Origin of the sequence: Methylobacterium sp. BTF04 (assembly GCF_010692745.1) — a bacterium.
Classification (GTDB): domain Bacteria; phylum Pseudomonadota; class Alphaproteobacteria; order Rhizobiales; family Beijerinckiaceae; genus Methylobacterium.
In genome coordinates, this window is the sequence record NZ_JAAHTB010000013.1 from 1 (window position 1) to 55,871 (window position 55,871).

The 55,871-nt window shown below is 68.3% G+C and carries 56 protein-coding genes (1 of these 56 running past the window's edge); 31 read left to right on the plus strand and 25 right to left on the minus strand.

Annotation, left to right across the window (positions count from 1 at the left end):
• The 3 genes from G3T14_RS10160 to G3T14_RS10170 all read left to right on the plus strand — a co-directional run.
• A partial coding sequence (locus tag G3T14_RS10160) for a DNA translocase FtsK (protein ID WP_163642312.1) occupies window positions 1-185 on the plus strand: 185 nt, incomplete at its 5' end.
• 186 nt (window positions 186-371) lie between these two features.
• Entirely contained in the window at window positions 372-1,271 is a 900-nt protein-coding gene (locus tag G3T14_RS10165) for an outer-membrane lipoprotein carrier protein LolA (RefSeq protein ID WP_163642314.1), read from the plus strand.
• A gap of 194 nt (window positions 1,272-1,465) precedes the next feature.
• Window positions 1,466-2,410, plus strand: coding sequence for an AraC family transcriptional regulator (locus tag G3T14_RS10170; RefSeq protein WP_348645250.1), 945 nt, complete (start codon window positions 1,466-1,468; stop codon window positions 2,408-2,410).
• 670 nt (window positions 2,411-3,080) lie between these two features.
• Here G3T14_RS10170 and G3T14_RS10175 read toward each other — a convergent pair.
• Window positions 3,081-3,830 carry a lysophospholipid acyltransferase family protein gene (locus G3T14_RS10175; protein WP_163642317.1) on the minus strand — a complete coding sequence of 250 codons (750 nt, stop codon included), beginning with the start codon at window positions 3,828-3,830 and terminating at the stop codon, window positions 3,081-3,083.
• A 167-nt stretch (window positions 3,831-3,997) separates the two neighbouring features.
• Between G3T14_RS10175 and G3T14_RS10180 the strand changes: the two genes are divergently transcribed.
• The 3 genes from G3T14_RS10180 (at window position 3,998) to G3T14_RS10190 (ending at window position 6,831) form a co-directional block, all read left to right on the plus strand.
• Window positions 3,998-4,807, plus strand: a complete 810-nt coding sequence (locus G3T14_RS10180; protein ID WP_163642319.1) for an exodeoxyribonuclease III — start codon at window positions 3,998-4,000, stop codon at window positions 4,805-4,807.
• Between the two features lie 132 nt (window positions 4,808-4,939).
• Entirely contained in the window at window positions 4,940-6,187 is a 1,248-nt protein-coding gene (locus tag G3T14_RS10185) for a DUF3419 family protein (protein WP_163642321.1), read from the plus strand.
• Window positions 6,184-6,831, plus strand: a complete 648-nt coding sequence (locus G3T14_RS10190) for a class I SAM-dependent methyltransferase (RefSeq protein ID WP_246733179.1) — start codon at window positions 6,184-6,186, stop codon at window positions 6,829-6,831. Before G3T14_RS10185 ends, G3T14_RS10190 begins: the two co-directional genes overlap by 4 nt.
• 375 nt (window positions 6,832-7,206) lie before the next feature.
• Here G3T14_RS10190 and G3T14_RS10195 read toward each other — a convergent pair whose 3' ends face one another.
• The gene (locus G3T14_RS10195; RefSeq protein WP_163642322.1) at window positions 7,207-8,667 is read right to left on the minus strand and encodes an amino acid permease; all 1,461 of its coding nucleotides are present in this window, start codon (window positions 8,665-8,667) and stop codon (window positions 7,207-7,209) included.
• Between the two features lie 243 nt (window positions 8,668-8,910).
• On the opposite strand from G3T14_RS10195, the gene rpsO reads away from it, so the two are divergent.
• A complete protein-coding gene (rpsO, locus tag G3T14_RS10200) occupies window positions 8,911-9,180 on the plus strand; it encodes a 30S ribosomal protein S15 (RefSeq protein WP_163642324.1) in 270 nt (89 codons plus the stop codon).
• A 212-nt stretch (window positions 9,181-9,392) separates the two neighbouring features.
• Entirely contained in the window at window positions 9,393-11,564 is a 2,172-nt protein-coding gene (gene pnp / locus G3T14_RS10205) for a polyribonucleotide nucleotidyltransferase (protein WP_163642326.1), read from the plus strand.
• 87 nt (window positions 11,565-11,651) lie between these two features.
• On the opposite strand, the gene G3T14_RS10210 is transcribed toward pnp, so the two are convergent.
• Entirely contained in the window at window positions 11,652-12,089 is a 438-nt protein-coding gene (locus G3T14_RS10210; RefSeq protein WP_163642328.1) for a translation initiation factor 2, read from the minus strand.
• A gap of 213 nt (window positions 12,090-12,302) precedes the next feature.
• On the opposite strand from G3T14_RS10210, the gene G3T14_RS10215 reads away from it, so the two are divergent.
• Window positions 12,303-12,524, plus strand: a complete 222-nt coding sequence (locus tag G3T14_RS10215; RefSeq protein ID WP_163642330.1) for a DUF2892 domain-containing protein — start codon at window positions 12,303-12,305, stop codon at window positions 12,522-12,524.
• Between the two features lie 54 nt (window positions 12,525-12,578).
• Here G3T14_RS10215 and G3T14_RS10220 read toward each other — a convergent pair whose 3' ends face one another.
• Window positions 12,579-12,845, minus strand: coding sequence for a GlsB/YeaQ/YmgE family stress response membrane protein (locus G3T14_RS10220; protein WP_163642332.1), 267 nt, complete (start codon window positions 12,843-12,845; stop codon window positions 12,579-12,581).
• Window positions 12,846-13,093: 248 nt separating this feature from the next.
• Here G3T14_RS10220 and G3T14_RS10225 point away from each other — a divergent pair, with 248 nt between their 5' ends.
• The 3 genes from G3T14_RS10225 to G3T14_RS10235 all read left to right on the plus strand — a co-directional run bounded on the left by G3T14_RS10225 (window position 13,094) and on the right by G3T14_RS10235 (window position 16,922).
• On the plus strand, window positions 13,094-13,453 hold the full coding sequence (locus G3T14_RS10225; RefSeq protein WP_163642333.1) for a RidA family protein: 360 nt from the start codon (window positions 13,094-13,096) through the stop codon (window positions 13,451-13,453).
• 59 nt (window positions 13,454-13,512) lie between these two features.
• Window positions 13,513-14,598 (plus strand): polyamine ABC transporter substrate-binding protein, encoded by a 1,086-nt coding sequence (locus tag G3T14_RS10230; protein WP_163642520.1) that lies wholly within the window; start codon window positions 13,513-13,515, stop codon window positions 14,596-14,598.
• A 368-nt stretch (window positions 14,599-14,966) separates the two neighbouring features.
• Complete coding sequence (locus G3T14_RS10235; RefSeq protein WP_163642335.1) at window positions 14,967-16,922, plus strand: Hint domain-containing protein; 1,956 nt, start codon at window positions 14,967-14,969, stop codon at window positions 16,920-16,922.
• A gap of 128 nt (window positions 16,923-17,050) precedes the next feature.
• Here the strand turns inward: G3T14_RS10235 and G3T14_RS10240 are convergent, their stop codons facing one another.
• On the minus strand, window positions 17,051-17,452 hold the full coding sequence (locus tag G3T14_RS10240; protein ID WP_163642337.1) for a DUF3597 domain-containing protein: 402 nt from the start codon (window positions 17,450-17,452) through the stop codon (window positions 17,051-17,053).
• 314 nt (window positions 17,453-17,766) lie between these two features.
• Between G3T14_RS10240 and G3T14_RS10245 the strand changes: the two genes are divergently transcribed.
• The 5 genes from G3T14_RS10245 to G3T14_RS10265 all read left to right on the plus strand — a co-directional run bounded on the left by G3T14_RS10245 (window position 17,767) and on the right by G3T14_RS10265 (window position 21,212).
• Window positions 17,767-18,804, plus strand: coding sequence for an ABC transporter substrate-binding protein (locus G3T14_RS10245; RefSeq protein ID WP_163642339.1), 1,038 nt, complete (start codon window positions 17,767-17,769; stop codon window positions 18,802-18,804).
• An 82-nt stretch (window positions 18,805-18,886) separates the two neighbouring features.
• Entirely contained in the window at window positions 18,887-19,639 is a 753-nt protein-coding gene (locus G3T14_RS10250) for an ABC transporter permease (protein ID WP_163642341.1), read from the plus strand.
• Entirely contained in the window at window positions 19,639-20,397 is a 759-nt protein-coding gene (locus G3T14_RS10255; RefSeq protein ID WP_163642342.1) for an ABC transporter ATP-binding protein, read from the plus strand. The genes G3T14_RS10250 and G3T14_RS10255 overlap by 1 nt, the downstream gene beginning before the upstream one ends.
• Before the next feature lie 101 nt (window positions 20,398-20,498).
• Complete coding sequence (locus tag G3T14_RS10260; protein ID WP_163642344.1) at window positions 20,499-20,717, plus strand: DUF2842 domain-containing protein; 219 nt, start codon at window positions 20,499-20,501, stop codon at window positions 20,715-20,717.
• Window positions 20,718-20,807: 90 nt separating this feature from the next.
• Window positions 20,808-21,212, plus strand: a complete 405-nt coding sequence (locus G3T14_RS10265; protein ID WP_163642346.1) for a hypothetical protein — start codon at window positions 20,808-20,810, stop codon at window positions 21,210-21,212.
• A gap of 3 nt (window positions 21,213-21,215) precedes the next feature.
• Here G3T14_RS10265 and G3T14_RS10270 read toward each other — a convergent pair whose 3' ends face one another.
• Window positions 21,216-22,283, minus strand: coding sequence for a polysaccharide deacetylase family protein (locus tag G3T14_RS10270; protein WP_163642348.1), 1,068 nt, complete (start codon window positions 22,281-22,283; stop codon window positions 21,216-21,218).
• A gap of 186 nt (window positions 22,284-22,469) precedes the next feature.
• On the opposite strand from G3T14_RS10270, the gene G3T14_RS10275 reads away from it, so the two are divergent.
• Window positions 22,470-23,675: a GNAT family N-acetyltransferase gene (locus G3T14_RS10275; protein ID WP_348645251.1), complete on the plus strand. Its 1,206-nt coding sequence runs from the start codon at window positions 22,470-22,472 to the stop codon at window positions 23,673-23,675.
• 16 nt (window positions 23,676-23,691) lie between these two features.
• Here the strand turns inward: G3T14_RS10275 and G3T14_RS10280 are convergent, their stop codons facing one another.
• Window positions 23,692-25,941 carry an exopolysaccharide transport family protein gene (locus G3T14_RS10280; RefSeq protein ID WP_163642352.1) on the minus strand — a complete coding sequence of 750 codons (2,250 nt, stop codon included), beginning with the start codon at window positions 25,939-25,941 and terminating at the stop codon, window positions 23,692-23,694.
• Window positions 25,942-26,113: 172 nt separating this feature from the next.
• Between G3T14_RS10280 and G3T14_RS10285 the strand changes: the two genes are divergently transcribed.
• From G3T14_RS10285 to G3T14_RS10300, 4 genes are all read left to right on the plus strand, one after another.
• Window positions 26,114-26,701 (plus strand): polysaccharide biosynthesis/export family protein, encoded by a 588-nt coding sequence (locus G3T14_RS10285; protein ID WP_163642354.1) that lies wholly within the window; start codon window positions 26,114-26,116, stop codon window positions 26,699-26,701.
• A 206-nt stretch (window positions 26,702-26,907) separates the two neighbouring features.
• Entirely contained in the window at window positions 26,908-28,143 is a 1,236-nt protein-coding gene (locus tag G3T14_RS10290; protein ID WP_348645252.1) for a glycosyltransferase family 4 protein, read from the plus strand.
• 102 nt (window positions 28,144-28,245) lie between these two features.
• On the plus strand, window positions 28,246-29,769 hold the full coding sequence (locus G3T14_RS10295; protein ID WP_163642358.1) for an undecaprenyl-phosphate glucose phosphotransferase: 1,524 nt from the start codon (window positions 28,246-28,248) through the stop codon (window positions 29,767-29,769).
• A gap of 97 nt (window positions 29,770-29,866) precedes the next feature.
• A complete protein-coding gene (locus G3T14_RS10300; protein WP_163642521.1) occupies window positions 29,867-31,201 on the plus strand; it encodes a leucine-rich repeat-containing protein kinase family protein in 1,335 nt (444 codons plus the stop codon).
• Between the two features lie 147 nt (window positions 31,202-31,348).
• Here the strand turns inward: G3T14_RS10300 and G3T14_RS10305 are convergent, their stop codons facing one another.
• The 9 genes from G3T14_RS10305 to G3T14_RS10345 form a co-directional block, all read right to left on the minus strand.
• Window positions 31,349-31,744, minus strand: a complete 396-nt coding sequence (locus tag G3T14_RS10305; RefSeq protein ID WP_163642360.1) for an EF-hand domain-containing protein — start codon at window positions 31,742-31,744, stop codon at window positions 31,349-31,351.
• 354 nt (window positions 31,745-32,098) lie between these two features.
• On the minus strand, window positions 32,099-34,579 hold the full coding sequence (locus tag G3T14_RS10310; RefSeq protein ID WP_163642362.1) for a TonB-dependent receptor: 2,481 nt from the start codon (window positions 34,577-34,579) through the stop codon (window positions 32,099-32,101).
• Window positions 34,580-34,824: 245 nt separating this feature from the next.
• The gene (locus G3T14_RS10315) at window positions 34,825-35,445 is read right to left on the minus strand and encodes a hypothetical protein (protein ID WP_163642364.1); all 621 of its coding nucleotides are present in this window, start codon (window positions 35,443-35,445) and stop codon (window positions 34,825-34,827) included.
• The gene (locus G3T14_RS10320; RefSeq protein ID WP_163642366.1) at window positions 35,442-36,323 is read right to left on the minus strand and encodes an ABC transporter permease; all 882 of its coding nucleotides are present in this window, start codon (window positions 36,321-36,323) and stop codon (window positions 35,442-35,444) included. The genes G3T14_RS10315 and G3T14_RS10320 overlap by 4 nt, the downstream gene beginning before the upstream one ends.
• Window positions 36,320-37,063, minus strand: a complete 744-nt coding sequence (locus G3T14_RS10325; RefSeq protein WP_163642368.1) for an ABC transporter ATP-binding protein — start codon at window positions 37,061-37,063, stop codon at window positions 36,320-36,322. The genes G3T14_RS10320 and G3T14_RS10325 overlap by 4 nt, the downstream gene beginning before the upstream one ends.
• Window positions 37,060-37,302, minus strand: a complete 243-nt coding sequence (locus G3T14_RS10330; RefSeq protein WP_163642370.1) for a hypothetical protein — start codon at window positions 37,300-37,302, stop codon at window positions 37,060-37,062. Before G3T14_RS10330 ends, G3T14_RS10325 begins: the two co-directional genes overlap by 4 nt.
• A 10-nt stretch (window positions 37,303-37,312) precedes the next feature.
• Window positions 37,313-37,747 (minus strand): hypothetical protein, encoded by a 435-nt coding sequence (locus G3T14_RS10335; protein WP_163642371.1) that lies wholly within the window; start codon window positions 37,745-37,747, stop codon window positions 37,313-37,315.
• 133 nt (window positions 37,748-37,880) lie between these two features.
• Complete coding sequence (locus G3T14_RS10340) at window positions 37,881-38,882, minus strand: YVTN family beta-propeller repeat protein (RefSeq protein ID WP_163642373.1); 1,002 nt, start codon at window positions 38,880-38,882, stop codon at window positions 37,881-37,883.
• A gap of 158 nt (window positions 38,883-39,040) precedes the next feature.
• The gene (locus G3T14_RS10345) at window positions 39,041-40,282 is read right to left on the minus strand and encodes an ABC transporter substrate-binding protein (RefSeq protein ID WP_163642375.1); all 1,242 of its coding nucleotides are present in this window, start codon (window positions 40,280-40,282) and stop codon (window positions 39,041-39,043) included.
• 202 nt (window positions 40,283-40,484) lie between these two features.
• Here G3T14_RS10345 and G3T14_RS10350 point away from each other — a divergent pair, with 202 nt between their 5' ends.
• The 7 genes from G3T14_RS10350 (at window position 40,485) to G3T14_RS10380 (ending at window position 46,109) form a co-directional block, all read left to right on the plus strand.
• Window positions 40,485-41,012: a DUF3280 domain-containing protein gene (locus G3T14_RS10350; RefSeq protein ID WP_163642377.1), complete on the plus strand. Its 528-nt coding sequence runs from the start codon at window positions 40,485-40,487 to the stop codon at window positions 41,010-41,012.
• Window positions 41,013-41,119: 107 nt separating this feature from the next.
• Entirely contained in the window at window positions 41,120-41,842 is a 723-nt protein-coding gene (locus G3T14_RS10355) for a (5-formylfuran-3-yl)methyl phosphate synthase (protein ID WP_348645253.1), read from the plus strand.
• Window positions 41,839-42,435, plus strand: a complete 597-nt coding sequence (locus G3T14_RS10360) for a uridylate kinase (RefSeq protein WP_163642379.1) — start codon at window positions 41,839-41,841, stop codon at window positions 42,433-42,435. The genes G3T14_RS10355 and G3T14_RS10360 overlap by 4 nt, the downstream gene beginning before the upstream one ends.
• Window positions 42,432-43,973, plus strand: coding sequence for a DUF6513 domain-containing protein (locus tag G3T14_RS10365; protein ID WP_163642380.1), 1,542 nt, complete (start codon window positions 42,432-42,434; stop codon window positions 43,971-43,973). The genes G3T14_RS10360 and G3T14_RS10365 overlap by 4 nt, the downstream gene beginning before the upstream one ends.
• Before the next feature lie 4 nt (window positions 43,974-43,977).
• Window positions 43,978-44,574 (plus strand): DUF447 domain-containing protein, encoded by a 597-nt coding sequence (locus G3T14_RS10370; RefSeq protein ID WP_163642382.1) that lies wholly within the window; start codon window positions 43,978-43,980, stop codon window positions 44,572-44,574.
• 30 nt (window positions 44,575-44,604) lie between these two features.
• Window positions 44,605-45,138, plus strand: coding sequence for an SRPBCC family protein (locus G3T14_RS10375; RefSeq protein ID WP_163642384.1), 534 nt, complete (start codon window positions 44,605-44,607; stop codon window positions 45,136-45,138).
• Between the two features lie 71 nt (window positions 45,139-45,209).
• Window positions 45,210-46,109: a beta-propeller fold lactonase family protein gene (locus G3T14_RS10380; protein WP_163642525.1), complete on the plus strand. Its 900-nt coding sequence runs from the start codon at window positions 45,210-45,212 to the stop codon at window positions 46,107-46,109.
• 48 nt (window positions 46,110-46,157) lie between these two features.
• Here the strand turns inward: G3T14_RS10380 and G3T14_RS10385 are convergent, their stop codons facing one another.
• On the minus strand, window positions 46,158-46,358 hold the full coding sequence (locus G3T14_RS10385) for a hypothetical protein (RefSeq protein ID WP_163642386.1): 201 nt from the start codon (window positions 46,356-46,358) through the stop codon (window positions 46,158-46,160).
• A gap of 28 nt (window positions 46,359-46,386) precedes the next feature.
• A complete protein-coding gene (locus G3T14_RS10390) occupies window positions 46,387-47,436 on the minus strand; it encodes a hydantoinase/oxoprolinase family protein (RefSeq protein WP_163642388.1) in 1,050 nt (349 codons plus the stop codon).
• 32 nt (window positions 47,437-47,468) lie between these two features.
• Here G3T14_RS10390 and G3T14_RS10395 point away from each other — a divergent pair, with 32 nt between their 5' ends.
• Window positions 47,469-48,188: a HisA/HisF-related TIM barrel protein gene (locus G3T14_RS10395; protein ID WP_163642390.1), complete on the plus strand. Its 720-nt coding sequence runs from the start codon at window positions 47,469-47,471 to the stop codon at window positions 48,186-48,188.
• Window positions 48,189-48,381: 193 nt separating this feature from the next.
• Here G3T14_RS10395 and fae read toward each other — a convergent pair whose 3' ends face one another.
• The 7 genes from fae to G3T14_RS10430 form a co-directional block, all read right to left on the minus strand.
• Window positions 48,382-48,894, minus strand: coding sequence for a formaldehyde-activating enzyme (gene fae / locus G3T14_RS10400; RefSeq protein WP_163642392.1), 513 nt, complete (start codon window positions 48,892-48,894; stop codon window positions 48,382-48,384).
• A gap of 240 nt (window positions 48,895-49,134) precedes the next feature.
• Window positions 49,135-49,977, minus strand: a complete 843-nt coding sequence (locus G3T14_RS10405; protein ID WP_163642527.1) for a triphosphoribosyl-dephospho-CoA synthase — start codon at window positions 49,975-49,977, stop codon at window positions 49,135-49,137.
• 11 nt (window positions 49,978-49,988) lie between these two features.
• Entirely contained in the window at window positions 49,989-50,903 is a 915-nt protein-coding gene (locus tag G3T14_RS10410; RefSeq protein ID WP_163642394.1) for a RimK family alpha-L-glutamate ligase, read from the minus strand.
• Window positions 50,904-51,069: 166 nt separating this feature from the next.
• Window positions 51,070-52,056 (minus strand): methenyltetrahydromethanopterin cyclohydrolase, encoded by a 987-nt coding sequence (mch, locus tag G3T14_RS10415; protein WP_163642395.1) that lies wholly within the window; start codon window positions 52,054-52,056, stop codon window positions 51,070-51,072.
• On the minus strand, window positions 52,053-53,225 hold the full coding sequence (locus G3T14_RS10420) for an ATP-grasp domain-containing protein (protein ID WP_348645254.1): 1,173 nt from the start codon (window positions 53,223-53,225) through the stop codon (window positions 52,053-52,055). The genes mch and G3T14_RS10420 overlap by 4 nt, the downstream gene beginning before the upstream one ends.
• 61 nt (window positions 53,226-53,286) lie before the next feature.
• The gene (locus G3T14_RS10425; protein ID WP_163642399.1) at window positions 53,287-54,180 is read right to left on the minus strand and encodes an NAD(P)-dependent methylenetetrahydromethanopterin dehydrogenase; all 894 of its coding nucleotides are present in this window, start codon (window positions 54,178-54,180) and stop codon (window positions 53,287-53,289) included.
• Between the two features lie 110 nt (window positions 54,181-54,290).
• Window positions 54,291-55,274, minus strand: coding sequence for a beta-ribofuranosylaminobenzene 5'-phosphate synthase family protein (locus tag G3T14_RS10430; RefSeq protein ID WP_163642401.1), 984 nt, complete (start codon window positions 55,272-55,274; stop codon window positions 54,291-54,293).
• A gap of 362 nt (window positions 55,275-55,636) precedes the next feature.
• Between G3T14_RS10430 and G3T14_RS10435 the strand changes: the two genes are divergently transcribed.
• Window positions 55,637-55,871 carry the beginning of a formyltransferase gene (locus G3T14_RS10435; protein WP_163642403.1) on the plus strand. It continues 845 nt past the right edge of the window, so 235 of the gene's 1,080 nt are visible here — the first part of the coding sequence; its start codon is at window positions 55,637-55,639; its stop codon lies off the right edge, out of view.

Consider the following 55,871-nt stretch of genomic DNA (forward strand, 5'->3'; position numbering starts at 1 on the left):
GGGACAAGAAGGCGTCCACCAGCTACATCCAGCGCCGGCTCCAGATCGGCTACAACCGCGCCGCCTCGATCATGGAGCGGATGGAGATCGAGGGCATCGTCGGCTCGGCCAACCACGCGGGCAAGCGCGAGATCCTGATGGAGGGCGGCCACGTCGCCTCCGGCATGATGTACGACGACGATTGAGCGAGTCCGGTTTTTCGATCCGTCCCCCTCGACCTGAGGCGGGACGGATCGGACGACCGAGGTCCGCGACCGCAGAACGGGCGTCGCCGTCTCCTCCGCCTGCCCCACCCGTCGCATATTCGCCACAGCGTGGGATTCTAAGCGGGCGTCGTCCGTACCCGCCCGCCCTCAAGGAGACCGTCCACGATGCTCGGCCGCCGTCATCGCTTCGCCGCCGGTCCGCTGCTCGTGCTCGCGGCCGTCCTCGTCCAGCCGCAGCCGGCCGCGGCTCAGGTCTCCTCGTTCCTCGACGGCCTGTTCGGCCGCAAGGAGGAGCCCGCCCCGGCGCCCGAGCCCGCCCCTGTGGCCCCGCCGCCGGCCCCGGCTGCGCCGAAGAAGCCGGTGGCGCAGAGCCCGAAACCCGCCAAGGACGCCAAGGCCGGCGACAAGGTCGTGGCGCCGAAAGCCGCCGCGAAGGCGCCGGGGAGCGAGCCGGCGGCCAAGGTCGCGGCCGTGGGCTCTCCCGTGGCCGCCGCCGAGGCCGAGCCGTCCAGCGTGCTCGCGCAGGCCAATGCCTATTTCAACGGGATCACCACGCTCACCGGCGGCTTCATCCAGATCGGCGCCGACGGGCGCCGCATCGGCGGCAAGATCACTCTGGCCAAGCCCGGTCGCCTGCGCTTCGACTACGATGCCCCCTCCCCCCTCGAGGTGGTGGCCGACGGAACATCGGTGGCGGTGAAAGACCGCAAGCTCGGGACGCAGGACCTCTATTTCATCTCGCAGACACCCCTGAAATTCCTGCTGCGCGACAAGATCGACCTCGCCCGCGACCTGTCGGTGTTGGACGTCTCGAACGATCCGGGCGGGGTGCGGATTTCGCTCGAAGACCGCTCGACCTTGGGCGGCACCTCGAAGATCCAGCTGTTCTTCGACGCCGAGGTCAAGACCCTGAGCCAATGGCGGATCACCGATCCGCAGGGCTACCAGACGACGGTTCAGCTCTCGAACCTGCAGAAGGGCAAGGCCGTCGACGTCTCGGCGTTCTTCATCAATTACGGCCGGTCCGAGGACAAGGCGCTCGAGAAGCAGATCCGCGCGCAGTAGTCGGGCGAGGCGAAGGCGAGTTCGCCGGGAGGGTGGATAGTCTTCTCGGCACTCTTGGAGGAGGAGCCGCATCCAGATAGTGGATGGGATCCGTAAGCTCTTCAGTATTCGATGGGCTGGAAGGTCTGCGTGCCCCAGAGAGTTCGAGCATCTGGGCCTCTCCTGCCGCCTCGGATGACCATCGGTTCGCTTCAGTGATCCACACAGAGCTCCAGTCGACACAAGGCGTGGCCGACCGGCAGGCCTTCGATTATTGGCGCAGCACCGCCCTGGCCCGCGTCGATGCGAGCCTTCCCGATCCGACCCTCACCTTCCGGGCCGAGCGCTCCCTTTCCGTCACCCGGCACGCCACCGTGATCCACACCCGCAGCGATCCGGTGGGGATCGAGCGCCGGGCGCATCACATCCGGGGCGACGGCGTCGACGACGTATCCATCAGCCTGCTCATCGGCGGGCGCGGGTATCACGAGCAGGGCAGCCATGGGGCGCGGGTCGAAGCCGGGGACATCTCGTTCGGGGCACTGAACAGCCCCTTCGCCTCCGGGGCCAGCGAGCGCTACGAGGAGGTGCGGCTGTTCGTTCCGCGCGCCACCTTCCTGGCGCAGGTTGGCCAAGTCGAGCCGCTCGCCGGCCGTGTCCTGCAGGGCGGGAGCGTGCCGAGCACGCTGTTCTCGTCCTACGTCCACGGCTTCGCGCGTGCGGTCCCCTACATGTCCGAGGCGGACGTGGCCATTGCCCTGGAGGGGACGCTGCATCTGTTGCGGGGCCTCGTCGACGCGCAGGATCAGAAAAGCGCGATGCCGGCGAGCGAGGCGACCCTCCGGTCCCTCGCGGTGTCGCATATCGAACGGCGGATGCACGATCCGGCCCTCGGCCCGGCCGAGATCTGCAAGACGCTCGGAATCTCCCGGAGTCGGCTCTACGCGGCTTTCCGGAACGAAGCGGGCGTGGCTGCCGCGATCCGCAATGCGCGGCTCGAACGCGCCCATCGACGCCTGTCCTCATCCGGGTCCGCCACCGACACGGTTGCCACGATCATGTTCGCTTGCGGCCTCACCGACGCTCCGAGCTTCAGCCGATCCTTCCGCCGCCGCTTCGGGATGACGCCGCGCGACGTCAGGGCGACGCACCGCCGCTGAGACCTGCGTCACAGATGGCCTCTTCCGAGGTCCGCGCCCGTACGGGGCAGATCAGAAACGCACAGACAAGATATTGGGACGCTACGGCAAGGCGACTCCACTACCGCAATACTCCGACGACCTTTAACTGGGTTTTGCGCCGTGCTTTCTGGGCAATCGGCGCTGGAGGGAAGAGATCACCCGGCGCGTGGGTCGCGCGGGGCTGGGTCTCGGCGGACGGCACGGCTCACCATGACGGAAACATCAGACATCGGAAGCCTGACCCAGGCTTGGCCGCGACGGCCGTCTCTTCGGGCGGCCGAGTCGGAGCACACGCTCCCGGAAGGCCCCCGGTCCTCGAACGACAATGTCAGAGACGCCGCCGCCGAGCCGCAGCCCGGGGCAGCCACCAGTCGGCGTCTCGCGAACGTCCGGTCGGCCAGGAAGCTGGCGACGGGCGCCGTCCGGCGCCGCGGGCCGCTCATCACCCGCTGGATCGGATTCTCGGCCCGCCGTGAGCGTGCGCAGGAGCGGATCGAGCACCTCGCGGTGCTGCATCGCCTCGCACTTCGGCAACCCGACCCGCGCTCGCCACGGGACTGCTCGTCCTGCTGAGGGCGCCGAACCCCTCGTCTCCTGGTGGTGCGGCGCCGTGTTCAGGCCGCCGCGGCCCGAACGCCGGCGTTCGCGCTCAGGAGACCGGAACGCCGGGCACCGCGGCCCGCATCCCCGGATTGCGCCAGCGGTCCATCTCCGCGTCGATCGCCCCTTGCGTACCGCGCATGAACTCCGCGCCCGACAATCCCGGCGGCAGGGCGGGCAGGTAGCTCACCGTCACCGCGCCGGGGTTGTGGCGCGAGCCGCCATGCGGCCAGTACAGGCCCGAATTCACCGCCACCGGCAGCACCGGCAACCCGAGCTTGGCATAGAGCAGTTCGACGCCACGCTTGAACTGCACCGGTTCCGCGATGCCGTTGCGGGTGCCTTCGGGAAACATCAGCACCGAGCGGCCTTCTGCGACGGCGGCACGGCTCTCGTCGATCATGACGCGCAGGGCCTGGGTGCCGTTGGCCCGGTCGATGATGATCATCGGCGAGCGCCGCAGGAACCAGCCGACGATGGGGATCGCCACCAATTCGCGCTTGGCCACGATGGCGACGTTGGGGACCAGGGTGAGGAAAGCCAGCGTCTCCCACGCCGATTGATGGTTGGCGACGATGAGGCAGGGCTCGGCCGGGATGTGCGCCTTCCCCTCCTCCACGTAGGTCAGGCCGACGATGTGGCGCAATCCGAACAGGATGCCGCGCGACCAGGCCCGCGTCGCCGCGCGAATGGGCTTGGCGGGGCTGCCGAGGGCCGCCAGCACCACCAGCGGCACAAGGAAGAGCGCGGTCCACCCGGCCCAGTAGAGGTTGAAGAGCGCGGAGCGAATGCGCGACACTGGACGACCCTCGATCTCGCCCGGTTCCGCGATCCCGATCGGATCACGGCCGGCCGCGGCATTTCCTCGGCGACGGGGCAGGCGTTTTCGGTCTATTGCGAAAGCGCCGCGCTGCCGCGCGCCCGTTCCTTTAAACGTTTTTCAGCCTCACGCGAGCCGGACGACCTTTGCGCCTGACCGTCACCACCTGGAACATCAATTCGGTGCGCTTGCGCATCGACCTCGTCCTGCGCTTCCTCGCCGAGGCCAAGCCCGACGTGCTCTGCCTGCAGGAGACGAAGTGCCCCGACGACGCGTTCCCCCTGAAGGCGCTGCGCGGATCGGGCTACGAGAACGTCGTCTTCGCCGGGCAGAAAGGCTACAATGGCGTCGCGATCCTGTCGCGGTTTCCGCTGATCACCCGCGACGTCATGGCCTTCTGCGAGCGCGCGGATGCGCGCCACATCTCGGCGGTGCTCGGGCCGGAAGCCGGCAAGGCCGCCGGCGTCGTCCTGCACGATTTCTACGTGCCGGCCGGCGGTGACGTACCCAATCGCACGCTCAATCCGAAATTCGGCCACAAGCTCGACTTCCTCGCCGAGCTGCGCGCCTGGGGCGGCCGCCGGGTCGCCGGCCCGGCGATCCTGGTGGGCGATCTCAACGTCGCGCCGCTGGAGCATGATGTCTGGTCGCACCGGCAGCTTCTCGACGTGGTGAGCCACACGCCGGTGGAGACGCAGGCGCTGGAGACCCTGCGCGGCGAGGCCGGATGGGTCGACAGCGCGCGCCTGCTCGTGCCCGAACCCGAGAAGATCTACACGTGGTGGAGCTACCGCTCCCCCGATTGGGCGGCGGCCGACAAGGGCCGGCGCCTCGACCACGCCTGGGTCTCGGCGGATCTGGCCGGCACCGTGCGCGACGTCACCGTGGCCCGCCATGTCCGGGGCTGGGAGCGCCCGTCCGACCACGCCCCTGTGACCCTGACGCTCGAATTATAGGGCGCCGCCGCGTGCGGTGGTCCCGGTTGACCTGAAGCCAGCGTAACCAGTCCGGAACACGAGCGTCACCGGACGGTCATGCGGATGGCTTAGGGGCGGCGTCCATCGTCACTGATGGGCCCGACACACCGCATGAGCCACGCAGCACGGGCGGTTCGCCGCGAGACGAGCCTCGGCCTCACCAGTGCCGTGCACCGCAGCCGCGCGCTCTCCCGCGCCGGTCTCTCGGAGCGCCTGTTCACCCTGGCCTTCAGCGGGCTCGTCTACCCGCAGATCTGGGAAGACCCGGTGGTCGACATGGCGGCGCTGGCGCTCAAACCCGACGACCACGTGGTCGCCATCGCGTCGGGCAGCTGCAACATTCTGTCCTACCTCACCGCCGATCCCGCCCGGATCAGCGCCGTCGACCTCAACGGCGCGCATATCGCGCTGGGGCGCCTGAAGCTTGCCGCCCTGCGGCACCTGCCCGACCACGACAGCTACTTCCGCTTCTTCGGTCGCGCCGACACGCAGGCCAACGTCGCGGCCTACGACTCACGGATCGCGGCCCATCTCGATCCGGTGTCGCGCGCCTATTGGGAGGGCCGCCGGTTCGACGGGCGTCGGCGCATCGCCGCCTTCGCGCACAACGTCTATCGCACCGGCCTCCTCGGCCGCTTCATCGGCGCCGGCCACCGTCTGGCCCGGCTTTACGGCTGCGACCTGACGGCCGTCCTACGGGCGCGCACCTTGCCGGAGCAGCGGGCGCTGTTCGATGCCCATGTGGCGCCGCTGTTCGACAAGGGCTTCGTGCGCTGGCTGATCCGCCGGCCGGCCTCGCTCTACGGTCTCGGCATCCCGCCGGCGCAGTACACCGCGCTCGCCAAGGACCGGTCCGGCGGCATGGTCGACGTGCTGCGCCACCGGCTCGAGCGCCTCGCCTGCGGCTTTCCGATTCAGGACAACTATTTCGCCTGGCAAGCCTTCGGGCGGGGCTATGCGCCGGGGCCGGACGCGGCGCTGCCGCCCTATCTCCAGCCGGCGCATTTCGCGGCTGTGCGGGACCGGGCCGAGCGGGTGAGCTACCGCCAGCAATCGATGACCGCGTTCCTGGCTGCGAGCGCCGGTTCGAGCGCCGACGCCTACGTGCTCCTCGACGCGCAGGATTGGATGAGCGATGCCGATCTCACCGCCCTGTGGACCGAGATCACCCGCACCGCCCGGCCCGGCGCCCGAGTGATCTTCCGGACCGCCGCCGACGAGCGATGCCTGCCGGGGCGGGTGCCCCAAACGATCCTCGACGCCTGGGACTATGCGGAGGCCGAGAGCCGGGCGCTCGCCGCGCAGGACCGCTCCTCGATCTATGGCGGCTTCCACCTCTATCGGCTGCGGGCCCGATGAGCGAAGCCGCGTCGCTGATGGACCGGATGTACCGGCGCCAGCGCCACGTCTATGACGCCAGCCGCAAGTTCTACCTGCTCGGCCGCGACGCGGTGATCGCCGATCTGGCGGTCCCCCCCGGCGGCAGCGTGCTGGAGATCGGCTGCGGTACCGGCCGCAACCTCGTCGCCGTCGCCAAGGCCTATCCGGATGCCGTCTGCCACGGCCTCGACGTCTCGGCGGCGATGCTCGACACCGCGGCGCGCGCCGTCGCCCGCGCGAGTCTGGCGGGGCGCATCCGGTTGGCGCAAGCGGACGCTACGGCCTTCGATCCGCAACCCCTGTTCGGCCGGGCGGCGTTCGACCGGATCGTGATCTCCTACGCCCTGTCGATGATCCCGCCCTGGGAGCAGGTGCTGGCCCGCGCCGTCGCGCATCTGGCGCCGGGCGGCGCACTTCACGTGGTGGATTTCGGCGGACAGGCCGGATTGCCGGCCCCGGCCCGCGCCGTGCTGAACCGCTGGCTTGGCGCCTTCTCCGTCACCCCACGCGCCACGCTGCCGGCCGCGCTGGCGCAGGTCGCCGCCGCGCCCGGCTTCCAGGCTCGGGTCCGGCAGCGTTTCGGCGGCTACACGGTCCACGGGGTGGTGACGCGCCGACCGTAATCGGAACCGCCGGCGCGACATCGCATTGGGTCCGCGAGTGGGTCGCCCCGGTGGCGGCCAGATACCCTTTTCGGAGCCTCCAAACCTATGCGCAAACTGCTCGTCGCCTTCCTGCTCCCCAAGATCGCGTCCTACCTGCGCCGGCGTTATTCCGGCCGCACAAACCGCCACTCGGCTTGAAGGTCAATTTCCCGAATCTGAGTGGATCCGCTCGGTTCCCTTAAAGCGCGTCGAACGCCCGTTCGGCGCGCTTTTTGATGGAAACGTTGAACCGTCAACGACAGTCGGCCGCCGTGATGAGCGTCTGGTTCACCCATGAACGCGCCCTGCTCCGGTGAACGCGCCGAAGGCAGAACAGACCGCCAAAGAATTCGATCAAATCGCGGTCGCCGCGACTTTCCGAAACCGCTGAGCCTGCCTGCGCCCGTAGCCGAAATAGATCGCGAGCCCGATTGCCAGCCATGCGCCGAGGCGCAGCCAGGTATCGCCCGGCAGGCCCAGCATTAGGCCGAGGCAGGACAGGATGCCGAGGATCGGCACCACCGGCATGCCCGGCACCCGGAATGGGCGGTGACGAGTGGGGTCGCTCCGGCGCAGGATCAGCACGGCGGCGCAGATCACCATGAAGGCGAACAGGGTGCCGATGCTCACGAGTTCGCCTAGCAGATCGATGGGCACCACGGCCGCGACCATCGCCGTCACCCCGCCGATCAGGATCTGGCTGGTGGCGGGCGTGCGAAAACGCGGATGCACCCGCGCGAACATCGGCGGCAGCAGCCCGTCGCGGGCCATGGCGTAGAACACGCGGGCCTGCCCGTAGAGGGCGGCGAGGGCCGCCGTGGTCAGGCCGAGGATCGCCCCGATCTTGATCGCCACCGAGAACGGCCCGAGTCCGATCGTTTCCACCGCCTTGGCGATGGGGTCGGCGACATCCAGCGCCTTGTAGGGGACGAGGCCGGTGAGGACCGCCGCTACGGCGATGTACAGGATCGTGCTGACGACGAGGGAGCCGATGAGCCCGATCGGTGCGTCGCGCTGCGGGTTTCGCGTCTCTCCGGCGGCGGTCGAGACGGTCTCGAACCCGATGAAGGCGAAGAACACCACGCCCGCCCCGCGCAGGACCCCGCTCCATCCGAATTCGCCGAAGTGACCGGTGTTCTCGGGGATCAGCGGCGACCACAGGCCGACATCCACATGGGCGGCGCCGATGCCGATGAAGGCGAGGATGATCGCGACCTTGATCGCCACCATCACGGCGTTGACCCGTGTCGAGTCGCGGTTGCCGCGTACCAGCAGCACCGTCAGCGCGACGACGATGGCGGCGGCGGAGAGGTCGAACAGCGCGGTGCCGCCGTTCGGCAATCCGGTGCCGGGGGCGGCGGTCAGGATGGCCGGCAGGTGAAGGCCGAAATTGCCGAGCAGACTGCGGACGTAGCCGGACCAGCCCACCGCCACGGTGGCGGCACTCATGGCGTATTCGAGCACGAGGTCCCAGCCGATGATCCAGGCGCAGAGTTCGCCTAGGGTCGCGTACGCATAGGTGTAGGTGCTACCGGGTGCTGGCACCATCGCGGCGAGTTCGGCGTAGCACAACGCCACGAAGGCGCAGGCGATGCCGCCGAGCAGGAACGACAGAGTCAGCCCCGGCCCGGCATAATGCGCCGCTGCCGTGCCGGTGAGCACGAAGATTCCGGCCCCGATGGTGGCCCCGACCCCGAGCGCCACGAGGTCGAAGGCCGAGAGGCTTTTGGTGAGTTCAGGTTCGTCGCCCGCGCGCGCTCCCGCGCTCAGGATTTCGGCGAGCGGCTTTCGCGTCGTGAGGCCGTCTGTGGACATCCGTGGAATTCCCCCCTCGACGGCGTCGGGCAAGCTTCGCGCCAGTGCGGCCGGGACTGGCATCCCGTGCGGTTTCGTGTATGGTCCGCCGCGCTTCGACCGGTGACAACCGGGCCGAGGCACAAGCTGCTTGTGGACGCGACCGTGCTGGACGACATCCCGGCACAGGCCCGCTGCGAGCGTTGTGCGGTTTCCCGTATGGGAGCCGCCTGATCCGAAAAACCCGATCTGAAAGGGCATGCGATGTCGATCACGGCAGAGCGCAAGACCGCGCTCATCAAGGAATACGCAACGGGCGGCAAGGACACCGGGTCTCCGGAGGTCCAGGTGGCGATCCTCACCGAGCGGATCAGCAACCTCACCGGCCACTTCAAGACCCACGGCAAGGACAACCATTCCCGCCGCGGCCTTCTGAAGATGGTCTCGCAGCGCCGTTCGCTGCTCGACTACGTCAAGGGCAAGGACGAGGCACGCTACCGCGGCCTCATCGAGCGCCTCGGCATCCGCCGCTAAGCCGGCCTGTTTCACGCGGTCCCGGGCCAGGCTCGGGGCCGCGTTTTATCGAGCGGGCTGCCGGAATGGGTCCGGCCTCCCGAAACCCGGGCGACTTGAAGGCACGCCGGCCGGGGACAGGATCGCCAGGGGCTTTTCGCGATGCGCGAAAAACCCCTGGCCGTCTTGCCCCTGGCGGCGCCGGGTTCGCCCGACCGCAAAGGATCCAAGACATGTTCGACGTTCAACGCGAAGAGCTGATGTGGGGCGACCGCAAGCTCGTCCTCGAGACCGGCAAGGTCGCCCGCCAGGCCGACGGCGCCGTGATGGCGACCTACGGCGAGACCTCGGTGCTCGCCACCGTCGTCTCGGGTAAGGAGCCCAAGGTCGGAATCGACTTCCTGCCGCTCACCGTGAACTACCAGGAGCGCGCCTACGCTGCCGGCCGCATCCCCGGCGGCTACTTCAAGCGCGAAGGCCGCCCGTCCGAGAAGGAGACCCTGGTCTCCCGCCTCATCGACCGCCCGATCCGCCCGCTCTTCGTCGAGGGCTGGCGCAATGACACTCAGGTCGTCGTCACCGTCCTAACCCACGATCTCGAGAACGATCCCGACGTGCTCGCCATGGTGGCGGCCTCCGCCGCGCTGACGCTGTCGGGCGTTCCGTTCATGGGCCCGATCGGCGCCGCCCGCGTCGGCTACGTCAACGGCCAGTATGTCCTGAACCCGCTGGTCGCCGATCTCGAGGGCTCGACCCTCGACCTCGTCGTCGCCGGCACCCAGGACGCCGTCCTGATGGTCGAGTCCGAGGCCAAGGAGCTCAGCGAAGAGATCCTGCTCGGCGCCGTGATGTTCGGCCACAAGCATTTCCAGCCGGTGATCGAGGCGATCATCCGTCTCGCCGAGAAGGCCGCCAAGGAGCCCCGTAACTTCTCCGCGCCCGAGAACGGCGATGTCGAGGCTGCGGTGCTGGAGGTCTGCGAGACCGACCTGCGCGCCGCCTACAAGAACACCATCAAGCAGGAGCGCTACGCCGCCGTCGACGCCGTGAAGGCGAAGGTGATGGCTGCACTGTGCCCGGCCGACGGCGAAGCCCGTTTCCCGGCCGAGAAGGTCAAGGCCGCGTTCAAGGAAGCGCAGTCCAAGGTCGTGCGCTGGAACGTCCTCGACACCGGCTCGCGCATCGACGGCCGCGATGTCCGCACCGTGCGCCCGATCGAAAGCCAGGTCGGTGCTCTCCCCCGCGCCCACGGCTCGGCTCTGTTCACCCGCGGCGAGACGCAGGCCCTCGTGGTGGCGACACTCGGCACCGGCGAGGACGAGCAGTTCATCGACGCGCTGGAAGGCACCTACAAGGAGACCTTCCTGCTGCACTACAACTTCCCTCCCTATTCGGTGGGCGAGACCGGCCGTATGGGCTCCCCGGGCCGTCGCGAGATCGGCCACGGCAAGCTCGCCTGGCGCGCCATTCACCCGATCCTGCCCCCGGCCCACGAGTTCCCGTACACGATCCGCGTCGTGTCCGAGATCACCGAGTCCAACGGCTCGTCCTCGATGGCTTCGGTCTGCGGCGCCTCTCTGGCGCTGATGGATGCGGGCGTGCCGCTGCGCCGTCCGGTGGCGGGCATCGCCATGGGCCTCATCCTCGAGGGTGAGCGCTACGCCGTGCTGTCCGACATCCTCGGCGACGAGGATCACTTGGGCGACATGGACTTCAAGGTGGCGGGCACGGAAGCCGGCATCACCTCGCTGCAGATGGACATCAAGATCGCCGGCATCACCGAGGAGATCATGAAGGTCGCCCTGCATCAGGCGCAGGAAGGCCGCGTCCACATCCTCGGCGAGATGGCCAAGGCCCTCACCGACGCCCGTCCCGAGCTCGGCGAATACGCGCCCCGTATCGAGACCATGCAGATCCCCACCGACAAGATCCGGGAAGTGATCGGCACCGGCGGCAAGGTGATCCGCGAGATCGTCGAGAAGACCGGCGCCAAGATCAACATCGACGACACCGGCACGGTGAAGATCGCGTCGGCCGACGGCAAGGCGATCAAGGCGGCCTACAACTGGATCCGCTCCATCGTGGCGGAAGCCGAGCCGGGCATGATCTATGACGGCACCGTCGTGAAGACGATGGAGTTCGGCGCCTTCGTGAACTTCTTCGGCGCCAAGGACGGTCTCGTCCACATCTCGGAACTCGCCGCCGCGCGGGTCGCCAAGGTGAGCGACGTGGTCAAGGAAGGCCAGAAGGTGAAGGTCAAGTTCCTCGGTCAGGACGACCGCGGCAAGATCCGCCTCTCCATGAAGGTCGTCGATCAGGAGACCGGTGAGGACCTCACTGAGAAGCTGAAGGCCGAGCGCAATGCAGACCAGGACCGCGCCCGCGGCCCGCGTCAAGACGCATAAGACCGCGTCACGACCTTGAGATTGAAACGAGGCGCGGCTCCGAAAGGGGCCGCGCCTTTTTCGTGGGTCGCAGGCTGCGTCACCTTATCAGACGCCGGGTTGGCCGCGCCGGCGCCGGGCGCGATGGGCGCTCGGCAGGGCGTCGGGCACCAGCGTGACGCTGACGGGATTGGGCGTATGGTCCAGGGCCGCGCCGGTATAGGCGTCGACGCCGATTCCGATGATGCCGCCGGCGAGGACGTTGCCGGCCATCCCGGCTGCGCCCGCGCCCACCACCTTGGTCCGCACCGGTACACTCTCCGGCCGGTAGCCCGGCTTGACGAAGGTGACGTCGAACTCGTCAGACCGCTCCACGTCGAGGGAGCACGGCGTCGCCGGGCAGGCATAGCCCTTCGTCGTGGTCATCGTGGCGCCGGGCGGCTCCGACAGGAACGCCATCTTCTCGGTGGTGCCGCGCGTGATGCTTCCGCAGGCGCCGACACCCGCCGCGATCAGGATCGCGGCACTCAAGGTTCTCGTGTTCATCCCTGCCCCCCATGCCGCATTCTTCGTCGGCGCAGAGGTTGTGATGAGGTTCCGTGTTCCCGGCAAGGGTGTGGAATGCTCAACGCGACGAGGGTTGTGGACGAAGTCGCCAAAATGTTTTTCGGGACCGCCCCGGCGCCCATGGCGGGAACGCCCTCCCCCTCGCCGCGTTCGCCCCGCGACGCAACACAGCGCGACAGGAGCACACCCGATATGGCCAATGCGATGATCAGCGACATCTTCAGCGGAACCCCGAACCTGACGACCACCGAGCGGGCCGTGTCGGTGGTGCTGGGGCTCGGGATCGCCGCCGCTGCGGCGCAGCCCCGGCCCAACAAGTGGCTGAGCCTCGCCGCCCTCATCGTCGGCACCGGCCTCGCCATCCGCGGCGCCACCGGGCATTGCGCGGTCAAGGCGATCACGCACGAAGCCTGATACGAAAAAGGGCGCCCCGAGGGGCGCCCTTCCACCCGAGAGGGTGCGGTTCGCTTAGAGCGTGGTGGTGGACCGGCGGCCGGCGACGAAGCCGTAGATCGCCAGCACCACGATGGCGCCGACCACGGCGCCGATGAGGCCCGCGCCCTGGTTCGGCCCGTACCAGCCGAGCGCCTGGCCGAGGAAGGTGGCGACGAAGGCGCCGACGATGCCGAGAATCGTCGTCAGGATGAAACCGGCCGGCTCGTTGTTGCCCGGCATGATAAACTTGGCGATGACACCGGCGACGAAGCCGATGATGATGGTCCAGATGATACCCATGCGCTGATCCTCGAAACGCGGCCATCGGGACTGAACCGTCCGGACTTGACCGTTTTGTGCTCATGCAACGCCGCATGGCGGGATGGGTTGCGCCGATGCGAGCGACTTTGTCGCAATGCGGTGTGCGGGCCACACCCAAGCGGGCCATACCCCGCTGACCTTGCCCCCTTTACGGTCGGGCTCCCGCCACGGCACAACGCTGGCTCCGGCCCGCCGCGATGGGCTTCCGCCAAGGCATTACGATCAGCATGACGATCCAGCGTTTCGAATCCGGCCCGCGCATGAGCCAGGCCGTCACCTACGGCGACATGGTCTACCTCGCCGGACAGACCGCAGGGACCGTGGAGGGCACCGGCGTCACCGCGCAGACGCAGGAGATCCTGGGCGAAATCGACCGGCTGCTGGCGTTGGCCGGGAGCGACAAGAGCCGCATTCTCACGGCCACCATCTATCTTGCCGACATCGCCACCTTCTCCGAGATGAACGCGGCCTGGGAACCCTGGGTCTCACCCGACAACAAGCCCACCCGCGCCACGCTGGAGGCGAAGCTCGCCGCACCCGAATATCTGGTGGAGATCGTCGTCACCGCCGTGAAGTCCGCTTCGTGATCGGATACCCGGCGGACCGCCGCCGGCCTCGAGCGCTCCGCCGCGCGCTCGTCGCCGGTATGGCCGGGGCGCTTCTGGCGCTCGGCCTCGGCGGGCCTGTGTGCGCGCAGACCGCGCCCGAGCGTGTGGTCAACATCTACAACTGGTCGGACTACATCGACCCGAAGATGCTCGATGCCTTCACCCGGGAGACGGGCATCAAGGTCGTGTACGACACCTACGACAACAACGAGATCCTCGAGACCAAGCTGCTCGCCGGCCGCTCCGGCTACGACGTGGTGGTGCCCTCGGGCCCGTTCCTGCAGCGGTTGATCCGGGCCGGGGTGTTCCAGCCCCTCGACAAGGCGAAGATCCCCAACCTCGCCAATGCTTGGCCGGAGATCGCCCAGAGGCTCGCGGCCTACGATCCGGGCAATGCCTATGCGGTCGATTACATGTGGGGCACCACCGGCATCGGCGTGAACCTCACCCTGGTCAAGGAGCGCCTCGGCCCCGCCCAGGCCCTCAACACCTGGAGCCTCGTGCTCAACCCGAGCCTGATCGGCAAGCTCAAGGATTGCGGGGTGATGCTTCTCGACAGCCCCGAGGACCTAATCCCGAGCCTGCTGCCGGCCTACGGCCTCAAGCCGGACACCAAGCGCTGGGACGACATCTCCCAGGTCACCGACGCGCTGTTCAAGGTGCGCGGCGCAGTGCGCAAGTTCCACTCGTCGGAATACATCAACGGGCTCGCCAACGGCGACCTCTGCCTCGCGGTGGGCTATTCCGGCGACGTGATGCAGGCAAAGAAACGCGCCGAGGAATCCAAGAACGGCGTCGAGCTCGCCTATTTCGTCCCTCGCGAAGGCGCGCTGATGTGGTTCGACGCCTTCGCGATCCCGAAGGACGCCCCCCACCTCGCGGAGGCCTACGCCTTCCTCGACTACATGATGCGCCCCGAGGTTGCGGCGGCCAACACCAACTTCGTCGCCTATGCCAGCGGCAACGCGGCGGCCAAGAAATTCGTCAAACCCGAAATCCTCGCCAATCCCGGCATCTATCCGGACGAGGCGACGATGCAGCGGCTGTTCACGAACGCAGCTTGGGATGACCGGACGCAAAAGTTCGTGACGCGGAGTTGGACGCGGGTCCGGACGGGGCGGTAGGTCATCGTTTGCAGTAACCCGTGGTTTTCAAAGAAGAACAGATGAGCAAGCCGGAACGGGATGCCTTCTGCGGTCGTGCCTTGATGGTGCGTGGTATTACTGCGGTTCTGCCTGACATCTCCGGGACTACCTCTGCCCATGATCGGCGTGGGAGATAGTGTTCGGTAGAATGTGCGGGAGGCCGTACCGACGCGCGACGAGACCGGGTTCTCGAAGCAGGGTATCGACCCCGACGCTCGCCCCTGCCTCATGATCGACGGACAGAAACCTGCGCTTTGTGTCAGGCCACTGTCGCTTTTCGCAATTCGTTCGACAGTGTCACACGAGAGCGCCTTGATCCGCTCGGGATTCTGTCGATCGGGAAAGCTATGGAAAACCTGAACGCGGCGCAGCTCGACGAGCTCACGTTCATGACCGGCATCGACGAGAAAGGTGCGATCGCGAACGACACCTACTTCACCTATTACGTCGAGGAAACGAGGCCGGGGAACGCCTACATTTCCAAATGGTACAATGATGCCTCCGCGCATCCCCTGGCTTCGACGAGCAAGGCCGGAACTCCTGGAGGAACGGTCACCTACACGTTCGATGCCGGTCTCTCCGCCGAAGCGCGCGCGGCCTATAGCGAGACCCTGACGCTTTGGTCCGACATCGCCAACATCAGCTTCAAGGAAGAGACCGCGAACCCGGCCGCGGCGGGAATGAAGTTTTCTGTGGCGACTGGAAGCGGCGGCGACACGTTCGTCCCTGCAAATGGCGCCAGACTCGCCGGCGCCGGAGTGACCGATCTTCCCGCGCAGGCTTCGCCCAACGGGCCATTCGGCCGGCAGGCGGAAATTGCCATCGACCCGGGTAGCAACACATTCAACAGCTTCACCCCCAGCAATTCCTGGCTCACCACGGCGGTGACCCACGAGCTCGGGCACGTGATCGGACTCGGCCATACCGGTCGCTACAACGGGCCGAGTAGCGAAGGTCAGCGCGGCGTCTACGATTCCAAGCTCTATTCGGTGATGTCGTATTTCGATCCGGCGGACACGTCTGCCGGGTATTACGCGAACTATCCCGTCTCCGGTACGAATTGGACGCAGTTCACGTCCGCGGGCACGGATACGGGCAGTCCGCAGACGCCGATGATGATGGATATTCTCGCTATCCAGCGCATCTACGGGGCCTCCACGAGCAGCACCTTCGCGGGCGGACAAACCTACGGCTTCAACGCCAATATCACCGATGCGTCGAAGAGTTTCTACGATTTTACAGTAAACAAGCTTCCGGTCGTCACGCTCTATAATTCCGGGACAAACAATACGCTCGACCTGTCAGGCTACCGTACGAACTCCACGATCAACCTGAATCCCGGCACCTTCAGCAGCGCCAGCGCCTCCGGACAACTCGTCAACAACATCGGAATCGCTTATGGTACCCGGATCGACACGGCCATCGGCGGCGCGGGCAACGACATCATCTTCGGCAACGCCGACAACAACCGCGTCGATGGCGGCGGCGGCACCAACACCTTCATCATCACCGGCGCGAGCACGAACTTCACCGTGCTCAAGGTCGGCGCTCTGGACACGATCGTCACCGATAAGACGACCGGTGCGGTCGACACCTTGACGAACATCCAGGCCATCGAGTTCCAGGACCCCGTCTGCTTCACCACCGGCACCCGGATCGGCGTGATCCGGGACAGTCGCGCAGTGGAGGTCGCGGTGGAGGGTCTGCGGGTCGGCGACGTTGCGGTGACGGCCGCCGGCGGCCGCCGCTCGATCCGTTGGATCGGGCACCGCAGAATCACACCGTCCGAGCATGCCGTGCCTTCGCGCCAGTGGCCCATCCGCATCCTGCCCGGCGCGTTCGGGACCGATCCGTCCGGCCATGCCGTACCGGCGCGTGACCTGCGCCTCTCGCCCGGCCATCCCGTTCTGGTGGGAGCCGACGCCGACAACGAGGGCGGCGTGCTGGTTCCGGTCATGTGCCTGATCAACGGAACCTCGATCGCGCGCGAGCGTGTCGAGACCGTCGATTACTGGCATATCGAACTCGACGGCCACGACATCCTCCTGGCCGAGGGCCTGCCGGCGGAATCCTTCATCGAGTGCGGCACCCGCGCGTGGTTCGGTGAAGCGGCCGCGTGCTCTGTGCTCGCGGACCCGGACTTCACACCTGCCGAGCTTCCCGGCCGCTGCCGCCCGGTCGCCGTTGAGGGGCCCAAGGTCGAAGCCGAGCGGCGCCGCCTCGACAGCGTGTTCGCCGCGCATCTCAGCGCTCAGGCGGACTGGCCGAACGGCGGCGATACGATCATGAGCGATTTTCTTTAAGACCATCGGAGGAGTGATCACCCTCTCCGCAGAGGCTGAGGTTCGAGGCGGCCGCTTTTCCGCTGTGACGACAGTCCCAACCCATGCCCCCACGCGTTTTCGCGCGCGGGGGGGTCGTCGGGAAAATGTCAGTCCTTGAGGTCGGCCGGCACCTTGCCGCCATTCTCTTCGAGCTTCTTGATGACCTGCTTGTGCAGCCAGACGTTCATCGTCGCTGAATCTTCCTTGTCGCCGGTGTAGTGCAGCTCGTCGGCGAGCTGCTTACGGGCGGTGAGGCTCGAATCGAGGTCGAGGAGCTTCATCAGGTCGACGATGGACGTGCGCCAGTTCAGCGACTGCGAATTCTTCGCCGCCATGCCGTTGAGCACCTCCTCGACATCCACCGGTTCGGAGGTGCCGCCGCCGGCCGGGGCGGCGGCCGCGGTGTCGGAGCCGCTCGCGGAGGGGGCGGCCTCGGACGGCTTGGCCTGCGCGTCGCCGCCGCCGAACGGGTGGAGGATCTTGCTGACGATGCTACCGAGAAGGCTCATGACGGTATTCCCATTCTGATCGTTGGCGGCTGGTCTGCCGGGCCGTGCAGACAACGGGAGGGCCGCGCGTCCCGTTCCCCGCAACCCTGAGATAGACGCTGCGCCGCCGACAGACCACCGCCTTTCGCGGAGGCGAAAGTTCTCCCGATGCGGCGCGGGACGGGATGAAATTCCAAACATTGTCGATCCCCGGCGGATCGGCAGGCCGATTCTTGCGTGGTGATGCGGTGCGTGCCACTGCCCGCTGCACTGCCCCCCGGCCTCGGCCAGACCCGAGCCGCCCTGCCCGCCTCGTCCCGTCCCGGATCCGCCCGATGCGCCTGCCCGTTCTCGCGATTTGCCTTTCCGCCTTCGCCGGCCTCCTCGCCGCAGGCCCCGTTGCGGCCCAGACCGCCGCCCCGGTCGCCGCCCCGGTCGCCCTGCGCGTCGGCGTGATCCCGGTGGTCGGCGCGGCGCCGATCTTCGTTGCCAACGGCGAGGGCTGGCTCAAGGCCGCCGGGCTGACGCCGACCTTCACCACCTTCGAGTCCGGCCCCAACATGATCCAGGCCCTGGCCTCGGGCACCATCGACGTCTACGTCGCGGGCGTCGCGCCGCTGGCGGTGGCCCGCACCAAGGGCATCGACGTCCGCGTGGTCGCCGCCACCGCCATCGAGGAGATGGTGTTCGTCGCCGGCCCGAAGCTCGCGCCCTACTTCGCCGGTGGCGTCGACAAGGCCGAGGCGTTCCGGCAGTTCAAGGCCAAGGAGGGCCGCTCGGCCCGGCTCGCCACGCAGCCGCTCGGCTCGGTGCCCAACACCACCCTGCAATATTGGTTGTGGCAGGTCGCCAAGACCGACAAGGCCAATGCCGACGTGGTGGCGATGGGCATCGACGCGACGCAGCAGGCGATGCTGGCCGGCGCCGTCGACGGCGCCTCGATCCGCGAGCCGGCGCTGACGATCGTCCAGATGCGCAACCCCGGCATCACGCTGATCGCCACCGGCGGCGAGATGTTCCCCGACCAGCCGGGCACCGTGGTCGCCGTCTCGGGCGCCTTCGCCGACAAGAACCCGGCCGCCGTCGAGAGCTTGGTGGCCTCGGTGATCCGCGCCACCGCCCTGCTGAAGTCCGATCCTGCCCGCGCCGCGATCCCGGTCGAGGCGGCGCTCGGCAAGGGCATCACCGATGTCGCGACGATCCAGAAGGCCCTGACCTCCCCGGCGGCCAAGTTCACCGCCGATCCGCGCGCCATCGTGGCGGCCACCAAGGCGATGCAGGCCTATCAGGTCTCCATCGGCGCCCTCGACAAGGACGTGCCCCTCGATGGGCTGTTCGACGCGCGCTACTACGAGAAGGCGACCGCGCAATAGAGTGCCGTCCGTCACGCACTCCGTCATCGCGCTTCGGTCCCGCGAACCGGCCGTCCCCACCGCTTGAAAACCCTTTGACCGAATGAACGCGCTGCGCTCCACGGCTCTCGCCGCCGCCGGCCTCCTCGCCTTCCTGCTGGTCTGGGAGGCGGTGCCGCGCCTCGGCCTCGTCAACCCGGCCTTTCTGCCGCCGCCGAGCACGATCCCGGCCGCCTTCCTGCGCGAGCTCCGCCTCGGCGTCTGGGGCGAGGCGGTGGCGTCGAGCCTGAGCCACTACATGGTCGGGCTCGGCGTCGGTGCCGGGTTCGGCATCGCGCTCGGGCTCCTGAGCGGCATGTTTCGCGGGTTCGAGGCGGCCACCGCCTGGGTGGTGCGTCTGCTGCGTCCGATTCCCGGCCTCGCCTGGGTGCCGTTCGCGATCATCTGGTTCGGGGTCCAGCCCTCGGCCGCGGTGTTCATCATCGCCATCGGGGTGTTCTGGATCGTGTTCTTCGCCACCCAGGGCGCCGTGCGCGGCGTCGACCGCGACCTCGTCGAGGTCGCCCAGGCCTTCGGCTTCCGCTCCCCGTGGTCGCGGCTCACCAAGATCCTGCTACCGGCCGCGACGCCGGGCATCCTGGTCGGCCTGCGCACAGCGCTCGGCCAGGCCTGGATGGCGGTGGTGGCCGCCGAGATCTTCGGCGTGCCCGGCGTCGGCGCCCGGATGATGCAGGCCTCCAGCCTCCTCTCCACCGATATCGTGGTGGTCTACATGCTCACCATGGCCGCCCTCTACGGCCTGTTCGATACCGGCTTCGTCGCCCTCCAGGGCTGGCTCCTGCGGTGGCGCGCCTGATGTCCGACGCAATCATCACCCTCGACGGCCTCAGCCTCGCCTACGAGCGCGACGGGGTGCGCAACGTCATCCTGTCCGAGCTGAACCTCACGGTGGCGCGCGGCGAGTTCCTGGTCATCGTCGGCGAATCCGGTGTCGGGAAGTCGACTGTCCTGCGCGTGCTCATCGGGCTCGCCAAGCCCAGCGACGGAACCGTGCGGCTCGATACCCGCCCCGGTTGCCGTACGCCGATGGCCCTGGTGTTCCAGGATGCGCGGCTGCTGCCGTGGCGGCGGGTCATCGCCAACGTCGCCTTCGGCCTCGAAGGCAGCGGCCTCACCAAGGCCGAGCGCCTCGCCAAGGCCAAGGCGATGCTCGACCTCGTGGGCCTGCGCGACCTCGGCCATCGTTGGCCGCATCAGCTGTCGGGTGGCCAGCGCCAGCGCGTCGCCATCGCCCGCGCGCTCGCGGTCGATCCGGACGTGCTGTTGATGGACGAGCCGTTCTCGGCGCTCGACAGCTTCACCCGCGAGGGCCTGCAGGACGAGTTGCAGCGCATCCAGGCCACCACCGGAAAGACCATCCTGTTCGTCACCCACGATATCGACGAGGCGGTGACGCTGGCCGACCGGGTGGTGGTGCTCGCCGGTTCGCCCGGGCGTCTCGCCGCCGAGATGCAGGTGGAAGTGCCGCGCCCGCGCAGGCGCCGCGATGCCGCTCTGCAGGAGGCCGCCCGCCAGTTGCGGGCCGAGCTGTCGGGCCGTTCGGCGGAGCTGTGACGACCCATCGGCCGCAGGCGGACGCGTTGCCTTGTGGCGGCCTTGGTCCTACGTCCACGGGTCAAGAGACTTTCGCCAGAGAACGTTCGAGGAGGAGGCCGATGCGCCGCCGCACCCGCTCCCTGATCGGCACCATCGTGATGCTGGCCTTCATCATCATCTATGCGCCGCTCGCCATGGCGCTCGCCGACAGCCGCATCGCCGAGACGCCGGCCCTCGTCCAGACGGTGCTCTACTGTCTGCTCGGCATTGCCTGGATCTTCCCGCTGATGCCGCTCATCCGCTGGATGGAGCGCCCGGACGTCGAGAACAGGCCCTGAAAGACGCGTAACGTGACCCGCGTCCGCTTTTCGCCGCACTCGGGCGCCAGAAGCGGTGGCTCCTTCCCCTCAAGGTCGCCGAACCGCCTCATGCCTCGCCTGCGCACGCTATCGATCCTGCTCGGCCTCGCCGGGCTCAGCGTTTCCGGAGCCGCATGGGCGCAAGGCGCCCCACGCTCGATGTCGGAATGCGAGCGCCTGAAGAACGATCTCGCCTACAACCAGTGCCTCGCCATGTTCGGCCCGGCCGCCAAGAACGTCGGCGGCGGCGAGGGATCGTCCGCATCCGCCTCGGCGTCCGTGGCGACGGCCCTGGCGGCGATCCCGCCCGGCCTGATGGCGACGATTCCCCAGGCCGAGGAGCCCGGCCCCCAGACGGGTCGTGGCCGGCACGGCCGGCGCGGGCGCTACAGCCGCCATGGCGGCCGCCAGAGCGCCAGCTTCACCGTCGGCGGCGAAAGCCGGTCCTATCGACGCCACCGCCGTCGGCGCTGAGCATCAGCCCACGTTGAGCCGCCGCAAGCGGTTCCAGGCAAGGAAGGGTACGCCCGAGAGCAACGCCGACAGGGTGGCCTCGGTCTGATGGTAGCCATTCACCGAGACCCGCGGCAGCGCGTGCAGATGCCCGGCATGGCCGGGAAACAGGTGCCCGGGCCGGGTGGTCACGGCGGTGGAAAAGCCCATCGCGCGGGCCAGCGCGAATTCCCGCATTCCCGCCGAAGTCGGGTCGCCCACCGGGAAGGACAGGTGCCGCACCGGCCGTCCGAGTTCGGCCGCGATCCGGTCCCGCCCGTGTCCGATCTCGCGGCGCACCGTCTCGGCATCGTGCTTGGCGAGCATCGGATGGCTGACGGTGTGCGCCCCGATGGTCACCGCCGGATCGCGGGCGAGCTCCCGCAAGTCCGGCCAGGACAGGCAGAGCTCGCGGGCCAGTTCCCCCGGTGCAAACCCGGCCTGCGCACAGAGATCGGCGATGACGCGGAGCAGGCGGCTCTCCGGACCGCCGCGCAGATGCCCGTAGAGCGCCGCGAAGGCCGCCGATTTCTCCTCAGCGTCACGCGCCGGCAGATCGAAGCCGGGGGCGCCGGGCTCGCTGGCCGGGACGCGTACCCGGTCGAGGCAGCCGATGGCGCGCTCCAGTTCGAGCCACCACAGCCGCCCGGTCCCGTCGGCGAAATCGCTGGTGACGAACAGGGTCCAGGGCGCGCCGTGACGTTGCAAGATCGGCCGCGCATGCTCGACATTGTCGCGGTAGCCGTCATCGAAGGTCAGTACCGCGAAGGGCCGGGCACCGGGCTCCGCCAGCCGGTCCGGTACCGCATCGAGGCCGATCAGGTCGAAGCCGCGGTCCTCGAGGGCAACGAGGACGCGGTCGAGGAAGGCCGGTGTGATCGTCAGCAGGCGGTTGGGCGCATAAGCGGCCGGCGGTGCCGGATCGACGTGGTGGAAGGTCAGGATCACCCCCTGCCCTTGCGCCACCGGTGCGAGCCAGCGGTCGGCCCGTGTCGCCGCGATGGCGCGAAAGCCCGCATCGAACAGGCGGTGGCGGCGGCTCGTCGCGGGCAATGGGAAACTCCGGGCTTCAGGCCGGACGCAACCTCACCACGCAAACCCGCAAGGTTTCGTTACCCACGCCGGCAGAGATGTGGTTCGCCGCTCGGGGACTCACCCGCCGCTTAACCGCTCGGCCGCTACGGTCGTTCGCATGCGACGCATCACCGGTTTTACGCCGGTGCGAGGGGAGCGACGACAGTGGCGGTTCTTGTCCAGGGTCTGACCGGGGCCGGCCCGATTCAGGCGAAGGTCCGGGGTGGGATGAAAGCGGAGACATTCTCCGATCTGGCGAGCGTCGAAGCGCTGTGGCGCGGGATGGAAGCCGATCCCGGTGTACTCGCCACGCCCTACCAGCGCTTCGACTGGGTGGCGGCCTATCTTCGTGCCGAACCGGACGCGGAGTTGTGCATCGTCGTGCTGCGCGATGCCGCCGGGCGTCCTCGTGTGCTCATCCCTCTCGTTGTCACGCGTGAACACGGAATCCGTGTGGCACAGGTCATCGGCGCCAAGCACGCGAACTACCACATGCCGTTCTTCGCCTCGCGCGAGGCGGCAGCGATGTCGCCCGAGGATCTGGTGGAGCGGCTGAGGCATGTGGGCCGCGAGACCGGGATCGACGTCTTCGCGCTCTCCCACCAGCCGCGTTTCTGGGATGGCTCCGCCAATCCCCTGAGCTTCCGGCCCGAGCCGTCGCCGAGCGACGCCTACGGGCTGATTCTCGGACCGGACCCGGACTCGACGATCAAGCGCATCTTCAGCGCGGATGCGCGCAAGAAACTGCGTTCCAAGGAGAAGAAGCTCGTCGAGGCCTTCGGTCCCGTGGCCTACAAGTGCGCGTCAACGCCCGAGGAAGCCACCGCCTTTCTGGCGGCCTTCTACGAGCAGAAGGCGATCCGGTTCGCGGCGATGGGCATCGCCAACCCCTACGCGCGTGCGGCGGTCCGCGCATACCTCGCCGCCGGGATCGGTCGCGACGGGGCGAGCGCAGCGCCAGCGATCGAGGTCGCCGCCCTTGTGGCGACCGATACGGGTCGGGTGTTCGCAGTCTTCGCCGGCGCGGTCGATGCGGTCCGCTACAGCGGCATGGTGACGTCGTTCGACCAGGATCCGGTGGTCGGCCGGTCGAGTCCCGGTGACATCCTGTTGCACCACCTGATCAAGGATCAGACCGCGCGCGGCCGGCGCGCCTTCGACCTCGGCGTCGGCGAGGCGCGCTACAAGGCCAGCATCTGCGACGAAACCATCGCGCTCGGCGAGGTGACGATCCCGGTGACCCTGCGCGGCCACCTGTTCGCCGTGAAGGCCGTCGGGCTCGCCCGCCTCAAGCGCCGGATCAAGCGCGATCCGCGGCTCGCGGCCCTGGTGGCGAAGCTGCGCCGCAGTCGCGCGGCGCCAGCGGATTAAAGCCCGATGCGGGGCCTCACGCCGCCGAGAGGCGCAGGGGCATGTCGAGGTCATCCGCGTGGTGAACCGGCGCGCTCATGACGCGCGGGGCCCGGTCCTGAGCCACCAGAACCTGGCCGGCACCGGAGGATTGGGCCAGAGCGTAGAGCGCCACGAGGTCGGCATCGTCCGGATCGGTGTCCGAAGCGAGGACCACGGCGCCCATATGCCGACCCGCCGCCGACAGGATGTCGTGTGCGAGGCGGCCATGGGCGTTTCCGAGGCGGCAGACTACCCAATCGTAGGCCTCGGCCAAAGCGTCGAGGGTGATGGCGAGCCCTTGTGGCTCTTCCGTCAGGATCTGGGCATCGAGGAAGCCGCGCGGGATGACGTGCAGGCGCGAGCCGGACACCGACTGGATCACGTCGAGGAAATCGGCTTCGCCGGCCACGAGGTCGGTGAGGCCCGCATCGTCCGGGCCGCAGGCCGGTCCGTTGAGATCGAGCAGAAGGGTCCGCGCGCGTCCGGCCAAGGTCGTGGCGAGGGTTTTGGCGAGATCGTCGCTGCCGGTTTCGGCAACCAGCACCGTGCGTCCGGCGGAGCCGCGGGCTGCGTCGCTCAGCCGTCCGATGAGCTGGTCGAGGTCGTAGCCCTGCACGGCGACCGACGGCGTCGGATCCGGACTCCGTGTCGCTGCCGCGGCGGTGAAGGGGAACGCGATGCGAGCGGTCGCCGGAGCCGCTTCGCGTGACAGCGACAGCGATGCTTCGGGAAACGCGAAGGGCTGCGGCCCGGCGACCGGCGGCTGCTCGGCCGGAGCCTCGGTGTCCTCCTCGCTGCGCCGGCGGCCGGCGCTGCCCGGATCGCTGAGCAGATGCCGGGCGATCACGCCGCCCATGGAGAACAGCAGCGCCAGCACGAGGGCGAGGAGGACGATCGGCACCTTCTTGGGGAAGGACGGAATCTCCGGCGTCACCGCACGCGAGACGATGCGGGCATCGGCCGGTGTCGCGCTTTCGGCATCGCGGGCGGAGGCCTCGCGATAGCGCGACAGGTAGGATTCGAGCTGGTCGCGCTGGGCCTTGGCCTCGCGCTCGAGGGCGCGCAGCTGGACCTCGCTGGAATTGCCCTTCGAGACGACGTCGCGCTGCCCGTCGACGGCAGCGGTCAGGCTCTCGACGCGGGCCTCGGCGATGCGGGCGTCGTTCTCCATGGTGCGCACCACCCGCTCGGCGGTGGCCTTGATCTGCGCGTCGAGGTCGGAAATCTGGGCGGTCAGCTCCTTGATGCGCGGGTGCGCCGGCAGGAGCGTGCGGGATTCGAGAGCCAGCTGTCCCCGCATGGTGATGCGCTGCTCGACCGCGCGGCGGATGATCTCGTTGTTGGCGACATCGGGGATCTCGAAGGCGCGGCCGTCCTTGATCATCTCCTTGATCAGCTTGGCGCGCCCGGCGAGGTCCGCCTTCACGGTGCGGGCCTGCGACAGCTGCGTCGACAGCTCGGCCAGTTGCTGGTTGCCCAGCGGCTGGCTCGACGCTCCACCGGTGGTGATCAAGCCGTTGCGGGCGCGATAGGCCTCGACCTTGGCCTCGGCCTCGGCGACCCGGGTCCGCAAAGCGTCGATGTTGCCGCCGAGCCAGGTCGATGCATAGCGGGCGGTATCGGTCTTGGCCGCTTCGAGCGAGGCGATGTAGAGCTCCGCCACCGTATTGGCCGCGCGTGCGGCGAGCTCAGGGTCCTTCGAGCGGAACTCCACCGCGAGGATGCGCGACTTGCCCGCAGGGTAGACCAGCAGGCGGTCGAAATAGGTGTCGAGCATTCGGTCTTCGGGCGCCCGCTCCAGCGGGTTCTTGGCCAGGCCGATCATCATCAGCGCGCGTTGCAGCGGGCCGATCCCCGCCACATCGGGATCGAACTCGGCATTGCCGACGAGCTTCAGGCTGCGGATCGCTTCGCGGGCCAGATCGCGCGACATCACCACCTGGACCTGGCTCGCCACCGCCTGCTCGTCGATGGGCTGGGCCTGCTCACCACGCTCCTGGGCGGTGCGGGTGAAGGAGGTGTCGCGGCTCTCGAGCAGGACCTTCGCCTCGCCTGTGTAGCGCGGAGAGACCACCTGAACGAACGCGATGGCACCGACGCAGGCGACAAGGGTCGGGATCGCGATCCAGCGCCACGAGCGCCGCAGCAGGCCGGCGAGCTGGGCGAGGCCCAGACCTTCCCCCGCGCCTTCGCCGGCCCTAGGCATCACGTGAATGGCGGAGAGTGTCGGCGAAGAGCGGGGCATGGCTCGATCTTTACGCAAGGCAGAAGTGTCGACCGCGGGGCGGCCGTCTCGCCCACGAATAGAACCCGTTAAGATTGATCGGGAGTTAATGCCCGGAATGGATCCGTTTCCGTTTCGGGATGTCAGTCTTCGTTAACCATATGGCCTTAGGTCGAAACCCGGACCTTCGCTCATGACGGCAGTGGTGATGAACCGGCGATCACTTCTCTTGGCACTCTCTTCGACCCTCGCATTGGGCGGCTGCCTGCGTCCGGACTTTCGGACCGAGCAGCTCGACGCCACCGGCACGGGCTCGATCGGCGCGCACTACACCCTGTCGGCCGGCGACAAGCTGCGGGTCATCGTCTTCGGCCAGGACAACCTTTCGAACATCTACGCGGTGGATGGAGCGGGCGGCATCGCCATGCCCCTCATCGGCCTCGTCAAGGTCGGCGGCCAGTCGACGGCGCAGGCGGCACGGACCATCGAGGCCAAGCTCGCCTCGGGTTTCGTGCGCGAGCCGCACGTCACCGTCGAGGTCGACGCCTACCGGCCGTTCTACATCCTGGGCGAGGTCACGACCTCGGGCCAGTACCCCTACGTCAACGGCATGGCGGTCGAGACGGCGGTGGCGATCGCCGCGGGTTTCGGTCCGCGGGCGGCCCGCGACTACGCGGTGCTGACGCGCGAAGGCCGGGGCGGACTCGTCTCCGGCATCGTTCCGATGACCTATCCGGTACGCCCGGGCGACACCATCGTCATCAAGGAGCGGTTCTTCTGAGAGCACGACCGATGATGCGGAATCGATGCGGTTTGGTAGGATTTTCCTAACCTCACGGCGAAACAGCCGGCTCCCGGGCGTGCTTTGCGTGCCGAGGCGGACAGTCGGCGGCTCGATTTTAACTCTCGCGGCACTTCTCTCCCTCCATGGTCGTCGCAGCCGAGCGCTTCTGTCGCTCGTGCGTCGTCGCTTGGAGAGTCCGTGTCGTGAGCGCGTCCGCCGTCGGCCTGATCGAGTCCCTGCCCGCCCTCGCCGTCACGGGCCGGCCCTCCGCAGCGGAGACGTCGCACCGCATCCTGCACGTGTTCCGTGCGCCGGTCGGCGGGTTGTTCCGGCACGTGGTCGACCTCGCGCGGCTGCAGGCGGCCGCCGGTCACAAGGTCGGCATCGTCTGCGATTCCACCACGGGCGGCGAACGGGCCGCCAAGGCGCTGGCGGACCTCGCCCCCTGTCTCGCGCTCGGCATCGTCCGACTGCCGATGCAGCGCAATCCGCACCTGTCCGATCTTCTGGCCCTCCGGGCCCTGGCCACGCGGGCCGCGTCCCTCGGTGCGACGGTGCTGCATGGCCATGGTGCCAAAGGCGGCGTTTACGCCCGCCTGGCATCGGTACGCGGCCGCAACCCGATCCGGGCCTACACGCCGCATGGCGGCAGCTACAATTACAAGCCCGGCACGCTTCGGCACCGGTTCTACATGGGGGTCGAGCGCCTGATGGCGTTGCGCACCGACGTGTTCCTGTTCGAGAGCGAGTACGTCGCTGGGCGTCACCGGACCCATGCCGGCGCGGTTCGCGGTCTCAGCCGCCTCGTCCACAATGGCATCTGCGAGACGGAGTTCCTTCCCGTCGTCCCGGCGGCCGAGCGCTACGACCTCGTCTATATCGGTGAGCTTCGTGATGCGAAGGGGGTTCCCTTCCTGCTCGACGCCCTCCTGCGCTTGCGGGCTCAAGGACGCGCCCTGCGCCTGTTGATGGTCGGCTCGGGACCCGATGCCGACGCGCTCGCCGCCCGTGTCCGTGACATGGGACTGGGTGACGCGGTGGCCTTCGAGGCGCCGCAGCCGATCCGCTCGGTCCTCGCCCGCGGACGCATCATGGTGGTGCCCTCGCTCGCGGAATCGCTGCCCTACGTGGTCCTGGAGGCGGTCGCCGCACAGCAGCCCCTCGTGGCGACCAATGTCGGCGGAATCCCGGAGATCTTCGGCCCCGATGCCGCACAGCTCGTCCCGGCCGGGGATGCGCAGGCGCTGGCCGATGCCCTTGCCCGGGTCCTCGACGAGGATCCTCAGGCGCAGCTGATCCGCTGCCGCGCGCTCAGCGCCTCGGTTCGGACTCGGTTCTCGATGACGCGCATGGGGGCCGATGTGGTGTCCGGCTACGCCGCCGCGCTGCGCGCACAGGCCGCGGCGCACCGCACCGCCGATGTGACTGAACTGGGCTGACGCCGGCACCGGGCCATTAAGCGTTCCGTCAGACCGGCATGCGAGGCTTTGCGGATACCACGAGCGGGGTACGACCGCCCCTGAAGTCCGGAAATCCAGCCGATGAGCGCCTTCGACGTTCGTGACCTCTTGGAAGCCGCAGGCCGGACCGGTGCGCCAGCCGCCGGACCAACAGCCGCGATGCCGCCCGCCGAGGCGGTGGCGCGGCCGGCCCCGGCCCCTCTCCTCTCGCCCGTGGTCCTCGCCGGCTGCGTGCGGATGGCCGATCTCGTTCTGATCGCGGTGTTGGGTTTTGCAACCCAGCGGCTGCAACTCTCCGGCACCGTGCCGATGTCGTTCCGCTACGCGGCCGCGATCCTCGGCGTGGCGACCATCGCGGTACTCCTGTTCCAGGTCAGCGGCGTCTATCGCATCGGGGCCTTCCGCACGCTGGTGAAGCCGGGCCTGCGCATCGCCGCGGCGTGGTCGCTCACCTTCCTCGTCGTCGCCACCGTGATGGTGTTTGCCAAGGTCGCCGATCATTACTCGCGCGTCTGGCTCGCGACCTTCTTTGCCACCGGGCTCGGGGCGCTTGTGGTCGGGCGTTTCGTCCTGACCCGCATCGTCGCCGCGCAGATGCAGCGCGGCAATTTCGATCGGCGGACCGCCATCGTCGGCGGGGGCAAGGTGGCCGAAGACCTGATCCGCGCCCTCGATACCCAATCCGAATCCGGAATCCGCATCGTCGGCGTGTTCGACGACCGCGGCGACATGCGCTCCGATACGGTGGTGGCGGGCTACCCGAAGCTCGGCACGGTGAGCGACCTCGTCGCCTATGCCCGCACGACCCGGCTCGACCTCATCATCTTCACCCTGCCGATCACCGCCGAGGACCGCATCCTCCAGATGCTCGCCAAGCTCTGGGTGTTGCCGATCGACATCCGCCTCTCCGCTCAGGCCTCGAAGCTGCGCCTGCGCCCGCGGGCGTATTCGTATCTCGGTGCGGTGCCGGTCCTCGACGTGTTCGACAAGCCGATGGCCGACTGGGACATCGTCGCCAAGGGCATCTTCGACCGGATCGTCGGCTTTGCCATGCTGGTGACGCTGGCCCCGGTGATGCTCGCGGTCGGCCTCGCCGTGCGCCTGACCTCCGCCGGCCCGGTCCTGTTCCGGCAGAAACGCTACGGCTTCAACAACGAGTTGATCGAGGTCTACAAGTTCCGCTCGATGTACGTGAACCAGAGCGATGCCGGTGCGGCCAAGCTGGTGACGCGGGACGACCCGCGCGTGACCCCGGTGGGCCGCTTCATCCGCAAGACCTCCCTCGACGAGTTGCCACAGCTGTTCAACGTCATCAAGGGTGAACTCTCCCTCGTCGGGCCGCGCCCCCACGCGCTCCAGGCCAAGGCCGCCAATACGCTCTACGATCAGGTGGTCGATGGCTATTTCGCCCGTCACAAGGTCAAGCCCGGCATCACCGGCTGGGCGCAGGTGAACGGCTGGCGCGGCGAGACCGACACCAGCGACAAGATCCAGCGCCGCGTCGAGCACGACCTGCACTACATCGAGAACTGGTCGGTGCTGTTCGACATCAAGATCATGCTCGCCACGCCGATCTCGCTGTTCCGGACCAGGAACGCGTACTGACCAAAACCGCGTACCGATCCGCGTTTTTGCGATACACGGCCCGATCCCCCGGCGGTTCGCAACGGGGATCGGGCCGTGACGGTAAGAACCCATGACGATGAACGCCGCCACCCGCGACCGGCTGCAGGCCCTTCGCCGCGGCGATCTCGCGGGTGCGCGCGAGCTGAGACTCACCGGTGGTCTCACCGAATTCCCGCCGGAAATCTTCGGCCTCGCCGACACGCTGGAGGTGCTCGATCTCAGCGGGGGGACGTTGACCGCCCTCCCCGACGACCTCGGTCGCCTCGCCAAGCTCAGGGTGATCTTCTGCTCGGGCAACCGGTTCGAGCGGCTTCCGCCGGCCTTGGGGGATTGCGCGGCCTTGAGCCAGATCGGCTTTCGCGCCACCGGCCTGAGCGAGGTGCCGGGCGAGGCCCTGCCCCCGCTCCTGCGCTGGCTCACCCTCACCGACAACCGGATCGCGCACCTCCCCGAGGCCCTGGGCGAACGGCCCTTTCTGCAGAAGCTGATGCTGTCCGGGAACAGGCTGCGGACACTCCCGGCCGGCTTGGCGGCGGCATCGAATCTCGAGCTGGTGCGCCTCGCCGCCAACGCCCTCGATGCCCTGCCTCCCTGGCTTCTCGCCCTGCCGCGGCTCGCCTGGATATCCTTCGCGGGCAATCCGCTCGCGCGCGAGACGGAGGCCGCCGAGATGGAGACCGAGACCGTTCCGTGGACCCATCTCGAGCCCGGTGCGCTCCTGGGCGAAGGGGCCTCGGGGCGGGTGTACCGGGCGCTTTGGCGTGCGGACGGCACGGGTGCTCCGCGGGCCGTCGCGCTCAAGCTGTTCAAGGGCGCCATGACCAGCGACGGCTTGCCCGAGCGTGAGATGGCCGCCTGCATCGCCGCGGGCGTCCACCCCAACCTCACCGGTGCCCTCGGTCGGCTGGCCGGCCATCCCGAAGGTCTGCACGGCCTCGTGATGCCGCTCCTGCCGGAGCAGTGGCGCGGCCTTGCCGGGCCGCCGAGCCTGGAGAGTTGCAGCCGCGACGTCTACGATCCCGGCTTGCGCCTGGAGCCGGTCGTCGCCTGGCGTATCGCCTCGGCCGCCGCGGAGGCCTGCGCCCACCTCCATGCGAATCGGCTGCTCCACGGCGACCTCTACGGCCACAACGTGTTGTGGGACGGGGCGGAGGGTGCGGCGGTGCTCAGCGACTTCGGTGCGGCCTCCGTGCTTCCCGACGGCCCGGATCGTCTCGCTCTCCAACGGATCGAGGTCCGGGCCTGGGGCCTGCTCCTTGGGGAATTGATCGACCGTTGCCCGGTGGAGGCCCACAGTCTCGGCGCCTTGCGCGCCTTGGAGCGCGACTGCGTCCAGGCCGATCCGCGTGCGAGGCCGCTGATGGCCGAGCTTTGCAGCGCTCTCGCGGGCCTGCATCCGACCGAACCGTGAGACGATCCCGTCAGGCGAAGCTCCGCGCCGGATACGAAAAAGGACCGCGTCTCGGGTGAGACGCGGTCCTTCTTAGATTCTCGGGACGCAGCGGAGAAGCCGCCGGCGCGGTGCCGACCGGGATCGCAGCCGCTTCCCGGGAGCGACCTACTTCAGCAGCGTCGCGAGCGAAGCGCCGGCCGGCGAAGCGAGCTCCTTCGCGTCGATGGTGCCCTCGGCATCCGGGTCTGCGGCCTTGAAGCGCGCTGCGACCACCGCGAGGTATTCCTTCTTGTCCAGCGTCCCATCGCTGTCCGGGTCTGCGGCCTTGAGCTCGGCGGCGGTGACGCGGCCGGTCAGCTCCTTGGCGTCGAGGGTGCCGTCCTTGTCGGGGTCGAGCATGTCGAACTGCTTGGCGGCGGCGGCCTGCGCTTCCTTGAGGTCGATGGTGCCGTCCTTGTCCGGGTCGAACGCGCTCACCTCGGCGGGGGCGGCGAAGGCCGGGGCGACGACGCCGAGGGCGAGGACACTGGCGAGAAGGGCGGCAGGAAGACGATAAGCCATGAATTGAATCTCCATAGATCAACTTGGAAAAGCGAGTCGCGCTCCAAGTCCGATGAAAAGACTAGTCTTGAGGAGGATGAGTCTCCCCGAGTCGAGTCGAGTCGTGACACGGCTTTACCTAATATGCCCGGGAGAATCCGGCAACCCTTTGTTCCGTTTTTTCTCGTCAGGCGGGAAATGCTCCTCGCGTTGCCCGAGTTTGACGGTGCCGATCCGCGACGTATGGCGAGACCCGCGCGCCCGTTCCGCGAACGAGGCCGTGAGAAACGAAAAACGGCGCGACCCCAGGGGGGCCGCGCCGCGCGTCTCGCCGCAGAGGCGAGATCAGGAGTTGCGAGATCAGGAGTTGCGAGATCAGTACTTGCGGATGATCGGCTCGGCCATCGGCACCGGGTCCGCACCGAAGGCGTACTTGATGCCACCGTAGATCGACAGCGGCTGGGCCAACGTCGTGGTGCGCGGATCGTTGATGGTCAGATTGCCGACGACGTTGCCGCGCTGGGCGAAGGTGCCGAAATTGGCATACTTGTTGTTGGTCAAGTTGGTGATCAGGCCGAAGATCTGCAGGTTCGGCGTGACCTGGTAGCTCGTGTTCAGGCCAAGGACCAAGTAGGCGGGCAGCTTCGGATTCAGGTTCGAATCGTCGCCGCGATAATAGGACGACGAGAAGGCTTGGATGTTCATGCCGAAGCGCCAGCCCGGCAGCACGAGGTAGTCGAAGCCGACCTTGAACTGATGGTTGGGAACGAGCGGCACTTGGTTGCCGGGTCGAACGGTGATGGCGCCGTCATTCGCCAGCGGATTGTTGGGCGACGACAGGGTGCCGTTGAACTGATAGGTCGCGTCGATCAGCGCGTAGTTGGCATAGACCGAAACGAACTCGCTCGTGTACTCGCCGCCGACCTCGATACCCTGGCGCTGGGTTGCCGGCACGTTGACGTAATATCCGCGGGCGGCGTTGCCCGGCGTGGCGAGCTGGATGATGTCGTTGGTGAGATCGGTGCGGAAGGCTCCGATCTTGTAGCTCATGAGGCCGCCAGCGTAGAAGTTCGGCAGCGCGCCGCGGAAGCCGACCTCGTAGGTGCGGCCGGTGACCTGCTTGAGCGGCGGATCGGCCACGAGCGAGTTCGGCAGCAGGCAGGGCCGGTCCGGGTTGGCGCAGGCCAGTTCCAGCGGGGTCGGGGCGCGGTTGGATTCCGAGTAGCCGCCGTAGAGCGACAGGCCCGGATTGAACCGGTAGGTCAGGCCGGCGAGCGGATTGATCTTAGTGAAGTAGTGCGTCCCGGTGACGTCCGGCGAGAAGCCGGTCTGGTCCTGCGTGCTCACGCGGGCGAAGTTCAGGCGGGCACCCGCGGTGAGCGAGAGGGCGTCGGTCAGGTCGAAGGTGTCGGTGGCGTAGAGGCCCATGTAGAGGTTCGAGCCGATCACCGAGCTTGGTGCGATGCCGAGCGCTGCGTCGGTGCGCAACTGCGTCGTGCCCAGCCCCGGAATGTTGCCGTAGAACGGGTTGCTCGGGTTGGTGGTGACCGACAGGTCCGGGTTGATCACGCCGAGCGTGCTCGACGACTTGAAGGAGTAATCCGCCACGTCGATGCTGCCGCCGACGAGGAAGGTGTTGCCGAAGCCGCCGATCTTGTCGCGGTTGGTCGCCTGGAGCGACCCGCCGTAGCCGGTGGCCTCGGTCTTCGTCACGTCGATCGTGCCGTAGGGGACACCGGCGGTGAACGGGATCCGCTGGTTGTTTCTGCCGAGGATCGTGAACTGGTTGCGGAACGCAAGCTGGGATTGGCCGGCGGCCGGGCTGAAGCCGTCATCCTCGAAGCACAGGAAGCCGCGGTTGCTGGAGCGCGTGCTGCACTGCTCGAAATTGCCGTCGTTGCCATCGATATATTGCTGGCTGAAGCGCCGGTAATAGGCGTTGCCGGCCAGTTCCCAGCTCGGCGAGACGTCGACGCGGCCGGTGAGCTGGATCGTGCCCATCTCGGTGGTGGAGGTCTGCGGGTAGGTGAAGATCGCCCGCGGGTCGGCATGGGTGAAGTCGACGGGCGTCGCGGCGGCGGCACCGAAGAAGGTGCGGGCGCCCGCGGCGATCAGGTGGAATTCCGAATCCGGGGTGCGGTATCCGAGGTCCGAGTAGAGGCGGCCGATCGTGCTCGGGCTCTCGTAGCGCCAGCCGCGGTCGTTCATGCCGTCGCCCGCGAAGTAGAAGCTCCACGGGCCGATTACCTTGCCGTATTGCAGCGAGCCGGCGATGCGCCCATCCGAGCCGCCGAGCACGGTGACCTCGGTGCCCTGCCAGGTAAAGCCGTTCTTCATCTGGATGTTGACCGCGCCGCCGAGCGCGTTGAGGCCGAACACTGGATTGCCGGTCACCACGTCGATGCGGTTGATCGCGACCGGCGGGATCAGGTCGAACTGAACCGTGTCGCCGAAGGCTTCGTTGATACGGACGCCGTTCTGGTAGACGGCGAGCCCCTGCGGCACGCCCTGAACCGGCGAGGCCGTGAAGCCGCGGTAGGTCAGGTCGGTGCGGCCCGAACTGCCCTGCGAATCCGACAGGTTCACGCCGGGCGTGCGGCGAGCCAGGGTGGCGACCGCGTTGAAGGTGCCGCGATCATAGTCGAGATCGGCCGCCGTCACGGTCTCCACCGTGCTGGGGATCTTGTACAGCGGAATGGCACCGCGCCCGCCGGTGCTGCTCACCGGGGTGGTCGCCACCACGTCGAGCTCGGCCAGGGTCACCGACTGCTGCACACCGGCATTCTGTGCCAGGGCGGCGCCCGGCATCAATGCCACCGATAGGAGCAGGCTGCCTCGCAGCGTCCGCTTCGTCATCCCCAGACCCTCGATCGTCGTCGTGCCGTGCCCCTTTTGCGGGGCTTACGACACAACCTTGTGAGGATCGCGGGTTGGGCACAATTGCACCGAAGCCGCAATGCGCGGTTTCACGGCCTTAGGGACGTCTTACGAACGCCGCGTGTCGTCACGGCAACATCTTTCCTGCCTATTTTCAACGACTTAAGGAGTTTCAGGCAAGCGATCCGGGAGGATTCGGCAATCGGCCGCCAGAGCGTGCGCGATCACAGCTTCGCCTGGATCCTGCGGGCGATCTCGCCGAGGCGCTGCTCCAGCAAGGTCGGCACTTCACAGACATAGGTCAGAGACTGACTGCGCTCCTGGAAGATGCGCCGGTCCCAAGCAAACTTGGTCTCGAGATCGGAGGCCTCCTTGGGCATTTCGCGAGCGTCCTGGGCGCTGGGGCCGTCCTTGGTGGCGCTGATCTTGTCGGCTTCATCGCGGATGCGCTCGGCCATGCGGCGCTGCCCTTGCGAGTACCGTGCGATGCCGGCAATCACCTTGTTGCGCTCGCCGTTGAGGACTTCGAACACGCCCGCATAGACCCGGGTCAGGCGCTTGTCCTTGTCCGCACCCGCCTTGGCGGCGAATTCGTCGATCATCGGATCGACGTCAGACAGTTCCGTGCGGCGCGACGCGATCTTCTGGGCGAGGGAGGCGGCTTCGAAGTCGTCGCCCCAGGCGCCGGCCTGCGCGATGTCGGGACCTGTCCAGACCGAGCCGGGGCTCAGCGTCGAGACCTTGCGCTGAACGCAGGGCCAGTCGGGATCACCCTTGGGTTGGGCCGATGCCGGCCCGGCGACGATTCCGAGGGCGAGAAGAGACAGAGCGAATGTGCGAATCATGAATTGTCTCCGGCCGGGCCGCCGCGCCGGGCCATGATGCCCCGGCCCGGATCGTAGGCGACGACGGCAAGGGTGAAGAAGGCGAGAGTGGTGCCGACGACCACGGCGCAGGACAGTGGATCGAACTGCCCATAGAGCGCGAAGCGGACGAGCTGCACTGCGTGGGTGAACGGGTTGGCCATGCAGATCGCGTAGAGCGTCTCGGACGATTCGCGGATACGCCAGAGCGGGTAGAGCGCCGACGACGCGAAGAACATCGGGAAGATCACGAAGTTCATCACGCTGGCGAAGTTCTCGAGCTGCTTGACCATCGAGGACAGCAGCAGGCCGATGGAGCCGAGCATCAGCCCGGAGGCGATGAAGGCCGGTAAGGCGGCGACATAGCCGATGGTCGGAATATCGAGTTCCCAGAACCAGGCGATGCCCAGGAACGCGTAGGCCTGCACCACCGATACGGTGACGCCGGCGATGAGCTTGGCGAGAAGTAGCAACCAGCGCGGATAGGGGCTGGTGAGCAGAACCTTCATCGATCCGACCTCGCGGTCGTAGACCATCGAGAGCGACGACTGCATGCCGTTGAAGAGCTGGATCATCACCGCCAGCCCCGGCACCACGTAGACTTCGTAGAGCACGTAGGTCTGGTAGGGCGGTTCGATGGAGACGCCGAGCGTGTTGCGAAAGCCGGCGGCGAAGATGAACAGCCAGACCAGCGGGCGCACCAGCGCCGAGAAGAACCGCTCCTTCTGGTTGAAGAAGCGCAGCAGCTCACGCCGGACGATGCCGCCGAGGCAGATGAGGTAGCCGACCGCGTCGAGGCGGCCGAGATGGGGTACGGGTGCAGAGGCCGATGGTGCGCGGGCCGGCGTGGTCGTGCTCATGCGGCCTGCCTCGGCGGTTCGGCGACGAGGCGGCGGAAGGCGGCCTCCAGGGTTTCACCGCCTTGCGCGATGGAGCCGGCGGTGCCCCGGGCGACGATGCGGCCCTTGTGCAGCACCACGGCGTCGTCGCCCGCTTCGATCTCCTCGAAGATGTGCGTCGCCCACAGGACCGACAGGCCCTCCTCCCGCACTAGGGCGCGGACGATCCTGACGATGTCGGCGCGGGATTCGAGGTCGAGGCCGACGGTGGGTTCGTCGAGCAGCAGGAGCCGGGGTTCGTGCACCAGCGAGCGGGCGATCTCGATGCGCCGGGATTGGCCACCGGACAGGGTCCTGACCTTGTCGTCGCGCCGGTCGGCGAGGCCGACGCGATCGAGGAGCGTCGCGACCCGTGCCTTGGCGGCCTTGCGGGTGATGCCGTGCAGGCTGGCATGATAGAGTAGGTTTTGCGCGACGGTCAGGTCGGTGTCGAGGGTGCGGGCCTGGAACACCACGCCCAGGCGGGCCAGGGCCCGGCTCGGCTCCTTGTCGAGCGCGTGGCCGAGGATCGAGACCCGGCCGTCCTGGTTCGCGTAGAGCCGGGTGATCACCGAGAACAGGGTCGTCTTGCCGGCTCCGTTGGGGCCGAGCAGGGCGGTGAAGCGTCCACGCGCGACGGCGAGCGAGACGTCCGACAGGGCCGCACGCGACCCGAAGCGATGGCTCACGCCCGCGACGTCGAGCGCGGCGCTCTCGGTCATGGCTTCAACGCCCGTTTGGCATCGCCGACGGCGTCGAGACACTCGTCGAATTCGCCCTCCCCCAGTTCGCGCTCGGCGACCCGGAGGGCCTTCTTCAGCTTGGGCAGGACGGTCTCGGCGGGCGGCTTGGCGAGCTCAGCCTTGATCATGGCGATGCCGTCGGTGCAGGCGAACTTGTCGTCGGCCAGCGCCGGACCGGCGATCAGGAATACGGCGAGAGCCGCGAGGGAGAGGCGCATGATCGGTGCCCTACTTCACGATGAACTTGCCGGCCATGCCCTTGGCCTCGAGGCCACGGACCGTCCAGGGGTATTCGCCGGGTTTGATCGCCACGAACTCGAGGGCGATCTCGCCCGGATCGTCGAATTCGAGATGGTCCGGCGGGCCGCTGCCGTGGATCTCCAGATGCTGAATCACGATCTGGTTGAACCAAATGTTGCGGAAGAACTCGGTGGCGTAGAACTTGTACTCCTGCCGGCCCTTAGCGACGATGCGCAGGCGGTAGGCCTTGCCGGATTCGAGTTCGATCTCCTTGTTCTCGACCACGAAGTCGTTGCCCTCCTCGTTGCCGAGCACGAGGTCGGGCAGGTTGGCGCGCTTCTTCGTCAGGTCGAGGGCGAGCGCCGGTCCGGCGGCGAGCATCGCCGCCAGGGCGAGCGTGGCCGCCCGTATCGTCCGCTTCATGTGATCGTCCTCCCGTTCGCCGCCTTGTGACGGTCGTTCGTCGATGTCACGGCGTCCCCGGCCCGTCGTACGCGGAGCGCCTGAGGCGCCCCGGATACGACGAACCGATGAAGCTGTCGCGGTGTGCCGACACTCAATTCGGCGAGATCGCCACGCCCCAGGGCAGCAGCCCCACCGGAATGCTCTTCACCACCTTCTCCGCCGCGACATCCACCACCGAGATGTCGTTGGAGGAGCCGTTCGTGGAGATCAGGAGCTTTTGGTCCGGCGTGAAGGCGAGCTGCCAGACGCGTTGACCGACGGGGAGATACTTCTCCACCGCGTAGGTCTTGGCGTCGATCACCGCGATGCGGTTGGCGGGCCCGAGTGCCACGAAGGCCTTCGATCCGTCCTTGGTGATGCGGATGCCCACCGGCTGGATCGCCTCGTCGTTCACGCTCGGGATCTTGAAGGTGATCTTCTGGATGACCCGGCGCGCCGCGACATCGATGATGCTCACGGTGCCGCCGACCTCGGCGGAGACCCAGAGGAACTTGCCGTCCGCGGTGAACTCGGCAAAGCGTGGACGCGCATCCACCAGCACGTTGTCGATCACCTGGAAGGTTGTGGTGTCGATGAAGTGCGCCATGTTGGTGGTCTCGGAGGTGTTCACCAGGATCTTGCCGTCGGGCGACAGGCCCATGCCCTCGGGCTCGACGCCCACCGGCACCTCGGCCATCACCTTGTTCTTCTCGACGTCGATCACCGTGACCTGGCTGTCATCCTCGTTGGCGACGTAGAGCAGGTTGCCGCTCGGGCCGAGGATGAACTGCTCGGGATCGGGGCCGGAGCGCAGCGAGCGGACGACCTTGCCGGTCGCCGTATCGAGCACGTCGATGCGGTCGTCGTCGCTGGCGCAGACGAACAGCTCCTTGCCGTCCTTGCTGGTGGTGACGCCGCGCGGGCGCCGGCCGACCTTCCAGGTGCCGGTGACCGCCATCGTCGTCGTGTCGATGACGCTGACCGAATTGCCCTTCTCGTTGGTCACGTAGACCGTGTAGGCCTGCGCCGACCCGGCTCCCGCCAGGGCGGTGGCGGCGAGCAAGGCCAGCCCCAGAACCGATCGCGACGCGTTTGTCCTGAAGCCGCGGCTCATGTGTGTCCTCCTCGGGGCCATCGCTGTCTCGCGCGCGATTGACCGATCATCCGTTACTATAGTGCAGCCCCGTGTCATGGGGAGCGCAGGACCGCAAGCCTTGCCGTCACGCGTTGCCGCAGGGCCGGCCCTCCGTGAGATCGTGTCGGGTCGACGATTCAGGGAAATTTGCAGGTGGTCTCGGGCAGATCGATGCCGAGGGTGTCGAGCGGTGTGCGCTGGTGGGTGAAGCCCTGCTCGGGCGCCACCGAGACCACGGCTTTGGGTTGCACCACGATCAGCGGCTGGCGCAGCTGGTGGTCCCAGGGGCGGTAGGTCAGCGACACGCCTTTGTAGGCGGGCAGGCTGAAGGCCGGCTCTGCGAAGTAGGGCGCGAGCACGGCCGGGTCGGCGGTCTTCTTCTGCGTCGCCGCCTCGCCGATGGAGCGTACCGCCGCCCAGGCCTGATAGTCGAGCGGTCGCATCAGGCGGCCGGCCTGGCGCCGGAACCGGTTCTGCGCCTGGGCCGCGCCCCAGGTCTCCAGGGTCGGGTGCCACGTGGTGGCGATCAGCCCCTGCGTGCCGGCGACCGGCCGCGGATCGACGGTGCGGAACGGAACGTAGTCGCCCCAATCCCCGGCTTCGTCGGCGACGATGGCGAGGTCGTAATCGACCCCGCGGGTGAACACCAACGCCTCGGAGCGCGTCGGCGTGTCGCCCCGCGCCTTGGCGAGGGGCCCGAAGGTCCAGGGCTTCTCGGCGGTGATCTTGAGGTTGAACTTGCGGGCCGAGTTCTTGAACGCCTCGGCATAGAGGCGGTCGTTGTCCTGCGGGCCGGTGATGAGAAACATCTTGCGCCAGCGCATCAGCGTGAAGAACTCCGCCAGCGCGTCGGTCTGCATCGCCCGGCTCGGGATCACGTGGAAGACGTTTCGACGGCAATCGGCACCCCGCAGGCGGTCGTCGGGGGCGGCGGTGTTGAAGATCGTGACGCCCTCCCCCTTCACCGCATCGGCCACCGCCAGAACCGCGTCGGCGGGCAGCGCCAGGACGAGGAATCGGATGCCGCGGCCGACGAGATCGCGGGCGGCCTCCACCGCGTCCTTGCCCTCGGTGAGCGCGACCTCGTCGAGGGCGTAGGTCTGCTTGGTGAAGCGACCGGTGGTGTTGTTGTCCTTGATCGCCATCCTGGCACCGGCCACGCCCTCGTCCTCGGGGGCAGCCTCGGCATCGTAGGAGGAGGGCGCGGGTTCGGGCCGGTAGATCAGCCCGATATGCGTCTCGCTGCCGGCGACCGCCGGTGGCGGCGCCTCCCGAGCGGTCGGTTCCTGCGCGGAGACCGGACCGATGACGCCACAGGGACCGCAGAGCCCGAGCGTGAGGGCGAGCGGGGCGAGGAGGGATCGTACCGGATCATGCATGCGGGCGGCACGCTAACAACATCTCGCCGCCGCGCTCAATCGCGGATTGATGAGCGATCCCTAAGCGAGTGCCCGGCCGCGATTTGCTTGAGGCGGCAAATCCAGGCACTTCTTCGCCCGAACGCACGCAGGCTGGGGATCGCTGCGGACGCCCGGGCGTTTCCGAATACTTCGCGCCGTACCCGATGTGAGACATGCGACCATGGCCCGCCTTCGCACTGGACACGCCCTTCTCGCCGGGATCCTGCTGAGTCCCGTCCTCGTCGCTCACGCCAGTGCCGCACCCGAAAAGGCTGCGATCTTCGGGGTCGAGCTGTTCGACCCCGGCGTGGCCGGCGGCCGCAAGGCGCGGCCCGACGAGATCCGCCGCCTCGGTCTCGTCACCGAGGAATTGCGCAAGGCGCTCACCGCCGACAACGTGGTGGAGCCCGTCGATGTCGGCCCTCAAGCCGCCGAGATCGCCAAGCAGGCGCCCCTCTACAAGTGCGACGGCTGCGCGGCGACCATCGCCAAGACGCTGGGCGCCGATCTGGCCGTGAGCGGTTACGTCGAGAAGGGCTCCAACCAGATCTTCAATCTCACCGTGACCATCGCCGAGGCGGCCACCGGCAAGGTCGTGCGCGGTGGCCGCGTGGTCATCCGGGCCGATACCGACGATACCTGGGCGCATGCCATGCGCTGGGTCGTGAAGAACCGCCTGCTGGCCGAGCCCCTGCCCAACCGCTCGTGATCGGGTGCGTTTTTTGGTAGGGCCATCGGCACCGGCTCGGGGAAAATGGTGAAACCGCCGCTCCGAGCCTCGATCGTTCCAAGTGCCCTCAGCGAGTCGAAACCGTCGTGTTGACGCCCTCCCCCTTCGATCCCGGCGACACCGCCCCGCGCCTCCTCGTGAGCGTGCGCGATGCCGACGAGGCGCTGATGGCCGCGCGCGCCGGCACCGACCTCGTCGATGCCAAGGATCCGGCACGCGGCGCGCTCGGGAGTCTGGCGCCTGCGCTGGTGCGGGCCATCGTCGCCCGCGTCGGTCATCGTGCCGTGACCAGCGCGGTCGCGGGCGAGCCGGCGGATGACGACGCGCTGACAGCCTGCATCGCCGCGATGGCGTCGACCGGCGTCGACTACGTGAAGGTCGCCGTGCGCACGGACATGTCCGACATCGCCCTCGCCCGGGGAGCGGCCGCCGCGCCGGGCCGTCTGATCGCCGTGCTGTTTGCCGAGCATGGCCTCGCGCCGAACCTCGTGCCCCGGTTGGCCCTGGCGGGCTTCGTCGGAGCGATGGTCGATACTTCGGGAAAAATCGGCCGCCGTCTCACCGATCTGCTCGATCCGTCGGCGCTCACGGCCTTCACGGCATCCTGCCGCGCGCACGGTCTCGTGTCGGGGCTCGCCGGTTCGCTCGCGCTCGGCGACGTACCGGTTCTGGCGCGGTGCGGTGCTCACTATCTCGGATTTCGCGGCGGCCTTTGCCGCGAGAGCGACCGCACAAGCGGCCTCGACCCGGATCGGGTGGCGGCCGCGGTTCAGACCCTGCGCGCGCTGACGCGCCGGGACGCCGCGTGACGCCGTCCCTCCCTCAGGGTCCCACCGTCGTGAAGCTCGGCGGCAGCCTCGTGGCGGACGGGACCCGCCTCTGCAGCCTCCTGTCCGGTCTCGCCGATGGGAACGAGGGGCCGTGCGTGATCGTGCCGGGCGGTGGCCTGTTCGCCGACGCGGTGCGCGCGGCCCAGGGGGCGTTGGACTTCGACGATGCGCTCGCCCATCGCCTCGCCCTCGATGCCATGGGGCGCATGGCCGAGGTGTTCTGCGCGCTCGAACCCCGGTTGACCGTCGCTCACGATCTCGACGCGATCGGCGCGGTTCTGGCGCGCGGCGGCACGCCGGTCTGGGACCCGGTGGCGCTGAAGCGCGGGCATCCCGCCATTCCGGCGACCTGGGCCGTCACCTCCGACAGCCTCGGCCTGTGGCTCGCCACTGCGCTCGGCGCTGCGCGCTGTATCCTGGTGAAATCCACCGATCGTCCGCCCGGGACCAGCCTGGGCGATCTGAGCCGCCTCGGCCTCGTCGATACGGCCTTCCCGGATTTCGCCGAACGCTATCCTGGCGAGATCGTGATCCGCGGTCCGAGCGCCTCCATCGTAAGGGCAGCGGCGTGAGCCCGCGCGAACACCTCGTCTTCATCACCGGCCGGATGGCGAAGGCGCGCCTGGAGAAGGTCGCCGCCACCTTGCCGCCCGAGCGCTTCGCCTGGAGCATCGCCGATGCCGGGGTGAAGGTCGCAGCCCTGATGACGGAGGAGATCATCCGGCGCCGGGTGACCATTCCGGAGGGCGCGACGCGCATCGTCCTGCCCGGCCGCTGCCGCGCCAACCCGGAGGCGTTGGCGGCCCATTTTGGCTTGCCCGTTGAGCGCGGTCCCGACGAGATCGTCGATCTGCCGGCCTATCTGGGCCTCGCCGGCCGCATTGTGGACTTGTCGCGCCACGACCTGCGCATCTTCTCCGAGATCGTCGACGCCTCGAAGATGACGCCCGATCAAATCCTGGCCAAGGGCCTCGACCTCGCCCGGCGCGGTGCCGACGTGATCGATCTCGGCGGCTTGCCGGATACCGAATTCCCGCATCTCGAGGAGTGCGTGCGCCTCCTGAAAGGCGCCGGGCTCAAGGTCAGCGTCGATTCCTTCTCCCTCGACGAACTCACGCGCGGGGCGAAGGCCGGCGCCGATTTTTTGCTCAGCCTCAACGAGGATACCCTCGACCTCGCCTTCGAGACCGACTCCGTCCCGGTGCTGGTGCCGGTGCGGCCCGACGATCTCGCCTCCCTCGATCGGGCGATCGAACGGATGGAGAAGGCGGGGCGGCCCTACATGGCCGACCCGATCCTGGAGCCGATCCATTTCGGTTTCGTCGAGTCGATCACCCGCTATCATCAGACCCGCCAGCGCTGGCCGAACAGCGAGATGATGATGGGTACCGGCAACCTCACCGAGCTGACCGAGGCGGACAGTCTCGGAATCACCGCCCTGCTGGTGGGGATGTGCTCGGAACTCGCCATTCGCAACGTGCTGATCGTGCAGGTCTCCAACCACACCCGCCGCACCGTGGAGGAGCACGACGCGGCCCGCCGGGTGATGTTCGCGGCCAAGGCCGATTCGGCCCTGCCCAAGGGATACGGCCGGTCCCTGCTGGCGCTCCACGACAAGCGCCCCTACGTGCAGACCCCGGACGAGATCGCGGCGCAGGCGGCGGAGGTCCGCGACCCGAACTACCGCGTCGCGGTGGCCGAGGACGGTGTTCATATCTACAACCGCGACGTCCACAAGGTCGGCACCGACGCGATGGCCTTCTTCCCCGATCTGAACGTGGCCGAAGACGGTGCCCATGCGTTCTATCTCGGTGGCGAATTGACCAAAGCCGAGACGGCGTGGCGGCTCGGCAAGCGCTACGTCCAGGACGAGGCGCTGGTCTGGGGGGCCGCCGCCGACGCGGAGATCGAGGACACCACGGCCTTCAAGAAGGCCGGCCATACCAAGCATTCCGGACCGGATCGCGCGCCAATTCCGGAAGCGGATGCCGGTCAGCCCGAGACGGTGGCGCAGAAGGCCGCGCCTGCCGCCGATGCTGTGTCGGAGGCTCCCGCGGTTCCGGGGGCCCGTATCGTCTGCGGCAAGCTCGTTCCGGCCGGGGAGGCGTGAGGGCGTGCCGCTGATCCTCGAGACCGTCGTCACCACGCTCTCGCCCGAGGGGCTCATCCACCTCGTGCCGTTCGGCCTGATCCAGGACGGGGCCGACTGGATCCTCTCTCCGTTCCGGCCGTCCCCGACGATCGTCAACCTCGACGCCAGCCCCTACTTCGCCGCGTCGAGCCCGAGCGACGTCCGGGTCATCGCCGGTGCCGTCACCGGACGGCGCGACTGGCCGCTGGTGGCCTGCGACCGCATTCCCGGTCGGCGCCTGGCTACGAGCTTCGGCCATGCCGAGTTCGAGGTGGTGTCGGTGGAGGACGATGCGACGCGCCCGCGCTATCGCGGTCGCATGGTACACAGCGCCGCGCATGTGCCGTTCTTCGGCTACAACCGGGCGCAGGCCGCCGTGTTGGAGGCGGCGATCCTGTCGACCCGCCTGCACATGCTGGAGCCGGACAAGATCCTCACCGAGATGCGCTATCACGCCATCGCCATATCCAAGACCGCCGGGCCCGCCGAGCGCGAGGCCTGGGACTGGATCGAGGATAAGGTTGCCGCCGCCTTGGGCCGCGACGACCGCATCCTCGAAAAGCCCCCCACAGCACTGTAGAAAGTGCAACCCCGAGGAGACGAAGACCCGATGAAGTTTCTTGCTCTCACGACGGCGGCGGCCTTCGCCCTCGTCTCGTTCGGCGCAGCAGCGCACGGCCCGACCCGCAAGAAGGTCGAGGAGACGGTCGAGATCAATGCGGCGCCCGACAAGGTCTGGGCCGTGATCTCCAACTTCCAGGACATGAGCTGGCTGCCGCCGGTCGCCAAGACCGAGGGTACGGGTGGCAACGAGGTCAAGGCGACTCGTGTCCTGACGCTCAAGGACGGCGCCACGGTGGAAGAGGAACTGTACAAGTACTCCGCCGAGAAGATGAGCTACTCGTACCGCATCAACAAGGTCGACGTGAAGACGCTTCCGGTGAACGATTATTCTTCGACGATCAAGGTCGAGGATGCCGGCGGCAAGACCAAGGTTTCGTGGGATGGCGCATTCTACCGCGGCTACATGAACAACGATCCGCCGCCCGAGCTGAGCGACGAAGCCTCGCAGAAGGCCGTGCGCGGCCTCTACCGCACCGGCCTCGACGCCCTCAAGGCGAAGGTCGAGAAGAGCGGTTCTTGAACGGTCCTCGCCGGAATCGCGCGACACGGAAGGGCCGGCCTCGCGCCGGCCCTCTCCTTTTTGCGCTCACGCTGATCGCCACGCCGGCCCGTGCCGACGAGGCTCTGGTCACGGCGCAAGGCGCCAACGTCCTCACCATCGTCGATCTCGACGCGGGCAACGTCGTCGGCCAGGTGGCGATCGACGGCGCACCGGCCGGCATCGCCCTGTCGCCCGATCGCAAGACGGCCTATGTCACCCGCCCCGAGGGCCCGAGCCTCGCCGTGGTCGACCTCGCGGCGCGAACGGTCACGGCCACCCTGCCTCTGCCGGGCGGTCCGCTCGGCATCGCCGTCAACCCGAAATCCGGCGCCGTCTACGTCGCCGACTGGTACGGGAGCCGGATCTTCGTGGTCTCGCCGGATGGATCGAAGCTCGAGACCGAGATTCAGGTCGGTGCCTCGCCCTCCGGCATCGCGGTCACCCCCGATGGCGCCACGATTCTGGTGGCCAATCGCGAGGGCGATTCGGTCTCGCTGATCGACGCCGCCACCGCCACCGAGACCCTGAAAATTCCGGTGGGCCACCACCCGTTCGGCATCACCCTCGATGAGACGGGCGCGCGGGCCTACACCGCCAACGTCATCTCCAACGACGTCTCGGTGATCGATGTGGCCGCACGCCGCGAGCTCGGCCGCGTCACCACCGGCGAACGGCCCTACGTCGTGGCGCTTGCCGGCAACCGCGGCTTCGTCACCGACCAGTATTCCGGCACCGTGACGGTGTTCAACCTCCAGAGCCTCACAAACGTCGCCGCCATCGAGGTCGGCGACCATCCGGAAGGCATCGCCGCCACCCGCGATGGCCGATCCCTCGTGGTGGCGAATTGGGGCTCCAACACTCTGAGCGTGATCGACGCCACGACGCTCAAGGTCACGAAGGACATTACGGTGCCGGATGGGCCGCGGGCGTTCGGCGACTTTTTGCGGTGAGCTTTGTGCCGCCCTCGCCGGGCGGCCGAAGCGGTGTGTCTGGCGCCCTCACGCGGCCGGTGGCGGCTCGCTGACCTCAGGCTCCACCGGCGAGTTCAGGATATCCTCCAGTTCGTCCACCAGCATGTCGATCTGGTCGGGGGTCGCCAGGACCTTGAGGGTCTGGCCGCTCTCGGTGGCGAGGGCCAGTTCGATATGGGCACCCGACCGTGCGGCGAGGATACGGGCGAGTTTGTGCGTCGCGCTCATGAGCGGGGCTCCGGTTTGAGGGTGAGGGTCAGGACGCGAGGAGGGCCACGGCCACGGCCGGGCCGCAGGTGGAGGCCCAATCGGCCCCCGTCTCGGGCAGGTTTTTCGCGATGAGGGCGGTGAGGCCGAGGGAACGCCGGCCGAGGCGTTGCGCCAGGCGTTCTGCCAGGAACAACCCCGCTCCGCACACCACCAGGGGAGCGTCCGGTGGGATATCCGAGCGCGAGAGCAGGGTCGCTGCCGCGTCGTGCAGGGCTCGCAACTGGGCCTCGGAAAAATGCGCCGCGAGGGCCCGCCACTCGTCCGGCGTGCCTTCGCCATGGTCCCGGCCGATGATCCGGGCGAGCCGGGTCTCGCTCTCGGCGATCGACTTCCCCTTCATGTCGGCGCTGCTCTGCTGATCGGCACCTTCGGGCAGGTCTCCGGTGATCCGGTAGATGTCGGCGGTGGTGGCGAAGGTCTCCGCCATCAGCCGCGTGCGGCGGCCGCGGAAAGGAGCCTGATCGGCCAGGCCGATCAGGTGCGTGCGCACCACGCCCGAATAGACGAGTTCGCCGGTCTCCAGACGCTCGGCGTCGCTGTAGCCGAGCGTCGCCGGTCGCCCGGACACCACCGGGATCAGGTCGGCGGTGGTGGAGCCGATATCGATCAGCAGCGCGTCGGCGACGTGGCGCCCGACGAGAGCGGCGGTGGCGTGCCAGTTCGCCGAGGCGACGTCGGCGGAGGCGTCGCGCGCGGCCGCCGCGGCGAGGAGCCCCGAACGCCCGGCATAGATCCGCACCGTGCCGGCAAGATGCGCCTGCGCCCAGTCGGACAGCTGCGCCACGCCGTCGGCGCGGTCGGCGAAGCAGTCGGTGAGCTCACCCGTCATCGTCACGACGTGGTCGGCCTCAGACCGCGCCCAGTCGGGCAGCCCAGCAAAGGTCTCGTCGAGGGCCGGCAGGCCGCGCCAGAGCCGGCACGGGGCCTGCACCACGGCCTCGACCCGGCCGTTGCGGACGAGAGCCGCCTTGACATGGACCCCGCCGAGATCCCAGCCGATCACCGGACGCTGCGTTGCTGCGGATGCTGGTGTCACGGAACGCGCCTGAAGAGAAGGGATGGAGCCGGATGGCGGATGGATTCGAGATCGTCCCGGTGATCGACCTGCGCCACGGCCAAGTGGTGCGGGCGCGAGCCGGGGAGCGCGCCTCCTATGCCCCGATCGTGACGCCCTTGGCAAAGGGCGCGGAGCCCGCGGATGTGGCGCGTGGCCTCCTGGCCGCGGTGCCGGCACGCATCCTCTACGTCGCCGACCTCGACGCGATCATCGACCATGCCGCCCCGGACCTCGCGAGCCTCGCGCGGATCGCTCACGCCTGCCCCGGGGTGACGCTGTGGGTCGATGCGGGTTTCGGCGATGCGGCCGGCGTTGCGGATTTCCTGCGAACGGGCCTCGGCCGGCCGGTGATCGGCAGCGAGAGCCAGACCGATGCGGATTTGGTGCGCGGTCTCGGCGACCGGGCCGTGTTCTCCCTCGATACCCAGGGCGACGAGCGCCTCGGCCCGATCGCCCTGCATGCGCAGCCGGAACACTGGCCGCGCGACGTGATCGTGATGACGCTGGGGCGGATCGGCGTGGGAGGCGGCCCGGATCTCGATCGTCTCGGAGCGGTGCGGGCGATGAGCCCGGCGACGCGCCTCTATGCGGCCGGCGGCGTGCGCGGCCCCGAGGATGTGGCGGCGCTCACAGCGCTCGGCGTCGCCGGCGCCCTTGTGGCGTCCGCGATCCACGATGGCGGCTTTGGAGCATCGCCCCGACACGGGGACGTCGTGTCTCGAAAAAGCTGACGCAACCACGAGACACCAGAGCGTCGTCCCGAATGCGAAATCCGGTTCGGTGCTCTAGTGGATCGCTCAAAAAGAATGGGGCGGCTGACGCCGCCCCACTTGAAGTTCATCGTCCGAGGAAGATGGATGCCAGTCGCTGGAGCAGGCCCCGCGGTGCGGGCGGAGGCTCGCTCTGCCCAGGACTGCCTCCAATCTAAGCGTTCGACGCGAAGGGGTGCGTAGCCGAGTTGCGCTGCTCGGTGACGACGGCCGCGGTGGGCTCGCCCTTGACGGCGCGCTCGATGGAGAGCTTCACGGCGTCGTAGTTGTACTTCTGGATCTTGGCGTCGTCGGCCGCTTCCCAGTGAATGAACACGCCGACCAGGATGAACAGGTCGTCGGCTTCATCAGCGGGGATCGTGCCTTCGGCGACGCAATCCTGCACGGCCTTGGCGACACCGTGCTGGGCAGGGCCGAACATCTGGACGGCCTGACGGGCGTCGTTGATGGTGACCTTGTTGAACATCAGGGTGTTCGGCTTGCAGGGCAGGTTCGGCGCGATGACGGCGAGCAGGCTGGTGAAGCCGTGCTTGTTGTTCACGAGGCCGTTGCAGAAAGCCGTCTCGGCCGGCGAGCCGCGCGGTCCGATGATGAGATCGATGTGGGCGACCTCGTTGCCATCGCCGACGAGAGCCTCGCCGACCATAACCTTGTTGATCTTCGCCATGTGGGGTTTCTCCCAGGAGTCTTGAAAAGACGTGACCGCCCCCGAAGACGGGCGCGGCCGAAAGCTATCCTTGTTCACGGCGTCCAGCCTCGTAAGAGGCCGGACCGGTTAGCCCGGATCGCGGCGCGGACCCTACTCTGGGGTCTTGCCCGGAACAACCCTGCTCCGGGCGTGGTTTTCGGCAAATTATTTGAAGAGAGCGGGAACAATTCCTGTCGATGGTCGATCGCATGGTCGGGTTCACGCGGACAGGTGGTCGAGGAACAGGGTCGCCACGGTGAAATCCGCGCTGGTGCCCGGATTGAGGCCGGCTGCCTTCCAGGCCCTGTCCCGTTCCAGCAGGGCCTCCACCGGCTCCGCTGCGAGGTCGAGGGCGAGAAGCGCCGCCGCTTCCAGGCGCAGGGCCTCGGCGCGCTCCGCTCCGTGCTTGCGGGACACATGAGTGTCGGGCGCCTGAGCGAGGTAGGCGAGGAACACTGCGGTGGTGGTCCAGGGCGGCGCGAGCCCGCGTGCACGGGCCGCCGCGAGGGCCGGCAGCCCGATGGTGAAGAGGTCGGCGAAACCGGTGACGTAGGCGCGGGCGATGGCGTCCCGTGGGGCCGCCTCCGCCATTGCTGCAACGAGCGAAGGCGGCGATTCCGTCTCTGTGACGTCATGGCGGGCGGCCTTTCCGAGGCCGCCTGGGTTGGCGCGGCGAATCGCGGCGTAGACGTCGTCCGCATCCTGCCTGTCGAAGCCGCCGAGCACGCGGAGGAGAGCGTCCGGCAGCGTGCCGTCCTGTTCGGCCGCCAGGGCGAGCGGCGCGCAGAGCAGGAGGATCCCCAGATTGGTGTTCTGGCCCACCGCCGCCATGGTGGCGTCCATGGCATCGCGGACCCGTCGCCCGACCCGTGACCCGGCGCCGGCCAAATGGGGCGCCGATACCGTGGCGCTTGTGACGAAATCCACCACCGCCATGCGGTGGCCATCGGCGAAGGTATGGACGTTGCCGGGCTTGAGCGCATCGAGTTCGGCAAGGCAGCTCGCGCGGTAGGCCCGCGCGATCGCCTCCGGGGTGAGGCCCCTCCTCTCGGCGCCCTTCATACCGAGGCCTGTCATCCCAACGCGGAGACGAGGCGCGGAGGCCGGGCGGCCCGCACGGCGTTGAGGAAGCCGCGCGCGACGGCCAGGGCGATATCGACTTCGGTGACCTTCTGCAGCCCCGACCAGGCCGGCATGCTGTTGACCTCGAGCACGAGGAAGCCGCCCTCCCCGTCCTCGACGAGATCGATTCCGGTATAATCGACACCCACCGCTGCCGCGGCCCGTTCCGCCAGTTCGGCGGCGGCGGGCGGCATCGCCCAGGGCAGCGGCCGGCCTCCGCGATGGACGTTGGTGATCCAGCCGTCGCCCTCGCGAATCATCCCGGCAATGGCCCGGCCCTCGCAGACGAAGACCCGGTAATCGCGCCACAGACCATCGCTGCGGGCGATGTAGCGCTGAAGATAGTAGACGCGGGACACCGCCTCCTCGTCGGGTAGGTCATCGGGCGTCTCGATCAGCTGGAGGCCCTCCCCCTGCGAGCCGAACAGAGGCTTCAGGACGATCGGTCGACCCGGACCGGCCTCGCGGGCCACCAGCTCGGCCGCCGCTTCGCGCTTGGAGAACACGAACGTGTCGGGGGTGCGCAGGCCGGCCCGGTCGATGAGCAGGCTGGTCATCGCCTTGTCCACCGAGCGCTCAATCGCGACGGGTGAGTTCCAAACGGTGGTGCCCGAGGCGACGAGGGCGTGAAGCACGCCGAGCCGCATGGTGGTGGCCTCGAAGGTCCCGCCGGCCACCGTGCGCAACAGAACGCCGTCCGGCAGGGCGTCGGGGAAGCCCGGTACGCGCAGGGGCTCGGGGCCCCCCGTCTGGATCGCCACGTCGGCGAGGGAGAACAGAACCGGCTCGGCGCCGAGACTGATCAAGGCAGCCTTCAGCCGCGCCTTGTGCCAGTTGCCGTTATCGGCCGCGAGCCCGATCCGCATGTCTTTCGCAAACCTCGACGTCTGTCCCTCTCCCCGGTGCGGGAGAGGGTGGCCCGCATCAGCGGGTCGGGAGATAAGGAACGCATCGCCCAGAGAGGGCGTCCCCTCTCCCGCCTGCTTCGCCGGCACCCTCCCCCGCGAAGGGGGGAGGGCCATGACCGATCGCTCAGCTGAACGAGGCTTCGACGAGCTCCGGCATCAGCTTGCCACCGCGGAAACTCTTGCCCGAGGTGACGGACGTGACGATGACCTCGGCCGGGCTGAAGAGCGCGCCGTCGATCTTGTAGAAATCGCCGTTCACCCGGCCGAAGATTTCGGCGAAGGGGGCGCCGTGATCGGCCGAGGTAGTGGAGGGTAGCTGCTCGGCGAGCTGCTTGGCGTCGGCTTCGTCGGCCTCGACGTAGAGATGTACCCGGCCGCCATAGATGATGGCGTCGTTGGTGCGGCCCATGGCCTGGATGAAGTCGGGGTGCTGGGGCGAGAGCGGAGCCGAGCCGATGCCGTCCACGATCTTGTGTAGGTCGAAGCCGACGGTGTGGGCCTTGTGGAGCGCCACTTCGAGCACGCGGGCGACGACCTGGGTGGAGCCGGCGAGGCTCTGGGTCGGGGCGTAGATGAAGGTCAGGTCCTCGGGCCGCAGGCCGCAGGCCTCGGCGACCTTGGCGATGACGGAAGCCGGCGGGCCGCCCGCGGCTTCGAGCACCAGGGCGGTCCGGGTGGCGGTGTCGCGGTACCCGAGCTCCTTGTAGAGGTCTTCCACAACGGCCACGGCCCGGCCCGGGCCCGAACCGAGGGCGAAGAAGCCGGAATCGCCGGTCTCGTCGGCGAGCGACCAGCCGGCATATTGGCTGCCGAGACAGGCGATCACCGGATCGGCCGCATGCACGACCACCGAGTAGGGCCACGACGAGATCGGGCCGGACGGGGCGATCGAGACGGTGCCGAGGCCGCCGAGGCAGATCTCGGCAAGGCGCCGTCCGGCCTCGATGGAGCCGCGCACAGTGGCGCCGGCATCGATCATGCGCGCGCCGTTCTGCGTGGTCACGGCCAGACGCAGCACGTCGGCATCGGCCACCAGCCGCTCGACCATGGGGGCCGTCAGCGCGTTGACGCTCGGATAGGGGCGGCTCTGCGCCGTCGGACTTGTGGTCATGGGTATCCCTCCGTCAGGTCGAGCAAGGCGCGCAAGGTGGCAGCCCGGCTTCGCAACATTTCTTTCGTGGCGGCCGAGTCCGGACCTGTGGCGAACAGGGTGCACAGCGGTGCATCGCGTGCCACTGCGGTGCCGGATCTTGGGCGGTCGCGAACGAAATCCGGCCAGTCGACGGGCGGCATCGGCGCGTAGCCGGCAGCCGCGTAACAGATTTCCGCGGCCGCCGCATCCACCGGCACCGCCTGCCGCTCCGGCAGTTTCCCGCGGCTGGCCGCGATATGCTGGGCGAGAAGCGGTATCGGGCGCCGGTCGAGTACATCGAGGGTGGCCCCGGGGCGCGGGTTGATCTCAGTGAGCCACCACGCCTCCCCCGCGACGAGGAGGTCGGCACTGGCGAGCCCGCGTAGGCCGGTTTCGGATACCAGCCGCCCCACTGCGTCTTCGATCTGCGCGAGCATGCATGGGGCGAGGGCCTGCTCCTCGTGGCGCGCACGCTCCACCGCCCCGGCATAGCGGAACGGGCGCAGCGGCGAAGGTGCGCTCCACTGTTCGGTGATCCCGACGACAACGATGCTCTGCCCGTCGGCCAGGAACGCCAGGGCATGGGCCTGCCCCGGCACGCGGGCCTGGAAATACGCGCCCGGCGGCGCAGGCCCGGCGGTGGCGGCGCGGATATGGGTGCCGCCCGAGCCGCCGGCGCGCTTCAGCAGCCATCCCGCGCGATCGGCCACCGGATCGCGGCTGATCGTTGGGTGCGGAATGCCGAGGCGCCCGCACAGGGCGGCGAACCGATCGGGGTCCTTGAGGTGCGCGACGGATTCCGCCGACGCGCCGAGAAGCGGAAAGCCCGTGGCGATCGCTGCGATCAGATCCGGTGCGCCCTCGAATCCACTGCCGAGGACGATGCCGATGGGTGGCGTTCGCGCGCGCGCGGCGAGTTCGCCGAGGTGCGCCAGTAAGCTCTCACCGCCGAGGCGCCCGCCGCCGAACCGCCCGGCGACGGGCTGGTGATGCTCAGCCAACGCCAGAGTGTCGGCATCGCCGAACAGGTCGAGCACCAAAGGGCGCAATCCCGCCCGCCGCGCCGCCTGAGCCAGGGCGCGGCCGGATTGCGCGGCGATCAGGATCGTGTCGCCGGGGCGGGCGTCCTCAAGCACGCGGGCGCTCACGGGCCGGCGCGTCGGGCTCGGGAACCGACCCTTTGAGCGACGACCCGGTCCGAGGATCGGTTCAGCCCGCCACCTCGACCGCGACCGTATAGGCATCGCGGAAATCGAGGCAGAGCGGGGTTTCGGCTTCGAGCAGGCGACGGAACAGGCGCGATTGCGTCTGGTATTTCACGTTGCCCACCGCCAGCGCGCCGATGCCGACGCCCTTGCCGACGGGCAGTGGGACGTCGACGGCATTGACGTCGATTCCGGCGATTCCGGCCGGGGGAACGGCGTTGACGTCGGAAGCCACGAGCAGATTGGGCGCCGATTCGAGATCCTGTGCGGACAGGATCGGAACGCCGGCCGGTCCGGCCGAGAGAATGACATCGGCCTCCGCGATGGCGGTCCGGCGGGCCTCTGCCGTGGAGCCGTCCACCGCCCCGACGTCGATGCCGAAGCGCCATTTCATGGTGAAGGCGATCTTGCTCACGCGCTCCTCGCCGTCATGGCCGACCAGGACCGTCTTGGCGCCTTCCAGCGCTCCGATCACCGCGGCGACGTAGGCGACGACGCCGGCCCCGCCGAAGATGACGATGCGCTTGCCCTTGAGATCGGTGCCGAACTTCGCCTTCAGGGCGCGGGTCACCTCGGCGACCATGGCCGCACCGGTGGTGAACGATCCTGCGGGATCGGCGATGATGTGGTTGGCGAACGGCGGCACCAGGGCCTTCTTGGCCCGGTCCATCATGTCGAGGGCATCCTCGGCGTTCTTGCCGCCGATGAAGATGCTGGTGCGCACGCCGTCATGGGGTGAGCGGGAGAAAATCGAATCCTGGACCAGGGACGTGACGTCGGGCAGCGTTACGTCGGTATAGGTGGCGATGGTTTCGAACCCGGCATCGACGGCCATGTTCACGTCGAACGGGCTCATGTGCTTCAGGGGCGTAAGCATATGCAGGATCGAGCGGGCCATCGTCGGTCTCCCTCCGGGTCTTCGCACCCCCCGATCGTGCGCCGGGGCGGCGATTTGTCAAAGCCGGTCGCGTCCGGTCCGGTCAAGCGCTCGGCGTAGCGCGTCACGTCTTAAAGCGGCGTCACCGAAGCGCCGGTATTGCGTCCGCGCGCGATCAGGAACTGTAACGGGCCGGGCCGTTGCAGGCTGGCGACAAGCTGGCGCGCTGCGTCTTCTGACGGCATCAATGCGAAGCCGGTCGGGCCCCAGGAGCTCTGGCCGTAGCCGGCGACCCCTTGCGCGGCGATCGCCCCCAGCGCCTCCGCCACGGCGGGGCTGGCGTAGCGCCCGCCCTGATGCGGCGCGAAATGGTCGCCGATCAGGCGCTGGATCGTGGTGATTCCGGCGCCGAACCCCTCCGGCTCGGCGGTGGCGGCGGCAGGCAGCACCTGCATCAGGACGATGCGGCAGATCTCGGCGGCCTGACTTTCTGGAAACCGTGGGAGATCGCGAAACGCCTCGACCTCGCGGCTGCCGTGGACGCCGGTCATGCTGGTGTCGAGGATCAGGACGATGCGCCAATCCTCCGGATAGGCAAGCCGCGCGATCAGGGGCGGCGGGGTGCCGAGGCCATCGCGGCCGCCATCGACGATGAGGCCGCCCTGCGTGAAGGCGGCCAGACCGATTCCGGAGCGGTTGCCCCGGTCGAGGGCGTTGGCGAACGCCTCCGGTGCGAAGGCGCGTCCGTCGAGACCCGCCAGGGCTGCGGCGACGCTGAGAGCCAGTTGCGTGCCCGAGCCGAAGCCCGCATGGGCGGGCATCGTCTCTTCGATCCGCAGGGCGGCGTGACCCGCGATTCCGAGATACCCGGCCGCCGCCAGCGCATAGCTCCGGGCCCGTTCGGCCTCCGGTCCGGTAATCGTCAGGTTCGGCGAGGGCCGGGCGGTGAGGCTGATCGCGGGCGTGTCGAGGGCGAGGCCGATGCTGCCGAAGCGCCGGCCGAGGCCACCATGCAGGTCGAGGAAGCCGAAATGCAGGCGGCCCGGTGCGGCGACCCGCACGCCGGCCGCAACCGTTTCCGTTTCGCCCAATGCCCCGTCCGGGATCTGTGCCACGTCGATCCCTCTCGTAACGAACGCCGAGCGATTCCCGGGAGCTTTCCCTCAAGAATTGCTGAGTCCGGTGCCCCTCGATCGTGCGGATTTAACCTCTCGGCCCGAACCCGCCTCGTCGGATGCGGCTTCTCCCACGGAGGACGGACGCCTCGCAAGCGCCGAGACCAAATCTCGGCCTCGCGGCGCGTAGGCCCCTCGCGGAGCGCGAAAACCCGAAGCGCAGCCGGGACGCGGGACTTGCTTGGCGGCCTGTGCCGATGCAAACGTGCCGCCCGATCGATATGGACTGGCTCAGTCCCGCCGTGCGCACCGCCCGATAACCGGTGGAGCGCCGGGCCCTCGTTTTTCCGAAGGTGCAAGGCATGGCGGCCTGGGTGAAGGGTGGTGCGACGGATGCGGGCGCAGCGGTGGACGCTGCCGCAACGCTCCTCGCTGCGGCGCGCACGCCGGTGGTGGCCGGCCTCTGCGCCGAGTTGAGTGCGATCCGCGCGGCCTATCACCTCGCCGACGCGATCGGCGCCTCCGTCGACCCGGTGGCGGGAGCAAGCCTCTATGCCGAACTCGGTTCCCTGAGCCGCACGGGCGCGATGCTCACCA

What these genes read in the sequence shown, in the direction of transcription:
- G3T14_RS10250 (WP_163642341.1), top strand. Translation starts at nt 18,887, where the DNA reads ATGAACGCGCTGCGCTCCACGGCTCTCGCCGCCGCCGGCCTCCTCGCC.
- G3T14_RS10405 (WP_163642527.1), bottom strand. Translation starts at nt 49,977, where the DNA reads ATGAAGGGCGCCGAGAGGAGGGGCCTCACCCCGGAGGCGATCGCGCGG.
- G3T14_RS10345 (WP_163642375.1), bottom strand. Translation starts at nt 40,282, where the DNA reads ATGCATGATCCGGTACGATCCCTCCTCGCCCCGCTCGCCCTCACGCTC.
- G3T14_RS10265 (WP_163642346.1), top strand. Translation starts at nt 20,808, where the DNA reads ATGCCTCGCCTGCGCACGCTATCGATCCTGCTCGGCCTCGCCGGGCTC.
- G3T14_RS10210 (WP_163642328.1), bottom strand. Translation starts at nt 12,089, where the DNA reads ATGAACACGAGAACCTTGAGTGCCGCGATCCTGATCGCGGCGGGTGTC.
- G3T14_RS10425 (WP_163642399.1), bottom strand. Translation starts at nt 54,180, where the DNA reads ATGGCCCGCTCGATCCTGCATATGCTTACGCCCCTGAAGCACATGAGC.
- G3T14_RS10375 (WP_163642384.1), top strand. Translation starts at nt 44,605, where the DNA reads ATGAAGTTTCTTGCTCTCACGACGGCGGCGGCCTTCGCCCTCGTCTCG.
- G3T14_RS10340 (WP_163642373.1), bottom strand. Translation starts at nt 38,882, where the DNA reads ATGAGCCGCGGCTTCAGGACAAACGCGTCGCGATCGGTTCTGGGGCTG.
- G3T14_RS10255 (WP_163642342.1), top strand. Translation starts at nt 19,639, where the DNA reads ATGTCCGACGCAATCATCACCCTCGACGGCCTCAGCCTCGCCTACGAG.
- G3T14_RS10295 (WP_163642358.1), top strand. Translation starts at nt 28,246, where the DNA reads ATGAGCGCCTTCGACGTTCGTGACCTCTTGGAAGCCGCAGGCCGGACC.
- G3T14_RS10260 (WP_163642344.1), top strand. Translation starts at nt 20,499, where the DNA reads ATGCGCCGCCGCACCCGCTCCCTGATCGGCACCATCGTGATGCTGGCC.
- G3T14_RS10385 (WP_163642386.1), bottom strand. Translation starts at nt 46,358, where the DNA reads ATGAGCGCGACGCACAAACTCGCCCGTATCCTCGCCGCACGGTCGGGT.
- G3T14_RS10220 (WP_163642332.1), bottom strand. Translation starts at nt 12,845, where the DNA reads ATGGGTATCATCTGGACCATCATCATCGGCTTCGTCGCCGGTGTCATC.
- G3T14_RS10325 (WP_163642368.1), bottom strand. Translation starts at nt 37,063, where the DNA reads ATGACCGAGAGCGCCGCGCTCGACGTCGCGGGCGTGAGCCATCGCTTC.
- G3T14_RS10280 (WP_163642352.1), bottom strand. Translation starts at nt 25,941, where the DNA reads ATGCCCCGCTCTTCGCCGACACTCTCCGCCATTCACGTGATGCCTAGG.
- G3T14_RS10185 (WP_163642321.1), top strand. Translation starts at nt 4,940, where the DNA reads ATGAGCCACGCAGCACGGGCGGTTCGCCGCGAGACGAGCCTCGGCCTC.
- G3T14_RS10410 (WP_163642394.1), bottom strand. Translation starts at nt 50,903, where the DNA reads ATGCGGATCGGGCTCGCGGCCGATAACGGCAACTGGCACAAGGCGCGG.
- G3T14_RS10190 (WP_246733179.1), top strand. Translation starts at nt 6,184, where the DNA reads ATGAGCGAAGCCGCGTCGCTGATGGACCGGATGTACCGGCGCCAGCGC.
- G3T14_RS10235 (WP_163642335.1), top strand. Translation starts at nt 14,967, where the DNA reads ATGGAAAACCTGAACGCGGCGCAGCTCGACGAGCTCACGTTCATGACC.
- rpsO (WP_163642324.1), top strand. Translation starts at nt 8,911, where the DNA reads ATGTCGATCACGGCAGAGCGCAAGACCGCGCTCATCAAGGAATACGCA.
- G3T14_RS10315 (WP_163642364.1), bottom strand. Translation starts at nt 35,445, where the DNA reads ATGATTCGCACATTCGCTCTGTCTCTTCTCGCCCTCGGAATCGTCGCC.
- G3T14_RS10395 (WP_163642390.1), top strand. Translation starts at nt 47,469, where the DNA reads ATGGCGGATGGATTCGAGATCGTCCCGGTGATCGACCTGCGCCACGGC.
- pnp (WP_163642326.1), top strand. Translation starts at nt 9,393, where the DNA reads ATGTTCGACGTTCAACGCGAAGAGCTGATGTGGGGCGACCGCAAGCTC.
- G3T14_RS10310 (WP_163642362.1), bottom strand. Translation starts at nt 34,579, where the DNA reads ATGACGAAGCGGACGCTGCGAGGCAGCCTGCTCCTATCGGTGGCATTG.
- G3T14_RS10285 (WP_163642354.1), top strand. Translation starts at nt 26,114, where the DNA reads ATGACGGCAGTGGTGATGAACCGGCGATCACTTCTCTTGGCACTCTCT.
- G3T14_RS10165 (WP_163642314.1), top strand. Translation starts at nt 372, where the DNA reads ATGCTCGGCCGCCGTCATCGCTTCGCCGCCGGTCCGCTGCTCGTGCTC.
- G3T14_RS10305 (WP_163642360.1), bottom strand. Translation starts at nt 31,744, where the DNA reads ATGGCTTATCGTCTTCCTGCCGCCCTTCTCGCCAGTGTCCTCGCCCTC.
- G3T14_RS10225 (WP_163642333.1), top strand. Translation starts at nt 13,094, where the DNA reads ATGACGATCCAGCGTTTCGAATCCGGCCCGCGCATGAGCCAGGCCGTC.
- G3T14_RS10350 (WP_163642377.1), top strand. Translation starts at nt 40,485, where the DNA reads ATGGCCCGCCTTCGCACTGGACACGCCCTTCTCGCCGGGATCCTGCTG.
- G3T14_RS10215 (WP_163642330.1), top strand. Translation starts at nt 12,303, where the DNA reads ATGGCCAATGCGATGATCAGCGACATCTTCAGCGGAACCCCGAACCTG.
- fae (WP_163642392.1), bottom strand. Translation starts at nt 48,894, where the DNA reads ATGGCGAAGATCAACAAGGTTATGGTCGGCGAGGCTCTCGTCGGCGAT.
- G3T14_RS10230 (WP_163642520.1), top strand. Translation starts at nt 13,513, where the DNA reads ATGGCCGGGGCGCTTCTGGCGCTCGGCCTCGGCGGGCCTGTGTGCGCG.
- G3T14_RS10240 (WP_163642337.1), bottom strand. Translation starts at nt 17,452, where the DNA reads ATGAGCCTTCTCGGTAGCATCGTCAGCAAGATCCTCCACCCGTTCGGC.
- G3T14_RS10195 (WP_163642322.1), bottom strand. Translation starts at nt 8,667, where the DNA reads ATGTCCACAGACGGCCTCACGACGCGAAAGCCGCTCGCCGAAATCCTG.
- G3T14_RS10330 (WP_163642370.1), bottom strand. Translation starts at nt 37,302, where the DNA reads ATGCGCCTCTCCCTCGCGGCTCTCGCCGTATTCCTGATCGCCGGTCCG.
- G3T14_RS10300 (WP_163642521.1), top strand. Translation starts at nt 29,867, where the DNA reads ATGAACGCCGCCACCCGCGACCGGCTGCAGGCCCTTCGCCGCGGCGAT.
- G3T14_RS10320 (WP_163642366.1), bottom strand. Translation starts at nt 36,323, where the DNA reads ATGAGCACGACCACGCCGGCCCGCGCACCATCGGCCTCTGCACCCGTA.
- G3T14_RS10335 (WP_163642371.1), bottom strand. Translation starts at nt 37,747, where the DNA reads ATGAAGCGGACGATACGGGCGGCCACGCTCGCCCTGGCGGCGATGCTC.
- G3T14_RS10245 (WP_163642339.1), top strand. Translation starts at nt 17,767, where the DNA reads ATGCGCCTGCCCGTTCTCGCGATTTGCCTTTCCGCCTTCGCCGGCCTC.
- mch (WP_163642395.1), bottom strand. Translation starts at nt 52,056, where the DNA reads ATGACCACAAGTCCGACGGCGCAGAGCCGCCCCTATCCGAGCGTCAAC.